We start from the raw sequence: 56,934 nt of genomic DNA, 5'->3' as shown, positions 1-56,934 counted from the left end.
GCCGTCGGACTCCTGGCAGCAGTCCAGCAGATGCAGCGGTTCGGCGATGAAGCGCGAGTTCTGGTGGTCCTCGAGGGTGATCGGCTTGCCGTAGAAGAACGCCTTCGGGTTGGTGGCCGCGTGCTTGCGGTCGGCAACCGCGACGCGACCGAAATCCTCACTGGTGGCGCCGTATACGTGCATGTACCGCTGCGCGACCATCGCCACGAACGACGCCGGCGTCCCCAACCCGTGCGGGTAGGAGAACGCGTTGTCGGTGCCCGACGAATTCACCTGCTGCACCAGCCCGGCATTGACCTGACCGAAGCGTGCACCCGAACGCTCGTTGAACGCCCGGTAGGCCACCACGACGTCCGCGACACCCGTCGCCACGGCCATCGCCGCCTGCTGGATGGTGGCGCACGCCGCGCCGCCGCCGTAGTGGATGCGGCTGAAGAACTTCAGGTTCGGAATACCGACCGAACGGGCAACGGCCGCTTCGGTGTTGGTGTCCATCGTGAACGACGTCAGACCGTCGACGTCCGACGGCTTCAGCCCCGCGTCGTCGAGCGCGGCCTGGACCGCCTCGGCGGCGAGACGGAGTTCGCTGCGCCCCGAGTCCTTCGAGAAGTCGGTGGCGCCGATGCCGACGATCGCGGCCTTGCCGGACAGCCCGCTCATGCGTCGTCTCCGTTCATGACGAGGGTTACCGTGGACGTGATGTGGTCGCCCAGGCTGTCGGTGCCGACCACCTTGACGGTCACCATGCCGTCCTCGGCGGCGACGACCTCACCGGAGAGGTTCAGCGTGTCGTACGCGTACCACGGCACACCCAGGCGCAGCTTGATCGACGTGATCCGCGCGCGGGGGCCCGCCCAGTCGGTGACGAACCGCTGCACCAGCCCGGTGTCGGTGAGGATGTTGACGAAGATGTCCTTCGACCCGCGCTGCTGCGCCTTGTCCCGGTCGTGGTGCACGTCCTGGAAGTCTCTGGTGGCCAACGCCGTCGAGACGATGAACGTGGGATCTCCGTGGATCGAGAGGCCCGGCAGCTTGTCGCCGACGGAGATGTCGAGTGCGCTGGTCATCTACGACTCCTTCACCGGACGCCACGCGTACAGCGTCCAGGGCTCGTTACCGGTCTCGTCATCGCCCGGGAAGTCCAGGAACTGGGCCTGCACCGGCATGCCGACCGAGATCTCGGACGGCTCGACGTCGCGCAGCTCGCCGAGCATGCGCACGCCCTCCTCGAGCTCGACGAGCGCCACGACGAACGGCAGGGAACGACCCGGCACCTTCGGCGCGTGGTGGACGACGAAGCTGAAGACGGTGCCGCGACCGGACGCGACGACGTAGTCGGTCGTCTCGGTCTTGTCCTTCCACAGCGCCGGCACCGGCGGGTGCTGCAGCGAGCCGTCGGGGCGCTGCTGGATCCGCAACTCGTGCGCGGCCACGCCGTCCCAGAAGAACTGGGTGTCCCGCGACGGTGTCGGTCGCAGCATGCGCGACGGATCGAGATCCGCCGGAACCGAGGCACTCTCGGCCACGACCGGCGCCTGCTGCGTCTTTGCCGGCGGCGCGAACTTCAGGATGCGGAACAGCATCTCGGCGACCACCTCGTCGCCGACCTTCCACAGGTTGCGGGTCGTGAAGAACCATCCCTCGCCGAGCCCGGTCTTCTTGGGGCCGACGACGTCCTCGAGGGTCGACTCGATGGTCACCTCCTCGCCGGGACGGAGGTAGCGGTGGTAGATCTGGTCGCAGTTGGTCGCGACCACCGACGTGTAGCCGGCGTCGTCGAGGATCTGCGTCATCCGGCCCAGCGGATCGTCCTCCTCGCGGACGGCACCGAGACCACGCATGGTCCACACCTGTGCCATCGCGGGCGGCGCGACGATCCCGCCGTGGCCCGCCGCCTTGGCAGCGTCGTCGTCCACGTAGATCGGGTTCTCGTCGCCGATCGCCTCGAGCCAGTTCCGGATCATCGGCATGTTGATCGGGTCGCGGCCGGCGCGAGGCTTGCTCGCGCCGCCGGCCTTGACCTGCTCCGCACCCGCGAGAATCTGTGCGGTCGTGTCCTGTTCGGTCATCGCGGCACCTTCGGCAATCCCAGTCCGGCCACGGCGATGAGTTCGCGCATGACCTCGTTGACGCCGCCACCGAACGTGATGACGACGTTGCGCTTCACCTGGACGTCGAGCCACCGCATGAGCGCCGCGGTCTCGGGGTCGCCCGGGTCGCCGTGCGCGCCGACGATCTCGTCCGCGATCCGGCCCACTCGCTGGATGCGTTCGGTCGCAAAGACCTTGGTGGCCGACGCGTCGGCGATGTCGACGTCGCCGGTGGCGGCCGCGACCTGCCAGTTGAGCAGTTCGTTGAGGCGGTACGTCGCATGGATCTCGCCGAGTCCGCGACGGACGTCGGGCAGGCCCAACAGGTCCCGCTTCGCGGCCCAGTCGTAGACCTTCTCGTACAGGCCCGCGACGCGGCCGGCCGGCCCGAGCATGACGCGCTCGTGGTTGAGCTGCGTCGTGATGAGCTTCCAGCCCTTGTTCTCCTCGCCGACGAGCATGCTCGCCGGAACCCGGACGTCGGTGTAGTAGGTGGCGTTGACGTGGTGGGCACCGTCGGCGGTGATGATCGGGGTCCAGGTGAATCCCGGATCCTTGGTGTCGACGATCAGGATCGAGATGCCGCGGTGCCGGGACTCGGCGTCGCCGGTGCGGACCGCGAGCCAGATGTAGTCGGCGTCGTGGCCGCCGGTGGTGAAGATCTTCTGGCCGTTGACGACGTACTCGTCGCCGTCGCGCACTGCGGTGGTGCGCAGCGCCGCCAGGTCGGTACCGGCGTCCGGCTCGGAGTAGCCGATCGCGAAGTGCACCTCGCCGGCGAGGATCGCCGGCAGGAACTTGCGCTTCTGCTCCTCGGTTCCGTAGACCTGCAGCGTCGGGCCGACCGTCTGCAGCGTGACCGACGGCAGCGGAACGTCCGCGCGCACAGCCTCGTTGACGAAGATCTGCTGCTCGATCTCGCCGAAACCGCGGCCACCGAACTCGACCGGCCAGCCGACACCGAGCCAGCCGTCCTTGCCCATCCGGCGGATGACCTCGCGGTAGGTGGGTCCATGCCGTTCGGTCAGCATGATCTCGGCCTCGGCCGGCGAGATCAGTCCGGAGAAGTAGCGGCGCAGTTCCGCCTGCAGCTCACGCTGCTCGGGTGTCAGATCGATGAACACCGGGCCCCCACGAGGTCGAGTCGGTACGAGGCGCCGCCGACCAGGCGCGCCAGGTCTTTGGCAATCGAGAAGTAGCGGTGCATCGGGTACGTGACGTCCACGCCGATGCCGCCGTGCAGGTGGTGCAGTGTCCGCATCGCCGCCGGGACCTCGGTCGCGATCCAGTACGCCAGCACGTCGAGATCGTCTGCGGCGTCGAGGCCCTCGGACACCCGCCACGCCGACGCGAGCGCCGAGACGTGCAGCGTCCGGGACGTGACGTAGACGTCCGCGATCTGCTGGGCCACCGCCTGGAAGGCGGCGAGCGGCTTGCCGAACTGCTCACGCGTGGTGAGGTGGTCGGCCGCCAGGCCGGTGGCACCGGCCAGCAGGCCGTCTGCGTACGCACCGATGCTCGCGAGTGCGATCCGGTTGAGCGCTGCGACACCGTCGAGCCCGCCGCCGAGGACGTCGGCGGCCGGGACGCGCACCGCGTCCAACCGGACCGTGAACTCCGGTCCCCCCGCCGAAGTCGCGCTCTTGGTGAGCGTGACGCCCGGCGCGTCCGGGGCCACCGGCACCACGCCGGCGTCGGTGGGCACCAGGATGCGGTGCGCGATGTCCGCGAACGGAACGGCGATCTTGAGTCCGGTCACCACGACGTCGGCGCCGTCCGCCACGGCGGTGGTCGACGGCTGTGCCGGGAACGCGGCGCCCTGCTCGGCGAGCGCCGCGGTGAGCACCCGGCCGGCCGCGACACCGTCGAGCAGCGCGTCCTGCTGCTCGGTGGAGCCGAGCGCGAGCACCGGGAGGACGCCGAAGCCGAGGGTCGCGAGCGCCGGAACGGGCGCGGCACCGCGTCCGATCTCGGTGAGCATCGTCGCCACCTCGAGCACGCCCAGCCCGTCGCCTTCGAGTCGCTCGGGCACCGCGAGCGAGAGCAGGTCCGCCTTCGCGAGCGCCTGCCACAGCTCGGGGCTGAAGCCACCGGTGTCGGCGGGATCGGTGTGCTCGCGGGCCAACAGGCCCACGACGATCTCCGCCACCGTTTCTTGAGTCTGATCCAGAGTGAAATCCACGCTGCCAATCCCGCCTACGATTTAGAACGTGTTCTTGTTGTATCACCTGCAGCTTAGCGAAGAAAGGGCCCGGCCCCACGAGAACACGTTCACCTCTGTTCTCGTGGGGCCGGGCCCCGTCCCGAATGTCAGCCGCGCGGCAGCCCGAGGAGTTGCTCGGCCGCGACCGTGAGCAGGATCTGCGTGGTGCCGCCCGCGATCGACAGGCACCGCGTGTTGAGGAACTCCCGGGTGAGTGGACCCTCGACCCAGCCGGCCTCGCCCGCGAGTTCGACGGCGAACTCCGCGACACCCTGACGGTTGCGTACACCGACGAGCTTGCGCACGCTCGACGCCGGCCCGGGGTCCTGGCCGTCGAGCTGACGCAGCGTCGTCCGCAGCTCGAGCAACGACCCGACGAGCGCCTCCGAGATCAGCGCACCCAGGTGGTCGGCGGTCACGGCGTCCGGCTCGCCCGCCAGCTCGAGGAGTTCCTCGACGGCCTTGCCGAGCGAGGATCCACCGCTCATCGCGACCCGCTCGTTCGCCAGGGTGGTGCGGGCGAGCTTCCAGCCGCCGTTCACCGGCCCCACGACGCACTCGTCCGGGATGAACACGTCGTCGAGGAACACCTCGTTGAACAGCGCGTCACCGGTGATCTCCCGCAGCGGCGAGATCCGGATGCCCGCGGTGCGCATGTCGAGCAGGAAGTACGTGATGCCCTTGTGCTTCGGGGCGTCCTTGTCGGTGCGGGCCAGGCAGATGCCCCAGTCGGCCTCGCGGGCGAGCGACGTCCACACCTTCTGGCCGTTGAGCTTCCAGCCGCCGTCGACCTTCTCCGCGGTGGTCCGCAGCGACGCCAGGTCCGAGCCCGCGCCGGGCTCGCTGAACAGCTGGCACCACGTGATCTCGCCGCGCAGCGTCGGCAGCGCGAACCGCTCGATCTGCTCGGGGCTGCCGTGCTCGAGGACGGTGGGCACCGCCCACCAGCCGATGACCAGGTCGGGACGGTCGACACCGGCGGCGGCCATCTCCTCGGCGACGAGGATCTGCTCGGCGGCGCTCGCACCGCGCCCGTAGGGCCGCGGCCAGTGCGGCGCGGCGTATCCCGACTCGGCGACCGCGACGCGGCGCTCGGCCTCCGGCACCGCCGCGAGGGCGGCGACCTCGTCGCGGATCGCGGTCCGCTCGGACTCGAGTTCCGACAGGTCGATCGTCAGGTGACGGCGCGACCCGGCCCGGGTCAGCTCGGTCACCCGGGCGCGCCAGACGTTGCTGCCGCCGAGGAACTGCTTGTTCGAGACCGCGCGACGCAGGTAGAAGTGCGCGTCGTGCTCCCACGTGAATCCGATGCCGCCGAGGACCTGGATGCAGTCCTTGGCGTTCTGGACGGCCGCGTCCAGCGCGACGGCCCCGGCGACGGCCGCGGCGATCGGCAGTTCGGACGCACCGGAATGACCGGCGTCGGGGTCCGGCAGCGCGTCCTCGGCCGCGACGGCCGCATCCCACGCGACGGCCCGCGCCTGCTCGACGCGGCACAGCATCTCGGCGCACAGGTGCTTGATCGCCTGGAAGGAGCCGATCGGCTTGCCGAACTGCTCGCGGATCTTGGCGTACTCGACCGCGGTCCGCAGGGTCCAGCCCGCCACACCGGCCGCCTCCGCCGCGATCAGCGTGGCGGCGAGGTCGCGCACCAGTTCCGGCGCGACGCCGGTGACGATGCGGTCCGGCGACACGACGACGCCGTCGCAGCGCACCCGTGCGGTGGCGCGGCTCTTGTCGAGGATGTCGAGCGGCTCGACCGTCAGCCCCGGCGCGCCGCCGTCGACCAGGCACCACGCCGTGCCGCCGGCGGAGTCGCCGGTCCGAACCGGCACGAGCACCGCGACACCCGGCTCACCGCCCAGGGCGTTGCCCGCGTCGCCGCTGAGGACCAGTCCACCGTCGGCGTCCGAGGCGGCGGAGAGCGCCGCGGCGTCGAGCACGACGGACACCGGCAGATCGCCCTCCGCGATCCGGCCGGCCCACTGCTTCGCGGCAGCGCCCGCGCTGCGGCCGAGCACCAGGCCGGCGAGCGCGGTCGGGAGAATCGGGCCGCCCACGAGTTCGGTTGCGGCCTGTTCCAACATCGCGGCAAGGTCGACGATCTGACCGCCGACACCGCCGACCGACTCGGGGACACCCACCGCGAACAGCCCCAGATCGGCCATCGACGGCCACGACTGACGCCAGAAATCGGCAGGTCCCTCGCGTAAAATGGCGACCGGGGTCGCGGAGCGGGCCCACGCCTGAATCGACTCCTGGACGGCCTTCTGTTCGTCGGTCGTGGCGATTGTCACAACGGCTACCCGCCTCTCATGGATGACATTTTCATCTAGAACGTGTTCTAATATGTTCGGCCGTCAAGAGTCAAGGCGTGAAGGAAACTGTCGATGACCACCTCATCTCGATCCCGTTCTGCCGGGGGTCCGGTCTCGACCCTCAGCGACGACGATCTCAGCTCCAACGCTCAGCGCGAGCGCCGCAAGAGGATCCTCGACGCCACGCTCGCCCTGGCATCCAAGGGCGGTTACGAGGCCGTCCAGATGCGTGCCGTCGCCGAGCGTGCGGACGTCGCTGTGGGCACGCTGTACCGCTACTTCCCCTCGAAGGTGCACCTGCTGGTGTCGGCCCTCGCGCGCGAGTTCGAGCGGATCGAGTCGAAGGGCAAGATCCCTCCGGGCCGCAGCCCGCTCGAGCGGATGCAGCTGATCCTGGGCCAGATCACCAAGGCGATGCAGCGTGATCCGCTGCTCACCGAGGCCATGACCCGGGCGTTCATGTTCGCCGACGCGTCGGCGGCCGCGGAGGTCGATCAGGTCGGCAAGCTCATGGACACGCTCTTCGCGCGCGCCATGACCGACGGCGTCCCCACCGAGGAGGAACTCGCGATCGCGCGCGTCATCAGCGACGTGTGGCTGTCGAATCTGGTGGCGTGGCTCACCCGCCGCTCCTCGGCGACCGATGTCGCGAAGCGCCTGGAACTCACCGTCGAACTGCTCCTCGGCGACGGGTCCAAGACCCCCGTCTGAGCGACCGACGGCACTCTCCTGACCATCGCGACGCGCCAGCGCGGCGCTGATCGCTTAGGTTTGACACTGTGAGCGCTCTGGATCTGCCGATCGAACTCCGCCGGGCCCTGTCCACCGTGGCCCGGACCCCGCGCCTGCTGGTGGCGTCCGACTACGACGGCACGATGGCGCCCATCGTCAACGACCCGGAAAAGGCGTATCCGCACGCCGAGTCGGTGCGCGCCCTGCGCGCCCTCGCCGGACTCGCCGCCACCACCGCCGCGGTCATCTCCGGGCGTGCCCTCAAGGACCTCGCGACGCTGTCCCGGCTGCCGGTCGAGGTGCAGTTGGTCGGCAGCCACGGCTCGGAGTTCGACGTCGGATTCATCCACGCGATCGACGCGAACGCCCGCAAGCTGCTGCGCGAGATCACTTCGGAGCTGTCCCGGATCGCAGACCTGCACCCCGGCGTGACCGTCGAGACCAAGCCGGCGAGCGCGGCGCTGCACGTGCGCAACGCCAGCCCCGAGGTGGGCGCGAAGGCGCTCGCCGCGGTGCACGCCGAGGCCGCACTGTGGACCGGCGTGCAGGTCACCGAGGGCAAGGCGGTCGTCGAACTCGCCGTCATCGCCACCGACAAGGGCAACGCACTCGACATCCTCCGCCACCAGGAGGGCGCGACCGCCGCCGTGTTCTTCGGTGACGACGTCACCGACGAGAAGGCGTTCGCGCGACTTCAGGGCCCGGACGTCGGCATCAAGGTCGGCGGGAACGACACGCTCGCCCAGTACCGGGTCGACTCCACCGAGGACGTCGCGGCCGCACTGGCGTTCCTGCTCGAGGAGCGCCGCACGTGGCTATCCGGCGCGGACGCCCCGCCCATCGAGCGGCTGACGATGCTGGCCAGCCCGCGCTCGGTCGCGCTCATCACGCCCGACGCGAACATGACGTGGCTGTGCCATCCCGAACCCGACTCGGCCGCCGTGTTCGCACATCTCCTGGGCGGCACCGAAGCCGGGCATTTCAGTGTGGGCCCGCAGCGCGCGGCGCTACCGCTGAGCCAGCAGTACCTCGACGGCACCATGACGGTGCAGACCCGCTGGGCCAGCCTCACGGTCACCGACTACCTGCCGCACGACGTCCAGCCGAGCCGCACCGACCTCACCCGCGTCATCACCGGCCGCGCGAAGGCGGTCGTCAGCTTCGCGCCCCGACCGGAGTTCGGTCAGGTTCCGGTGTCGCTCGAGCCCGACGTCGACGGGCTGCGGGTGTTCGGCACCAACGAACCGATGGTGCTGCGCTCCCCCGGCGTCCGCTGGAACATCACCACCGACGGCACCCAGCAAACCGCGTTCGCGGTCGTCGACCCCTCGCAGGGTCCGATCGTTCTCGAACTTCGTTGCGGCACCGAGGATCTGAGCCCTTCGCAGCTCTCGGAACCGGAACGCCGGGAGATCGCCGAATCGTACTGGCGAGACTGGGTGGACACGCTCGACCTGCCTCCGCTCAAGCCGGACCTGATGAAGCGGTCGGCTCTCACGCTGCGCGGGCTGGTGCACGCGCCGAGCGGTTCGATCCTCGCGGCGGCCACGACGTCGCTGCCCGAGGAGATCGGCGGCGTCCGCAACTGGGACTACCGCTACTGCTGGCTGCGTGACGCGGCGCTGACGGCGTCCGCGCTGGTGAGCCTCGGATCGCTCGAGGAAGCCGAGAACTACCTCGAGTGGGTGCACGGCGTGCTCGAGACGCTGCACGGCCCGGAGCGCCTGCACCCGCTCTACACGCTGTACGGAACCGGCTTGCCGCCGGAGGCGGTGATCGATTCGCTGCCCGGCTATGCGGGATCCCGTCCGGTGCGCGTCGGCAACGCCGCGAACCAGCAGGTTCAACTGGACGTGTTCGGCCCCATCGTCGACCTGATCTCCAACCTGGCCGTGGCCCGAGAGAAGAAGGGCATCACCGGAACCGACGCGCTCACCGACCGCGACTGGGAACTCGTGTCCGCGATGGTCGAGGCCGTCGAGCGCCGCTGGAGCGAACCCGACCACGGCATCTGGGAGATCCGCGACAACCCCCGGCACCACGTGTACTCGAAGGTGATGGGCTGGCTCACCGTCGACCGTGCCCTCACTCTGGCCGAAACCTTCGGCCGTCGGCCGCGCGAGACGTGGGCGGCGCTGCGTGACGAGATCGCCGAGGAAGTGACCGAGAAGGGCTGGAACGCGGACGTCGAGTCGTACACCGCGGCCTACGACGGCACCGACCTCGACGCCGCGACACTGCACATCGGGCTGTCGGGGCTGATCGATGCCGAGGACGAGCGGTTCGCCGCGACGGTCGTCGCGACGGAGGCCGAACTGCGCAGCGGCTCGACGGTGTACCGCTACCACCACGACGACGGCCTACCCGGCACGGAGGGCGGGTTCCACCTGTGTGCCGCCTGGTTGGTGGAGGCGTACCTGCTGATCGGTCAGCGGTCCGATGCGGAGGCCTTGTTCAAGCAGTTGGTGAGCGCCGCCGGCCCCACCGGGCTGCTGGCCGAGGAGTACGACCCGGTGGCCGAGCGTTCCCTGGGCAACCACCCGCAGGCGTACAGCCACCTCGGTCTGCTGCGGTGCGCGCAGCTGCTGAGCGCGGACGCAAAGCGGTAGGCCCACCCCCCTGGGATCCCGCCCGGGTCCTCGACGACACGCCCGGGCGAGGATCATCGAACCTGCAGTGCGCCAACAGAACTCGAAGGTCCCTACCGGAAATAGGCTCCGGTAGGGACCTTCGCTGCGTGGTACCCGAGACGCTGGGACCAGATCGGGTCGAATCGAACATCCGACACGAGGGGGACGAACTTCACGTCACCTACCCGCCGGTAGTCCACCAGAATCGCGATTGCCACTGTTTGTTCGAGCTTATGAGGTGCGTAGATGCAGAGTCAGTTCGATCAGCTCCCGGATCTGTACGAGGACATGGCCGATTGGCCCTTTCGCCGCTTCCTCGAGATCCCCAACTTCCTCGCCGCGCTGGGGGACCTGTCCGACCGAGATGTACTGGATTTCGGTTGCGGGAACGGCATGTACTCGCGATTGCTGAAGGAGAAGGGCGCTCGCCGGGTAGTCGGCTACGACGTCTCGGACGGCATGCTCGCGTTCGCCCGGGCCCGCGAGTCCGAACAGCCACTGGGCATCGACTTCACTTCCGATCTCGAGGACGACCTGGCCGGCCAGTTCGATCTCGTCCTCGCCGTCTACGTGCTGCCGTACGCCACGACCAGGGACGAATTGCGGGTGATGTGCGAGCAGATGGCCAAGCCGCTGCGCCCGGGAGGACGACTCGTCACCCTGCCGATCCATCCCGACTACGTGCGCGATCCGGCCTACTACGAGCGGTTCGGATTCCGCTTGACGCCAGTCGGCCCGGACATCGACGGCGGAGAGGTGCAACTCGACCTGTTCGGCCCGGACGGCGCCGGGTCCGACGAGGACACGGTGACCGCATATGTGTGGACGAGGGAGAGTATCGACGAGGCGATGCACGCCGCCGGCTTCGCCATTACGCAGTGGATCGACTACGGCCGGTTCCGTTCGGCCGAGGCCGACGCCAAGGAGGAACTGCTGCGCGGGTACTGGGAGCGCCCGCATGCCGCGATCGTGAACTGCCGACTGAGCTGACGCGGGTACGGTCGTCCCGCCCGTGCTACGGCTCGGGCGGGGAGGCCGCGGTGTGCCCGCGCACCAGTTCGGTCTCGAGCATCTCGACGGTCGTGACACCGGAGTCCGAGCCGGACATCAGCATGGCGCCGGCGCGACGGCCCTTGTCCTCCTGCGGCTGGCGCACCGTGGTCAGGCCCTCGCGGAGCGCCTCCTCGATGCCGTCGAAACCGGTGATCGACAGCCGGCCCGGGACGTCCACGCCCTCGCACCGCGCCCAGTCCAGGGCGCCGAGGGCGAGGACGTCGGAGGTGCAGACCAGTGCAGTGATGCGGGGATTGACCGCGACCGCCTGCGCCGCCGCGGAGTGCCCGGCCTGCGCGGTGTGCTCGTAGCGTTCGACGACGGTGAGCGACGCCGGATCCAGGCCGGCGTCCGCCATCGCGTCCCGGACGCCGGCGATGCGCTCGCGTTGGACGTGGAAGTTCGGGGCGTGCAGTCGCTCCCCCTTCGCCAGGCCGTCGGAGCGGTCCCGGCCGAGCCGCATGCACAGCACGCCGATCTCCTTGTGTCCCAAGGAGATCAAATAGTCGGCAACCTTGCGCATCGCACCGCGGTCGTCGATACCGACGAGCGACGCCCCCGACATCCCCCGCGGCTGGTCGCAGATGACGGTCGGCAGGTGCCGTTCCCGCACCGCGGCGAGGTAGGGATCGTCGTCGGCGACGGAGTACACGACGAAGCCGTCGACACCGGCCTGCTGGACCACCGCGGCGGCGTCGACCTCGTCCCGGCCGGGCCCGGCGGGGATGAGGAGCAGACCCTGCCCCGCCGCCTCGCACGATTCGGCAAGTCCCGCCAGGAAGCTCATCGCGGCCGGATCGCGGAACGAGTAACTGAGTGCCTCCGTGAGCAGCAGGCCGACCGCACCCGCGCGCCGAGTGCGCAGCGAGCGGGCCACCGGGTCGGGGCCGGGGTAGCCGCGCCGCTTGGCGGCGAGCAGCACCCGTTCACGTAGCTCCGCCGACAACTGGTCGGGACGGTTGTACGCATTGGAGACGGTCGTCCGCGAGACCTTGAGTTCGGCGGCGAGCGACGCCAGGGTGGCTTGGCGGCGTGGCTGACGAGACCTTGGCATAACGGGACGGTAGCGGTTCGGGGGCTGCTGGGCGAACTGGGACCCGCCCTTGACAGGAAGGGACGAGACCTGCGCGTTCGCGACCTGCAGACTTCCGCTAAAGTGTAAACGGAAACGGTTACCAATAGCGTTTAGGGCCGGTCCGGCCCACCCGGATATCGAAGTCGTGACCAGGAGAGAGTTGTGCGCATGTCCCGCGAGTCCTCTGCTTTACGTGCGGCCGCCGCGGCCATCGGGGCGACCATCGCCGCGGTGACGCTGACCGCCTGCGGCAGTTCGCCCGGCTCGGACGGCCAGATCCGCGTCGTCGCCTCCACCAATGTGTGGGGCAGCGTCGCGCAGGCCGTCGCCGGAGACCGTCTCGAGGTCACCTCGATCGTCACCGAACCGTCGGCCGACCCGCACTCGTACGAGGCCAGCCCCGCTGACGCCGCCAAGATCACCGACGCGTCGCTCGTGATCCTCAACGGCGGCGGCTACGACCAGTTCGTCGAGGACGTCCTGGACTCGAGTGACGCCACCCGCGCCAAGCCCACCGTCGACGCGTTCGAGCTGTACGAGGCCCACGCCGGGACCCCGACCGAGACTGCGGACTCCCGTGGGCGCGACAGCCACGACGGCCACGATCACGGGACGGTGAACGAGCACGTCTGGTACGACATGCCCACCGTCGACGCCACCGCGAACGCGATCGCCGAACAGCTCGGCAAGCTCGACCCGGACGGGGCCGACGCCTACACCCGCAACGCCGAGGCGTTCCGCACGCAGCTGCGCGCGGTGTCGGAGACGACGGCCGGGATCGCGGCCGCGCATCGCGACGCCCCGATCGCGCAGACCGAGCCGATCGCGCACTACCTGATCCAGGCCGCGGTGCTGAAGGACCTCACGCCCCCCGCGTTCGTCGGCGCCGTCGAGAACGGCACCGACCCGTCACCGGCCTCGATCGCCGAGACCCGGCAGCTGTTCGCGGACAAGAAGGTCCGCGCGCTCGTCTACAACGTGCAGACCGAGGACAAGGTGACCCGGAACGTCCGCGAGACCGCGGAGGCCGCCGGCGTCCCCGTCGTCGAGGTCACCGAAACCCTGCCCGAGGGCATGGACTTCGTGCAGTGGCAGACCCGGACGGCACAGTCGCTCGCCGACGCGATGAACTCCGCGTCATGAGCACCGCGACCGTCACCGGCACACCGGCCGCCGTCGAACTTCGCGACGCGCGCCTGTCCTTCGGCGACCGCACCCTGTGGTCGAATCTGAACCTGGCCGTGCAGCAGGGCGAGTTCATCGCCGTCCTCGGCCCCAACGGGTCGGGCAAGACGTCGCTGCTCAAGGTGCTGCTCGGGCAACTCGCGCCCACGTCGGGCACCGTGCGGATCGCCGGCACCCCGGCCAAGGCCGGGAACGCGCACGTCGGCTACGTGCCGCAGCAGAAGTCGCTCGACGACGGCCTGCCGCTGCGCGGGCGCGACCTCGTCGGGCTCGGCGTCGACGGGCACCGCTGGGGCACCGGCCTGATGGGCCGCGCCAAGCGGCGCGCGATCGTCGACTCCGCCATCGCCCAGGTCGGCGCCCAGGCCTACGCCGACGCCCCGATCGGGTCCATGTCCGGCGGCGAACAGCAGCGGCTGCGGATCGCGCAGGCCCTCGTCGGCGACCCCAAGGTGCTGCTGTGCGACGAACCGCTGCTCAGCCTCGACCTCGCGAACCAGCACCGCGTCTCCGAACTGATCGACCGGCGCCGCCGCGAGCACGACACCGCCGTCCTGTTCGTCACCCACGAGATCAACCCGATCCTGCCGCTCGTCGACCGCGTGCTCTACCTCGTCGACGGGCAGTTCAAGATCGGAACCCCCGAGGAGGTCATGACCTCCGAGGTGCTGTCCGAGCTGTACCGCACCGACGTCGAGGTGCTGCACGTGCGCGGCCGTCTCGTCGTCGTCGGCACCGGCGACGCCATCGACGCGCTCGGCAGCGGCGGCGGGCCGCGTCCCGGCGAGGGCGTCCACCACACCGAGGACCACGCATGAGCAACAAGTTCACCGAGGCGATGTCGCACCTGCTCGACTTCTCCGCGACCGCCGATCTGCTGCGGTACGACTTCGTCCAGCAGGCCCTGGTCGCCGGCGCGATCCTGGGACTGCTCGCCGGCGTGATCGGCCCCCTGATCGTCAGCCGGCAGATGTCGTTCGCGGTGCACGGGACGTCGGAGCTGTCGCTGACCGGGGCGTCGGCCGCGCTGCTGATCGGCGTGGGTGTCGGCATCGGAGCCGTCGTCGGGTCCGTCGTCGCCGCCGTGCTGTTCGGCCTGCTGGGAACCAAAGCGCGGGACCGCGATTCGGTGATCGGCGTGATCATGGCGTTCGGGCTGGGCCTGTCGGTGCTGTTCCTGTGGGCCTACGACGGCCGCGCCGGCACCAGCTTCTCGCTGCTGGTGGGACAGATCGTGGCGCCCGGCAACACGGGCCTGGCGCTGCTGCTGCTGTGCGCGGTCGTCGTGCTCGGCACGCTGGCGGTGATCTACCGCCCGCTGCTGTTCGCGAGCACCGACCCCGAGGTGGCCGCGGCCCGCGGCGTCCCGGTGCGGGGCCTGTCGATCGTGTTCGCCGTCCTGGTCGGCATCACCGCCGCGATGGGCGTCCAGATCGTCGGCGCGCTGCTCGTGATGGCCCTGCTGATCACCCCGGCCGCGGCGGCCGCACAGGTCACCGCGAGCCCGCTGCGCGCGACCGTGCTCGCGGTCGTGTTCGCCGAACTCGCCGCCGTCGGAGGCATCCTGCTCTCGCTCGCACCGGGCGTGCCGGTGTCGACGTTCGTCACCACGATCTCGTTCGTGATCTACCTGGTGTGCCGCACGATCGGGTCGGCCCGGCGGCGGTCGGCGGGGCGCATCGTCGTCCCGGCCGGGGAGCACGTCCACGCCTGACGGCGGCCAGGATCTACATTGTGGCGGTGATCGATCTCAACAGCGACCTCGGTGAGAGCTTCGGCGCGTGGACTCTCGGCGACGACGCGGCGATGCTCGACCTGGTCACGAGCGCGAACGTCGCGGGCGGGTTCCATGCCGGTGACCCGGCCACGCTGCTGCGCACGTGCCGCGACGCGGCGGAGCGGAGCGTGCGGATCGGGGCGCAGGTCGGCTACCGCGACCTCGCCGGGTTCGGGCGCCGGTTCATCGACGTCTCCGAGGCGGACCTGACCGCCGACGTGATCTACCAGATCGGCGCGCTCGACGCGCTGGCCCGCACCGCCGGATCGTCCGTCACGTACGTCAAGCCGCACGGCGCGCTGTACAACGCGATCGTCCACCACCGCGACCAGGCCCGCGCCGTGGTCGCGGCCGTGCGGGCAGTGAACCCGTCGCTGCCGGTGCTCGGCCTCCCCGGATCGGTCTTCCTCGAGGAGGCCGCGGCGGCCGGATTGCGCACCGTCACCGAGGCGTTCGCCGACCGCGCCTACACCCCGAAGGGCACGCTGGTCCCGCGCACCGAGTCGGGCGCGGTCGTGCACGACCCCGACACCGTCGCCTCGCGGGTACTGCAGTTGGTCACCACCGGAACGATCGAGGCGATCGACGGCACCCGGATCACGGTGCCGGCGGAGACCATCTGCGTGCACGGGGACACGCCCGCCGCCGTCGAGATGGCCATGGCCATACGCAAACTCCTCGACGACGAGAAGATCCACGTGAAACCCTTCGTGTGATGCGCGTCCTCGATATGGGCGACCGGGCACTCCTGGTCGAATTCGACTGCCTCGACACCACACTCGCCCACTACCGCGGGCTCGCGTCGAACCGGCACCCGGCCGTCACCGACCTCGTGCCCGCGGCCCGCACGATCCTGGTGCGATTCGGTGGCGCCCGCCCGGAACGGATCGCGGCGTGGGTGCGGTCGACCGCGCCGGTGGCCGCCGACGCGTTGTCCGCACTGAATCCAGTCGAGATACCGGTCCGGTACGACGGACCCGATCTGACCGAGGTGGCCGCACTCACCGGACTCGGCGTCGATGGCGTAATCGCCGCCCACACCACACGGACGTGGACGGTGGCGTTCATCGGCTTCAGCCCCGGGTTCGGCTATCTCGTCGGCGGGGACACCGGTCTGCACGTCCCCCGGCGCTCGTCGCCACGCACGAGTGTCCCGGTCGGCGCCGTCGGGCTGGCTGGAGACTTCTCGGGCATCTACCCCCGCAGTTCCCCCGGCGGCTGGCAGTTGATCGGCACCGCCGACGAGCGAATGTGGGACGTCGACCGCGACCCGCCGGCGCTGATGCAGCCGGGGGCCGCGGTCCGGTTCGTCGCGGTCTGACGTCACACCCGGGACTGCACCGCGGCGCGCAGTTCGTGCTTGCGGGTCTTACCGGTCGCGGTCTTGGGCAGGGTATCGAGCAGGACCACCCGCTTCGGAACCCGGAAGCCCGCGAGGGTCGCCCGGGCATGTTCGACGATCCGGTCCGCCAGTCCCTCGTCCGCATCGGGCGCCGGCACGACCGCGACGCACACGGCCTCGCCCCACCGTTCGTCGGGCACCCCGATCACCGAACACTCGAGCACGCCGGGGACGTTCGCCACCACCCGCTCGACCTCGATCGAGGAGACGTTCTCGCCACCGGTCTTGATGATGTCCTTGAGCCGGTCCGTGAACCAGACGACACCTTCGTCGTCGATATGGCCGATGTCGCCACTGTGGAACCAACCGTGCGCGAAGGCCTTCGTATTCGCGTCGGTGTTGTTCCAATAGCCGCTGCACACGTGCGGTCCCCGGTAGACGATCTCCCCCGTCTCTCCCGGCGGCAGCACGGTCCCGTCGGGACTCATGATCGCGACCTCGACGGTGGGGACCGGCGGACCCCACGACCCGGGCTTGGTGTGGCGGTGTTCGGGCCACTGCAGCACGGTCGCAGGCACCACTTCGGTCTGTCCGGATCCGAGCACCACGGCGGCGTTGGGGAACGCGGCGTCGACACGGTCCAGGACGTCCGCGGGCATCTGCGCCATCGCGTAGATGCACAGCCGGACAGAGCCGAGGTCCCTCGGCGCGTGCTCGTTGACGTCGACGAGGGCCTTCCACATGATCGGCAGCAGCATCGCGTGGGTGACGCCGTGGCGTTCGATCGCATCGAGCATCTCCGTGGGATCGAAGCGACCGGGCAGCACCACCCGACCACCGGCGAGGAGCGTCGGGAGGACGAGGGCATTGAGCCCGGTCGTGTGGAAGAGCGGCAGCACGTTGAGCAGTGTCGCCGGTTCGGTGCCCCACGACCCGCCCTGCAGGAGAGCATTGGTCAGGCCGCCGACCAGCACCGAGACATGACTGGTGAGAACACCTTTCGGCTTGGACGTGGTGCCGGAGGTGTAGAGGCACTGGACGCCGTCCCGATCCTCGACGAGGACCTCGATGCGGCCGTCCAGTGCCCGGGAGGCGAGCGTCTCCCACCGTTCGACGGGTCGGCCCGCGATCTCGACCGGATCGACGTCGACGACGACCACCGTCTTCACCGAATCCAGTTTCGGTAGAACGGATTCGAGCAGTGGAACGAACGGCGCCTCCGCAACCACGACGGCAGCGCCGGAGTCACGCAGGATCCATTCGATGTCCTCGGCGGTGAGCGCGATGTTCACCGGCATCGCGACGAGACCCGACTTGGCGCAGGCGAAGTAGGTGGCGAGCAGTTTCCACCCGTCGAACATGAGCATTGCCACTGGTTGCTGCCGTTCGACGGCGGCATCGAGAAACGCCCGCCCCAGCGACTCGGCGGCGGCGTCGAGACGGGCGTACGTGATGGGCGTTCCCCGGTCGAAGATCGCTTCGCGGTCTCCGAACACGCGCGCGACACGAGTCAACGCGTCCCCCACGCTCACACGGGTGGCGAGATTTACCTCCAGTGAATCAACACCGGACAAATCGGATTTCACAGGCGCTGACCTTCCTTCTGCAGAAGCGGACCGAAGCAACACACACAGCGGTCCGGGCAACTCCACCGCCACACCCGCGAAGTGATGTGGGTCACGTCCGCCCGGGCCGCGCCCAGCATCGCACCCGGCACACAAGAAAGCAAGCACGCTTGCTTGTTATTTACTCGTCCCGGTCAGCGCGATGACGGGGAGCCGAACCCGCCGCCGCCCGGCGTCTCGACGACGAGTACGTCACCGGGCTGTACGTCGACCGAGTCGCAGGCCTTCATCTGGAGGGCGGTGCCGTCGGCGCGCTCGACACGGTTGCTGCCCAGGCCACCGGCGGAGCCGCCTGCCATTCCGTACGGCGGTACCCGCCGGTGCCCGGACAGGGTGCTCACCGTCATCGGTTCCTGAAACCGTAGTCGGCGGACGGCTCCGTCGCCGCCGTGCCAGCGTCCGTCCCCGCCGCTGCCGCGTCGGATCGAGAAGTCCTCCAGGACAACGGGAAGGCGCCATTCGAGCACTTCCGGATCGGTCAACCGGGAGTTCGTCATGTGCGTCTGCACCACGGATGCTCCGTCGAACCCGTCGCCGGCGCCGGACCCCGAGCCGAGGGTTTCGTAGTACTGGTGCCTGTCGTTGCCGAACGTGACATTGTTCATCGTCCCGGACCCTTCGGCCTGCACGCCGAGGGCACCGTAGAGCACGCCGGTCACCGCTTGCGAGGTCTCCACATTGCCGGCAACGACCGCCGCGGGATGAGTCGGAGAGAGCATCGAACCCTCGGGGACAATGATCCGCAGTGGCCGCAGGCAGCCGTCGTTGAGCGGGATGTCGTCTGCGACGAGGGTCCGGAACACGTACAACACCGCGGCTCTCACGACGGACGACGGCGCATTGAAGTTCGACTCGAGTTGCGGCGATGTTCCGGTGAAATCGATTGTCGCCGAGCGTTGCTGACGATCCACGGTCACACGCACAGCGATCACCGCGCCGGAGTCCGTTTCGTACCGATACGATCCGTCGTCGAGGGCATCGATCACCCGGCGGACGGACTCCTCGGCGTTGTCCTGCACGTGCCGCATGTAGGCGTGGACGACGTCGAGACCGAAGTGGTCGATCATCTTCGCGACCTCCTCGACCCCCTTCGCGTTGGCGGCGATCTGTGCGCGCAGATCAGCGAGATTGGTCTCCGGATTCCTCGATGGGTACGGCGCGCTCGTCAACAAGTGCAGTGTCTCGGCCTCGCGGAGGTGGCCGTCGCGGGCGAGCAGCCAGTTGTCGAACAGCACGCCTTCCTCGTCGATGGCGCGACTCGTGGCGGGCATCGAACCCGGGGTCAGTCCACCGATCTCCGCGTGGTGGCCGCGAGAGGCGACGTAGAAGAGGACCCGCGCGCCTGCGTCGTCGAAAACTGGTGTGATGACGGTGATGTCGGGTAGGTGTGTGCCACCGTGATAGGGGTCGTTGACGGCGTAGACGTCGCCACGCCGTATCTGCCGGGCGCGCCGACGGACGACCTCCTTGACGCTGCTGCCCATCGAGCCGAGGTGGACGGGAATGTGCGGGGCGTTGGCAATGAGGTTGCCGTCCGGATCGAACAATGCGCACGAGAAGTCGAGCCGTTCCTTGATGTTGACCGACTGCGCGGTCGACTCCAGGGCGGCGCCCATCTGTTCGGCGATCGACATGAACAGGTTGTTGAAGATCTCCAGCATGACCGGGTCGGCGTGTGTACCGACCTTCGCTTCGCCGGGGTCGACGACCCGCTCGAGCAGGAGGTGCCCGGACGCCGTGAGTGTGCCCCGCCAACCTCGGTCCACCACGGTGGTCGAGTTGGCCTCGGCCAGGATCGCCGGACCGTTCACCGCATCCCCGGGCCGCATCCGCACCCGCTCGTACAGTGTTGCGTCGCACCAGGATCCGCGGTCGTACATCCGCACGACGTCGAGCGCCTCGGCCTGTGTGTCGTCCGCCGGCGTGCCGACGCCGGACAGGTCCGGCTGACTGGTCAGGCCGGTCGCCTCGACCGCGACAGCATCGACGATCAGCGGACGGTCCATCAGGAACGAGTACGTTCTGAAGTGAATCGTCTCGAACTCCGCGACCATGGCCTCGAGATCGGCCAGTGTGACCGGCACCGTCGTGTCGGTGCCGTCGTACCGCAGATGCGCATGACGGGTCGTTCGGATCCGCTCCGGCGGGACGCCCTCGTCGAGCAGTTCTGCGCCGGCACGTGATTCCAGGGTTTCGGCCACCTCGCTCAGCCGCGGCACGGCGTCCGGTTCGAGTGCCGTGACCACCGACTGCTCGCGCATGGCGGTGGTGTCGGCCAGTCCCATGCCGAGCGCCGACAGGACACCGGCCATCGGCGGGACCAGCACCGTGCGAATGCCGAGCGAATCGGCCACCGCGCAGGCGTGCTGGCCGCCCGCACCGCCGAAGGTAGTCAGCACGTACCCGGTGATGTCGTGTCCCTTCTGCACCGAGATGTGCTTGACCGCATTGGCCATGTTCGCCACCGCGATGCGCAGGAAGCCTTCGGCCACCTGCTCGGGCGAGCGGTCGTCCCCGGTCTGGGCGCGGATCCCGGCGGCCAACTCGGCGAAGCGGCGCCGCACGAGGTCGCGGTCGAGTGGCTGATCGTTGTCGGGGCCGAACACGTGAGGGAAATGTCCGGGCTGGATACGGCCGAGCATCACATTGGCGTCCGTGACGGCCAGCGGTCCGCCGCCGCGGTAGCAGGTGGGTCCGGGGTCGGCGCCGGCCGAGTCCGGACCCACCCGGTACCGCGCGCCGTCGAAGTGGAGGATCGATCCGCCACCGGCGGCAACGGTGTGGATGTCGAGCATCGGCGCCCGCAACCGGACCCCGGCCACCTGCGTGTCGAACACCCGCTCGAACTCGCCCGCGTAGTGCGACACGTCGGTGGACGTGCCGCCCATGTCGAAGCCGATCACCTTGTCGAAGCCCGCCAGTCGCGACATCCTCACCATGCCGACAATGCCGCCCGCCGGGCCGGACAGGATCGCGTCCTTGCCCCGGAAGTGCCCCGCCTCGGCGAGCCCGCCGTTGGACTGCATGAACATCAGGCGCACGCCCGGCAGCTGCTGCGCCACCCGGTCGACGTAGCGGCGCAACACGGGAGAAAGGTATGCGTCCACGACGGCCGTGTCCCCCCGCGGTATCAGCTTCATCAGCGGGCTCGCCATACTCGACAGCGAGATCTGGGAGAACCCGACCCCTCTCGCCAGCTCGCCGACCGCCATCTCGTGCGCCGGGTACAGATGGCTGTGCATGCACACCACCGCGAGCGCGTCGACGCCGTCGTCGTGCACTCGCTGCAGATCGCGGAACAGCCGGTCCAGATCGGGTTCGCGCAGAACGGTGCCGTCGGCCGTGATCCGCTCGTCGACCTCGATCACCTGCTCGTACAGCAGTTCCGGCAAGACGATGTTCCGGTCGAAGATCCGCGGCCGATTCTGGTAGCCGATCCGTAGTGCGTCACCGAATCCCTTCGTGATGACCAGGGCCGTGCGCGCTCCGGCGCGTTCGAGCAGTGCATTGGTGGCCACCGTGGTGCCCATCCGGACCTGCTCGACCTGGTCGGCGGTGACCGCATCGTGCGTCGAGAGGCCGAGTAGCGCCCTGATACCGGCCACAGCCGCATCGGAGTACCGGGCCGGATTCTCGGACAGCAACTTGTGAGTGACCAGAGAGCCGTCCGGACGACGGCCGACGATGTCGGTGAACGTGCCTCCGCGGTCAACCCAGAATTCCCAACCCTCTGCAGTCACCGGTTCTCCCCACACGAGTGATTGGTGTCAATTCTAGGAACTAACCGCGGTCCTGACCCCGCCGGCACAATCCGCAATCGACTCGCCCGTCTTCTGGATAGTGGGAGCACTGCCGATCGGCCCGTCGTGACGCTGTCCGGAGGAGAACGCTTCCGCGTGTCGTCCGTTGGTCAGCGACGGCTACTCGCTCGCACCGAACCGTCACTCGGGCAACCCGATCTTTCCTAGAATTCCCTCGTTCCACCGCGTTGCCCGAACCACGGAAGGGTGGAAGCCACCGATGTCCTCGTCGGAAGTCGAGTTGGAGGCACTGGGCGGAGTTGCGGCTGCTGTCGCGGGACGTCCGGTCAACCTCGGCGGAGCCCGCCAGCGAACCCTGCTCGCGGCCCTGGTCGTGGCCTATCCGTACGACGTGTCCGCCGAACGACTCCTGGAACAGGTGTGGCACGACAGCCCCGACCCCAAACCCGGTTCGCTGCACGTCGCGATCTCGAAGCTGCGCGACAAGCTCGACCCGGGGCGCACGCGCGGCGCGGAGGGCGCCGTCGCGCGGACCGGCACGCGATACCGGCTCGACGTCCGCCCCGACCAGATCGACACCATACGGTTCGCGGATCTGGTGGCGCGCGGAGATCGACTGCGCGCGGACGGCTCCGACGCGGCGGCGGACGCGTACGAGTCGGCGCTCGCCCTGTGGAAGGGTGCACCGTTCGCGGACATCGCGGACAACGCCTTCGTGCAGTCCGAGATCACCCGACTGGAGGCGCAGGAGCTGCGCACCCGCAAGGCACTCATACGGATCCGGATCGATCGCGGCGACCTGGATGCCGCCGCCGAGGCGGCCGGCCAGATCGCCACCACCCATCCGCTCGACGAATCGGCGTGGGAACTGCGCGTACTCGCCCTGTACCGGGGCGGACGGCAGTCCGACGCGCTGGCGGCTCTGCGTCGGGTTCGCGCGATCCTCGATACCGAACTCGGTATCGCGCCCGGAGTTCGCCTGCGCGAGTTGGAGACCGCCGTCCTGCGTCAGGACGACACCCGGCTCGTCGGCACCGCACCCGCACCGGCGACACGGCCCGTGTCGTCGAATCTCACGACACCGCGCACGTTGCTCGTCGGACGCGTGCGGGAGATCGACGACATCAGCCGGGCACTGGACACGCGCGCCCTGACGACGCTCGTCGGGCCGGGCGGCGTCGGCAAGACCCGTCTCGCGGTGGAGGTCTGCCGCCGGGCCGCCGGGACGGGCGGCACGTGGCTCGTCGATCTCGCGGCGGTGCAGTCGGAGACCCTCGTGTCGCCGACCATCGCGGCGACGCTCCAACTGAGCGGCCCCGGGACGGTCGAGCATCTGGCGAGCGCGCTTGCCGAGAGCGAATACACCGTCGTGATGGACAACTGCGAGCACGTGATCGACGCCTGCGCGGAGGTCGCGGCGGCGATCCTCGACCGGTGCCCGCGGGTGCGGATCCTCGCGACGAGCAGGGAACCGCTGGGGATCGACGGCGAGTTCGTCTACCACGTGGACCCGCTCGACGTGGAGTCCGCGATCGACCTGTTCGCCGACCGTGCCGCGGGCGCGGTCCCCGGGTGGACGCTCGGCAGCCACGACGCCGCGACCGTACGGCGGATCTGCCTCGAACTCGACGGCATCCCACTGGGCGTCGAACTCGCTGCGGCGCAACTGCGGATGCTGTCCGAGCAGCAGATCGCCGACGGCCTCGCGGACCGGTTCGCGTTGCTGCGGGGCGGGCCCCGCACGGCACCCGAGCGGCAACGCCGGATGGTGGACACCATCGACTGGAGCTACCGCCTGCTCGACGACGACGAGGCGCGGACGCTGCGTCAGATCGCCGTGTTCGCAGGGTCTTTCGACATCGACGGAGCGGTGGCCGTGACCGAGAGCCGGTCCACGCTCACCCCCCTCGAGCCGCTCACCGCGCTGGTACGACGCTCACTCCTGCGCGTCGTGTCGTCGTCGTCGCCCCGTCGCTACCGACTGCTGCAGACCGTCAGACAGTTCGCCCTCGACCGCATGTCGGACGCCGAACGACGGCGGGCCGAGGCGGCGCACCGCCGGTTCGTCCTGACACGCGCGAGCACCACCGCCGAGCATCTCCGGGACGCCGGGGCGGTGCATGCCCTCGCGGCCCTCACCGCGGACGTCGCCGAGCATCGGGCGGCTGCGGAATCCGCTCTTGCACAGAGCGATCCGGCATACGCGCTGGAACTCGCCGGTGCCCTGTACTGGTTCTGGTACCGGAAGGGTCACCTGTGTGAGGGCATCGGGTGGCTGCACCGTGCCCTCACCGCTGTGGATGGAGGCGCGGTGACCGTCGACCCCCTGGTGCTGTCGGCCGCGCACACCGGCCTGGGCGGGTTGACCTACCTCACCGGCGACCCCGCCGGCGCCGTCGACGCGGTGGCCCGCGCCGCCGAACTGTCCGACCGGGCCGGCGACGTCACGAACGCCGAGTGGATGCGTTCCTGGGCCACGTACTTCCGCACCCTCACCGAACCCGGCGTGGATCGGTCCCCCGAAGCACTCGCGTGCGTCGACCGACTGCGCTCGAACGGTTCACCCTGGCAGGTCGCGGAGGCGCTGATGATCCAGGGCATGATCCTGCGGTGCCACGGCGACTCCGCGGGGGCCCGGCCCGTCCTGGAGGAAGCGGTCGCCACCGCCGAGCGGTGTGGACACGGCTGGGCGGTGGGGTCGGCGTCGTGGACCCTGTTCCGGTCCTCGATGGACCTCGACGACGTCGTCGCGGCCCTCGCCGCCACCCGCGTCATGCACACCGTGCTCGATTCCGAGGGCGACGTGACGTCGTGGCTGGTGCTGGTCCACAGCATCTCCACGCTCGCGGTCCGCCTCGGTTTCCCCGCCGACGGCGCCGCCCTCCTCGGCGCGGTGCAGGCGCACGGGTCCCGAATCGGCTTCCTGCCCGAACTCATGGACCCGGTCGACGGCCCGCGCGACGCGGCGACGGTCCGTGACGCGCTCGACCCCACCGAGTTCGCGGCGCACCACGTGCACGGGGCCGCGATGACACGGCAGGACGTCAACGCCCTGGTCTGGGACCTGTGCGAGCGCGGACGTCGACTCGTCGGGGAGCACGAGCCGGCGTTAAGCGATCGGTAAGCGGGCGCCTGTCTCCTGGATCGGAACGACCACCCGATCGAAGGAGGTTCAATGTCCACCTCACCGGACACCGCGCTCTCGGGCGCACCCCTCGTCGAGCGGCTCGGCAGCGCCGTCGCGGGCTCCGTGTACCGCCCGGGGGACGACGGGTACCGCCTCTCGGCCGCCGGGTTCAACGCGGCGACCGTGCACCGCAGTGCGGCCGTCGTGGTCGCGTCCAACGCCGCCGACATCGCCGCCACCGTGCGAATCGCCCGCGAACTCGGCCTGACGATCGCCGTCCAGGCGACCGGGCACGGCGCCGCCCCCGCACCCGGGAACAGCATCCTGATCGACACCGCCCTGCTCGACGAGGTGATGATCGACCGCACCAGGCGCACCGCGACCGTCGAGGCCGGCGTGCGCTGGCAGCAGGTGCTCGACGCCGCCGCCCCGCACGGGCTGGCTGCCCTCGCCGGATCGTCGACCACGGTCGGCGTCGTCGGCTACACGCTGGGCGGCGGCCTGGGACCGATCGCCCGCACCCACGGCTTCGCGGCCGACCACGTGCTGTCGATGGAGGTGGTCACCGCCGACGGTCGTCTGCGCCGGGTCTCCCCCGACGTCGAGCCGGATCTGTTCTGGGCGCTGCTCGGCGGCGGGGGCGCGTTCGGCATCGTCACGCGAATGACGTTTCGTCTCTTCCCGATCCAGACGATCGACGCGGGCGGCGTCTTCTACGACATCGCCGACGCCCCGGCGGTCCTGAGGCGCTGGCGGGACTGGATCGCCGCCGCCCCGGACTCGGTGTCCAGTTCGGTCGCAATCGTCAATTTCCCTCCGTTGCCGGAACTTCCGGAGCCGCTGCGCGGGCGCACCGTCGTGCACGTTCGCGTCGCGCACGCCGGAGAGGAGGCGGACGGACCCGCGCTGCTCGCCCCGATGCGCACGATCGCCGAACCGATCCTCGACACGGTGACCGAGATGATGTTCCCCGCGATCGCGTCGATCCACGCCGACCCCACCGACCCGATGCCGTCGACGGAACGCTCCACGCTGGTGCGGGAACTACCGGATGCCGCGATCGACGCCCTGCTCGCGGTCGCCGGGCCGGAGGCCGGACTGCCGATCATGCTGGCCGAGATCCGGGCGCTCGGGGGTGCTCTCGCGGGTCCCGCGGTGTCGAACGCGGTGGCCGGCCGCGACGCAGCCTTTTCCGTGTTCACCGTCGGCGTGCTCGCTCCGCCCGTCGCGGACGTCGTCCCGGGCGCGCTCGAGCGCGTCGTCGACGCGATGCGACCGTGGAGCACCGGTGGCGCACTGGTCAACTTCGCGGGCGGACCGGAGGGGGCACCCGCGTCCCGGGTCGCCGCGGCGTGGACACCCGAGCAGCGTCGTCGCCTGCTCGCGACACGGGCCGCCTACGACCCGGCCGGTGTCCTCGCGCCCTCGGCGCGGTGGTCGTTCACCCCCGCGTCCTGACCCGCCCCGAAACTCCCGCGTTCTGCGCACTTGTCGCGGCCACCGGCCGAAGGAGGGGACGACAAGTGCGCAGAACGCGGGTCAGGCGCCCAGCGCGAAGGCGACGAGGAACCCCAGTGCCGTGGAGATCCCCACCCACCACCCGCCCTCGCGGTACGCCTCGGGCATGAGCGAATCGGCAAGCACCGCAATGGTCGCGCCGCCCGCGAACGCCTGGATCACCGCGATGCGGCTGTCCGGGATGGTGTCGGAGACGGCGTTCGCGGCCACCACCACCAGCACCAGCACGACGGCCGTGATCGCCCACACCCACAACGCCTTACGCGCATCGAATCCCGGCTGCTTGCGCATCGACGCCGCACCCGCGACGGCCTCGGGGACGTTGCCGACCGCGACGGCCACCAACAACACCACTCCCCCGCCGCCCGCCAGCGAGACGCCCAGCGCGGTGTTCTCGGGGATCCCGTCGAGCAGCGCGCCGAGCATCAACGCCCACCCCAGTGCGGCCGGACCGAGCTTGTTCTCGATCAGGTGGTCGGCCACGACGTACACGACCGCCCCAGCGAGCAGCGACGCCCCCGCGACCCACACACCCTCGATCGCGAACGCGGGCGCGAAGAGTTCCGACGACACCGCCGCCACCATCGTGCCCGCACCGAATGCCATGAGCGCGGCCAACAACGGGCGCGGCAGGTCGTAGCGCAGACCCACCCACGCACCGAACAACAGCGGCAGAGCCGTTCCCAGACCGTACAGCGCAGCTGTCAGCATCGGCCGATCGTAGTCACCACGGAGCCGATCGGACACAATCGACACATGGCATGGCTCGAAGTCTCACGTGCCGGCGCACGCACCACGGTCCAGGACCGTGGGCGTGCCGGGAACGCGGCGCTCGGGGTCGGCGTCTCGGGCGCGGCCGACATCGTCGCGCACGACAGCGCCAACCGACTCGTCGGCAACGATCCGTCGGCGGCCACCCTCGAGATGACGTTGGGCGGTCTCCGGGCCCGCGCGATCGGCCCGGCGACGATCGCGGTCACCGGCGCCCCCACGCCCCTCACCGTGAACGGGACACCGCGACCGCTCTACTCGACGCTGCACCTCCGGGACGGCGACGAGATCGCCCTGGGGATCGCGTCCGCCGGACTGCGGACCTATCTCGCGGTTCGCGGCGGCATCGACGTCCCCGCCGTCCTCGGCAGCCGCGCCACCGACACCCTCTCCGGAATCGGACCCGAACCGCTCCGCGACCGGGATCGGCTGCCGGTCGGGCAGCTGCACGGCGAGTGGCCGATCGAGGAGTTCATCCCCCCGCCGGCACCGGCCGCGGACACGGTCGAACTGCGCATCCGCCTGGGCCCGCGCGACGACTGGTTCACCCCGGCGTCCCGGACCGCTCTCGTCCGGCAGACATGGACGGTCACCACCGACACGGACCGCGTCGGCGCGCGTCTCGAGGGCCCGGGGCCGCTGCACCGCGCGCACCGGGGCGAACTGGCCAGCGAGGGCATGGTGACGGGCGCCCTGCAGGTCCCGCCGAACGGCATGCCGGTGCTGTTCCTCACGGACCACCCGGTGACGGGCGGCTACCCGGTGATCGCCGTGGTCCTCGAAGACGACATCCCGGCCGCAGCTCAGCTGCGACCGGGATGTCGGATCAGGTTCCGGAAGGTGCTGTGACCTCGGCCGGGTCGATCAGCCGCGCCGCTGGCGCGCGATCTCGGACAGCACGACGCCCGCGGCGACGGACGCGTTGAGCGACTCCACCTCACCGGCCATCGGGATGCTGAGGATCGAGTCGCACGTCTCGCGGACCAGACGGGACAGGCCCTTGCCCTCGGAGCCGACGACGATCACGACCGGACCGGTGCCCTCGTAGGTGTCGAGGCTCGTGTCGCCGCCCGCGTCGAGGCCGACGACCTGGACGCCCTTGGACTGCCAATCCTTCAGGGTGCGGGTCAGATTCGTCGCACGAGCGACGGGCAGCCGAGCGGCGGCGCCGGCACTGGTGCGCCATGCGACCGCCGTGACGCTGGCACTACGACGCTGCGGGATGACCACACCGTGACCGCCGAACGCCGCCACCGAACGCACCACGGCGCCGAGGTTTCGCGGATCGGTGATGTTGTCGAGCGCCACGAGCAGTGCGGGCTCCTGCCGGGTACGGGCCGCGGTGAGCAGGTCGTCCGGATGCGCATACCGGTACGGCGGCACCTGGAGCGCGATGCCCTGGTGCATGCCGTTGGCACTCATGCGATCGAGGTCGGTGCGCGGCACCTCGAGGATCGAGATCCCCTCGTCCGCGGCCCGCTGCACCGACTCCTTGAGACGGTCGTCGGTCTCCGCGCCCACCGCCACGTACAGCGCCGTCGCGGGCACGCCCGCACGCAGGCACTCGACGACGGGGTTGCGTCCGAGCACCATCTCCGGGGAGTCCTCGGCGCGACGGATCGCGGCGACACGCTGCTGCTGGCGCTGCTCCGTGGCGCGGGCGGCGGCGCGCGCCTTCTTCGCCGCGGGATGCTTGGTCCGGGCCTCGGCCGGCGGCGTGGCACCGCGGCCCTCGAGGCCCTTGCTGCGCTTGCCGCCGGATCCGACGACCTGGCCCTTCTTGGTGCCACCCTTGCGGATCGCACCGCGCCTGCTCGAATTACCCGCCATCACTTACCCGATTCGTTGGAAGAAGCTTGCTCGAGCGACCACTCGGGTCCGCTCGGAGTGTCGGTCACGGCGATGCCCGCCGCGGCCAACCGGTCGCGGACCTCGTCGGCCACCGCCCAGTTCTTGTCGGCCCGGGCCTGCTGGCGCCGGTCGAGTTCGGCCTGCACGAGCACGTCGAGCGCGCCCATGGCCACCGTGTTGTCCGATGCGGCGGTCCACTGCTCGTCCAGCGGATCCACCCCCAGGATCCCGAGCATCGCCCGGACCTGGCCGGCCAGTGTGCGGGCACCGTCGGCGTCGCCGGACTCGAGCGCGATGTTGCCCTCGCGCACCCGGCCGTGGATCTCCGCGAGCGCCGCCGGCACGTTCAGGTCGTCGTCGAGCGCGGCCGCGAACTCCTCGGTCCACTTGCCGACCTGGACGTCACCGGCCCGCTCGACCGTCCGCATGACGAACGACTCGCATCGCCGGTATCCGGCTGCGGCCTCCTGCAGGGCCTCCTCGGAGTACTCGAGCATCGACCGGTAGTGCGCACTACCGAGGTAGTACCGAAGTTCCTGCGGGCGAACGAGTTTGAGCACATTCGGCACCGAGAGCACGTTGCCGAGCGACTTCGACATCTTCTCGCCCGACTTGGTGACCCAGCCGTTGTGCAGCCAGTACTGCGCGAAGTCGTCGCCCGCGCACTTGGCCTGCGCGATCTCGTTCTCGTGGTGCGGGAAGACCAGATCCAGTCCGCCGCAATGGATGTCGAACGCCTGACCGAGGTAGAACACCGCCATCGCGGAGCACTCGAGGTGCCAGCCGGGCCGGCCCGGACCCCACGGGGTGGGCCACGACGGCTCGCCGGGCTTCGCGGCCTTCCACAGCGTGAAGTCCCGCGGATCCCGCTTGCCGGCACCGGCGCTCTCGCCCTGATGGACGTCGTCGAGTTTGTGCCCGGACAGCCGCCCGTACTCGGGGAAACTCCGGACGTCGAAGTAGACGTCGCCGCCGGACGCGTACGCATGGCCGTTGTCGATGAGCCGCTGCATCATCTCGACCATCTGCGTGACGTGCCCGGTCGCGCGCGGCTCCACCGACGGCGGCAGCACACCGAGCTGCTGGTACGCCCAGTCGAACGACCGCTCGAACGTCGCGGCCCACTCCCACCACGGGCGGCCCGCCTCGGCGGCCTTGCCCAGGATCTTGTCGTCGATGTCGGTGACGTTCCGCACGAACGCGACGTCGTAGTCGTGCGCGAGCAACCAGCGGCGCAGCACATCGAACGCGACACCGCTGCGCACGTGGCCGATGTGGGGTTCGCCCTGGACGGTGGCGCCACACAGGTACACCGAGGCATGTCCGGGGGTCAGCGGGACGAAGTCACGCGGAGCCCGTGTCACGGTGTCGTATAGGCGCAGGGTCACGACGAGCGATTCTACCGGTCGCTATCAGCGGGGATGATCAGCGCGGTCGCCACTGCGGCGATGCCCTCGCCGCGACCGGTGAGGCCAAGGCCGTCCGTCGTGGTGGCCGACACCGACACCGGCGCACCGAGCACGTCGGACAGCACCCGCTGGGCCTCCTCGCGACGTGGACCGATCTTCGGTCGATTGCCGATGACCTGCACCGACGCGTTGCCGACGACGTATCCGGCGTCGCCCAGCAGCCGCCGGACCTCAGTGAGCATCCGCACACCGCTCACGCCGTCCCACTCCGGGCGGCCGGTGCCGAACACCGAGCCCAGGTCACCGAGTCCCGCCGCCGACAGCAGCGCGTCGCACAACGCGTGGGACGCAACGTCGCCGTCGGAATGCCCGGCGCAGCCGTCGGCGTCCTCGAACAACAAGCCCGCCATCCAGCACGGACGGCCAGGCTCGATGGGATGGACGTCGGTGCCGATTCCGACTCGCACGCTCGGAACTCCCTATCCTCGGATCTGCCCGGACCTGCCCGGGTCTACTCGGTTCCCGCCTGCCCGAGCAGAATCCGGGCCAGGGCGAGATCCCATGGTGTCGTGATCTTGAATGCCTCGGGTTCGCCGACGATGGTGCGGACCCGCTCCCCGAGCCGCTCGACCAGTCCGGCGTCGTCGGTCGCGTCGCCGTCGACGTCCTGGTACGCGCGGCGGAGGAGATTGGCGTCGAAGCCCTGCGGCGTCTGCACCGCCCGCAGCTCCGAACGCGGTGGGGTACCGGTCACGGCACCGAGGACGTCGACGGTCTTGATGGTGTCGCTCACCGGCAGCACCGGGATGACCGCGGTGCGTCCGGCATGCAGTTCCGCCACGATCCGCGCGATCAGCGTCGGAGGCGTGAGCGCGCGGGCCGCGTCGTGCACGAGCACCAGCTCGGCGCCGGTCGCGGCGGCGAGTCCGGCCCGAACCGAATCGGCCCGTTCCGCGCCGCCGACGACCACCACGACGTCGTCGGGCAGATCCGCCCGCGCGGCGTCGACGAGGTCCTCGGGCACGATCACGACGACCGTGTCCACCACGCCGGACTCGAGCAGCCCGTCGACGGCCCGGCGCAGCATGCTGCGCCCGGCGAGCTCGACGAACGCCTTCGGAACGGACTCGCCCAGCCGGACACCGCGTCCGGCAGCAGGGACCAGCGCGACGACCGGTCCTCGGTTCTCGCTCACTGTCAGGAGGCTGCGGCCAGGACCTCGTCGAGGATGGTCTCGGCCTTGGCGTCGTCGGTGCCTTCCGCCAGTGCGAGCTCACCCACGAGGATCTGCCGGGCCTTGGCCAGCATTCGCTTCTCGCCCGCGGACAGACCGCGGTCCTGCTCACGCCGCCAGAGGTCACGCACGACCTCGGCGACCTTGTTCACGTCACCCGAGGCCAACTTCTCGAGGTTCGCCTTGTAGCGGCGAGACCAGTTCGTCGGTTCCTCGGTGTGCGGCGCACGAAGCACCTGGAACACCTTGTCGAGACCCTCCTGGCCGACCACGTCACGCACGCCGACGTACTCGGCATTCTCCGCGGGAACGCGGACGGTGAGATCACCCTGAGCGACCTTCAGAACGAGGTATTCCTTCTGTTCACCCTTGATGGTGCGGGTTTCGATCGCTTCGATCAGCGCCGCGCCGTGATGGGGGTATACGACGGTGTCTCCGACCTTGAAAATCATCTGTCCCGTGCCCCTTTCGATCTTCCGAGTTTAACACGTGACCAAACGATCGTCCCATCAACGGTGCAGGTCAGGGGCATCCTTGCCTGAGCTCAGGGCTTGACAGGACGCGTCAACCGTGCATTTCGGGCCGCCCCGACCACCGGTTCGACAACCCCCGGAGCGCGCCCGAACCCGCACGCGGACAACCGTTGTGCACCTGACACGACCTCGTTACGAGTACCCAGCGGACGGCCCCTCGAGGCTGACTACTACTCTGCCTAGTGGATTGTGAACCTGACCCATGGAGGACAACCCGTGACTGCTCTCAATGCGTCGCCGACTCGTCGAGTCGCCACCGCTGTCGCCCTCGCTGCCGGCGCGACGCTCGTGCTGTCCGCGTGCGGCGCAGGTCAGATCTCGCAGACGGCCACTCAGGTCGCTGCGGTGAACGGCAACCAGGCGACGAGCGGGGACATCGCGCTGCGCAACGTGCACGTCGTCTACCCGAACTCCGAGGAGTACAGCATCGAGCCGGGCGGCAACGCGCAGCTCGCCTTCACCGCTGTCAACCTCAGCGAGCACGCGACGGACAAGCTGACCGGCATCAAGACCGACTACGCCGGCTCCGTCACCATCGACGAGAAGGACGGCACCCGCGAGATCAAGCCGCAGACCTCCCTCGGCGCCGGCAACCCGGACGTCTCGGTTCCCGAGGAGGCGCCCGAGACCGTCAGCCTGATCGACGTCACCCTCGAGGACATCCGTGAGGGCGTCCGCCCGGGCCTGACCTTCCCGGTCACCTTCACGTTCCAGAACGCCGGCGACGTCGTCGTGCAGGTCCCGGTCGACGCCGGCCACGAGACCGAGCGCCACGAGTCGGACAAGTCCCCGGTCGTGTCCGAGGGTCACTAGATCCCGCGGATCCTCGAGATCCACCGCCTTTCCGGAAGAGCCCGGGCGACACCGTCGCCCGGGCTCTTCTGTCGGTCGGGCTCACTAGGCTGCCCGCGTGGCAAAACCTAAGTCGAGCTTCCGATGTTCGTCGTGTCAGCACACGGTGGCCAAATGGGTGGGCCGCTGCCCCGAGTGCGGCACGTGGGGCTCGATGGACGAGGCGCCCGTCCTCACCGCTGTGGCGGCCCGTCCGGGCGCCTCACTGGCCCGTAGCGGCGCCGCCGCGGTGCTGCCGACCACTCCGGCGGCCCCGATCACCCAGATCGACGGCACGGCCACCCGCGCCAAGGCCACCGGCGTGGACGAACTCGATCGCGTGCTCGGCGGCGGCGTCGTACCCGGCTCGGTGGTGCTGCTCGCCGGCGAGCCGGGCGTCGGCAAGTCGACGCTGCTGCTCGAGGTCGTGCACCGGTGGGCGTCGCGCGGGCCCGACGATCGCTCGCTGTACGTCACCGGCGAGGAATCGGCCGGCCAGGTCCGGCTGCGCGCCGACCGGACCGGCGCCGTGCACGAACGGGTCTACCTGGCCGCCGAATCGGATCTCGCGACGGTTCTCGGGCACGTCGAGCAGGTCCGGCCCACGCTGCTGATCGTCGACTCGGTGCAGACCATGCTCGCGGCGGACGTCGACGGCGTCGTCGGCGGCGTGACGCAGGTGCGGGCCATCACCAGCGCGCTGACGTCGCTCGCGAAGGCCAGCGGCGTGCCGGTCCTGCTGATCGGCCACGTCACCAAGGACGGTGCGGTCGCCGGCCCCCGCTCGCTCGAACACCTGGTGGACGTGGTCCTGCACTTCGAGGGCGACAAGCACTCGTCCCTCCGGATGATCCGCGGCATCAAGAACCGGTTCGGCGCGGCCGACGAGGTGGGCTGCTTCGAACTGCGCGAGGACGGCATCGTCGGCGTCAGCGACCCGTCGGGGCTGTTCCTGCACCATCGCACCGACGAGGTGTCCGGCACGGCCGTCACGGTCACCATGGACGGCAAGCGGCCGCTGCTGGGCGAGGTGCAGGCGCTCGTCGCGCCCACCCACAACCCGTCACCGCGCCGAGCGGTGAGCGGGCTCGACTCGGCGCGGGTGTCGATGGTGCTGGCGGTCCTCGAGCGCCGTCACGGCATCAAACTGTCCGACCGGGAGGTCTACGCCGCGACGGTCGGCGGGATGCGGATGACGGACCCGTCGTGCGACCTGGCGCTGGCCGTCGCGGTCGCGTCCGCCGGCAAGGACCGGCCCATCCCGACCGGAACCGTCGTGCTCGGCGAGGTCGGGTTGGCCGGCGAGGTCCGGCGGGTGTCCGGCGTCGGCCGGAGGGTCGCCGAGGCCGCGCGGCTGGGCTTCACCCGCGCGGTGGTGCCGGTCGACTCCGGGGATCTCCCGAAGGGCATCCGTCCGGTCGAGGTGTCGAACGTCGGAGATGCCTTGCGGGCGTTGAATCTTCGGTGAGCGTCAGACCGCCGACGTGCCGAACGGCGACGTGGCATCGCCGTCGACGAACGCCGCCGTCGGCGCGAAGTGCTCCGGATTGACGGTCAGGAACAGGCCCCGCGACGTCGCGACGGCGGTGTCGGGGTCGGTGCCCGGCCCCTCGACGATGAACGCCTCCGACGTCGTGTACGCCTTGCGGCGGACCGTGCCCTCGATGCGCGCCCGGAACTCGAGCACCGCGCCCAGCGGGATGGGCCGCGCGAAGTCGATCTCGAGATGCGCGGTGACGACGGGGCCGCCGAGCACCATGCACGCCATGCCCTGCACCTCGTCGAACGCGGTGGACAGGATGCCGCCGTGGATCACGCCCGGGCCGCCCTGGTAGCGCTTGGCCACCTCGAGCCGACCCGTGACGGACAGCTTGTCGGCGGCCTGGAAACTCATCGCCATGCCGGCGGGCTGGTCGTCACCACAGCCGAAGCACTTGGACCAGTGCTGCGGGAGCGGCTCACCGGGAGCCGGGTACCACTCCGGCACCTCCGGAAGAACGAGGTCATCGGGCAAGGTCCAAGTACTGCTCACAACTAGGTAATGTAGAGACGGCCCGACCGTGGCCCGAATGCGGCTCGGCCAGATGTGACCTCGGACTCAATCGGATTCCGACCGGAGACACCAACCGCACGAGGGGGGATTTCGCGATGAACGACGCTGCGCCTTCGGCCGTGCTCCGTGAAACGATCGCTCGCCTCGCCCCCGGAACGGCCCTGCGCGACGCGCTCGAGCGCATCCTCCGCGGCCGCACCGGTGCGCTGATCGTCCTCGGGTACGACGACCAGGTCGAGGAACTGTGCGACGGCGGATTCGAACTCGACGTCGAGTTCGCGCCGACCCGCCTGCGCGAGCTGTCGAAGATGGACGGCGCCGTGGTGCTCTCCACCGACGGCACCCGGATCGTGCGAGCCAACGTGCAGTTGGTGCCCGACCACAAGATCCCCACCGTCGAGTCCGGCACCCGGCACCGTGCCGCCGAGCGCACCGCGATCCAGACCGGATTCCCGGTCGTGTCGGTGAGCCAGTCGATGAGCATCGTCAGCGTGTACGTCGGCGGGATCCGGCACGTCGTCGACGGGTCGGCGACCATCCTGTCGCGGGCCAACCAGGCCGTCGCGACGCTCGAGCGCTACAAGTCGCGGCTCGACGAGGTGACCCGACAGCTGTCCGTCGTCGAGATCGAGGACTTCGTGACGCTGCGCGACGCGCTCACGGTGGTGCAGCGACTCGAGATGGTGCGCCGCGTGTCGGTGGAGATCGAGCAGGACGTGCTCGAGCTGGGCACCGACGGTCGGCAGCTCGCGCTGCAGCTCGAGGAGCTCGTCGGCGACAACGACACGATGCGCCAGCTGGTGGTGCGCGACTACCTGGCCGGCTCCGAGCCCGCATCGTCGGCGGCGGTCGACAGCACCCTCGCGGCCGTCGACAAGCTCACCGACGGCGACCTGCTCGACCTGACGACGCTGGCCCGCGCCTTCGGATATCCGGGCACCATCGAGGCGCTCGACGCGCCGATGAGCCCGCGCGGCTACCGCGTCCTCACCCGGGTGCCCCGACTGCAGTTCATGCAGATCCACCGGCTGGTCAATTCGTTCGGCACGCTGCAAGGCCTGCTGGCGGCCACCGCCGGGGATCTGCAGTCCGTGGACGGTATCGGCGGGTTGTGGGCACGCCACATCCGCGAAGGCCTCTCGCGGCTCGCCGAGGCCTCGATCAGCGGACCCTACGACTAGGACCGCGACCGGCCGTCAGGCGAAGTTGAACGGCTCCGGCGCGCTGCGCAGCCCGCCGAGCTGGGCGATCACCGTGTAGCCGCCGGGGGGGACCTGGTTCCGCGGGGCGGCGCATCCGGGCTCCGACGTCTTGCCCGACCACTTGACGGTGAACCGCGCCTGGCCACCCGGCTCGAGGACCTGCACCGCGGGGTCGGCGCTCGGGTAGCAGTCGACGTTCGACCACAACCGCTTGTTCCCGTCGAGGGTGTAGACGAGCGCCTGCTGCATGGCCGACCCCAGGTCACGCTCGCACTTGCTGGTCCCGATGTTGGTGATCGCGATCGTGAAGCTGGGCTCGTCACCGATCCTGTACTGCGGCTGATCGGGGGTGGCCTTGACCGCGAGCGACTGGTCGGCGCACTGCGCGGTGGCCGCGCCGGTGCTCGTGGCCGTCGTCGCCGAGGTGCCCGCGGCGGACGATCCGCTCGCCCCACCCGCCCCACTGGCCGACGCCCCCGACTCGTCGCCCGATTCGGACGACGGCGCGCCGGAGGCAGTCGGTTCGGTGAGCTCCGACGTCGCGGCCGCGGCCGCGGACTCGGGGGCGTCGTCACCGCCGCGAACGGACGCGATGATCCACACGACCAACACGACGACCACGACGATCACGCCCAAGGCGACGGCACGCCGACGCCAGTAGATCTCGGGGGGCAACGGTCCGTTCGGCTCAAGCACGAGTCAACCGTAATTCCCCCCGCCCGGTCCCCGCCTCAGCAGCCTCGGTGTGTCGCTCCACCGGGGCCGCCGGATCGTGTATCAGGAGGCACCGATCACACCCGGCCGGGCGCCGAAGCAAGCAACCCCGGAGCGGACGCACCGCTCCGGGGTTGACTCGACGGAAGGTCAGTCGACGGTTTCGCCGACGTCACCGACGACGCTCTGCAGCTTGATGTCACCGTCGGACAGCTTGTAGGTGACGCCGACGATGGCGCACTTGCCGGCCTCGACGGCCTCGGAGATGATCCGCGACCGCTGCATCAGCAGTGCACCCGTCTCGACCACGTGCCGTCCCTCGAGCTCATCGACGGTGGTCAGACCCTCACGGCGACCCATCAGGATCGACGGCGAGACCCGCTCGACGACGTCGCGGATGAATCCGGCGGGGATGGCCCCGGTGTCGAGGGCATCGATCGAGGCCTTGACCGCACCGCAGTTGTCGTGACCGAACACGACGACGAGCGGGACGCCTAGGACCGCGACGGCGTACTCGATGGAGCCGAGGACGGCGCTGTCGATCACGTGACCGGCGGTGCGGACGACGAACGTGTCGCCGAGGCCCTGGTCGAAGATGATCTCGGCGGCGACCCGGGAGTCGCCGCAGCCGAAGATCACCGCAGTCGGATGCTGGGCATCGACCAACTTCGCGCGGTCGGCAATACCCTGGCTCGGATGCAGCGGGGTACCGCTGACGAAACGCTCGTTACCCTGCTTGAGGGCTTTCCAAGCGGAGATCGGGTTGGAATTGGGCATGGGGCAATTGTGCACCCTCGACCACCGGCTGTATCAGCCGGATCGCCGAGATTCCTGTGACGAATGCCGTAGCGGTGCACGGAGAAGGGTGAGAATTTCGATGTCGGTGGACAGTTCGGCGTTGCTGCGGTGGTACGGCGAACAGGCCCGGGATCTGCCGTGGCGACGCGACGGCGTGACGGCCTGGCACATCCTGATGAGCGAGATCATGCTGCAGCAGACGCCGGTCGTCCGGGTCGCCCCGATCTGGAAGGAATGGGTGCGCCGCTGGCCGGTGCCGTCGCTGATGGCGGCGTCGAGCCAGGCCGACGTCCTGCGGGCGTGGGGCAAGCTCGGATACCCGAGGCGGGCGCTGCGCCTGCACGAGTGCGCGGGTGTCCTGGCGGCCGAGCACGGCGACGTCGTCCCCGCCGACGTCGATGTCCTGCTGAGCCTGCCCGGCATCGGCGACTACACCGCACGGGCGGTGGCGTGCTTCGCCTACGGCCAACGAGTTCCCGTGGTGGACACCAATGTTCGACGGGTCGTCGCCCGGGCCGTCCACGGCCGCGCCGATCAGGGCAATCCGTCGAACAAGCGCGACATGGCCGATGTCGAAGCGCTGCTGCCCCGCACGCGAGAACGCGCGGCGCGGTTCTCGGCGGCGCTGATGGAACTCGGTGCGACCGTGTGCACGGCCCGCACCCCGGACTGCGACGCCTGCCCGCTGCCGCGCTGCACGTGGGTGGAGGCGGGCCGGCCCGCGTACACCGGCGAACCCCGCAAGGTGCAGAAGTTCGCGGGCACCGACCGCCAGGTCCGCGGGAAGCTGATGGACGTGCTGCGCGGCAGCGCGCACCCGGTGGAACGCGCACAACTCGATCTGGTGTGGCTCAGCGACCCGGGCCAGCGGGACCGCGCCCTGGATTCGCTGCTGGTGGACGGGTTGATCGAGCAGACCGAGGACGGCCTGTTCGCGCTGGCGGGCGAGGGCAGCTGACGGCCACGCCCGCGCTCACCCGAGCGACTTCAGGAACTCCTCGACGGCGTCGCGGTACCGCTCGGGCTGGTCGTCGTGGACGAGATGCCCGGCCTGCGCAACCCACACGTAGCGGGCGTCGTGACCCTCGAGCATGCGCCGCATCTGCCCCTCCGGGGTGATCGTGAACTCCCCCTCGATCAGCAGCGCGGGCGCGCGCACGGCCTCCCACTGACCCCAGAAGTCACGGGTGCCCCATTCCTCCGAGATGTCACGGAACGTCTCGACGTTGCCGTGCAGGTACCAGCCGTCGGCCCGCCGCTCGAACGAATCGAGGAAATAGCGGCCGGCGACCTCCCCGAAGTAGTCCAGCACCGACTCCTCGGTGGGGAACGGCTGCGGCCACGCGGAAACCATTGCCGCCCAATCCTTCGCGGTGCGTCCACGGAAGTCCGGTGCCATGTCCTCGAGCACGAGCGCCCGCACCCGCTCCGGATGGGCGGCGGCGAAGCACCACGCGTGCAGCGCACCCATCGAATGGCCGATCACGGTGACGGGTTCGTCGAGTTCGGACAGTGCCGCGGCGAGGTCCGCGACGAACAGTTCCGTCGTCGGGTCGCCGTCGATCGGTCGGCCGTGCCCGGCCGCGTCGAACGTGTAGACGTGGCCGTGGTCGCGCAGCCACGTCACGTGGCGCGACCAGGTCCGCGCACTGCCCATCAACCCGTGCAGCAGCAGTATCGGCCGCCCGGTCCCACCCTCGTCGTGCAACACGAGATCGACGGTAGCCGACGCCCGCGATCCCCGGGAGGACATGCGCGGCCGGAGTACCCTCGCGTCCATGGCAGTCGTGAAGATCAATGCAATCGAGGTGCCCGAGGGCGCCGGCCCCGAACTGGAGAAGCGGTTCGCGAACCGTGCTCACGCGGTGGAGAACTCCCCCGGATTCCTCGGGTTCCAGCTCCTGCGCCCGGTGAAGGGTGACAACCGCTACTTCGTGGTGACGCAGTGGGAGTCCGACGAGGCGTTCCAGGCGTGGGCGAGCGGCCCGGCCCGCGAGGCGCACGCCGGCGAGCGCGCGAAGCCGGTCGCGAGCGGCGCGTCGCTGCTCGAGTTCGAGGTCGTGCTCGACGTGGCGGCATCGTCCGAATCCTGATCCACCACATCCGGTTCGGGCATGCAGTCCCGACGCCGGACTTTTCGGTCACGGTGTCGATCACCGATTGACACCGTGACCTGTGGGGTGTCAAAGTTCGCTCGACAGAAGCGATGGTCCGACGGTAATCCGGTGTCATTCCGGAGCGGTCGCGCCACTGTGTTCGAGGGTCCGCCCTCGAGAGCCAGACACCCGGCCATCGCATGAACCCAACAGGGACGCGAAATCCCAGGAGGCACCGATGGCAATCGCCTATTCACCCGACAAGTCGGCCGACTCGGCCGCTGTCGCACTCATCGCCGCGGCAGTCGTACTGCTCGCCATGCTCGCCCTCTACCTGGTCGGATTCGACCAGGGCGCAATCTCCCGCAGTGGCATGTACATGCACGAACTGATGCATGACGGTCGGCACCTGCTGGGTCTGCCGTGCCATTGAAAACACTGACGACGAGCACCGACAGCCTCGAGACCCTCCTCCTCCGCGGCCTGCTGGCCGGCCTGATCGCCGGTCTCCTGGGCGGCGTCGTCGCGTTCACGCTCGGCGAACCGCACGTGCAGGCGGCGATCGAGATCGAGGAGTCCGCCGCCGCACCGGCCGAACCGGACCATCACGCAGGCGAAACCGAGACCGCACCCCACGACCACGACGCGACCGCCACCGAGGAATCCGAGGGGCACTCACACGGCGACGACGCCCTCGTGAGCCGCGCCGGGCAGCGGTTCGGTCTGTTCCTCGCGACGACGCTCGCCGGCCTGGCGCTGGGAGCGATCTTCGCCGTCGTCGTGCACTACGCACGCCGGTTCACCACGATGGCGGGCCCCCTCCTCGCCATCGTGGTGGCCGGATGCGGTTGGCTCGCAATCGAAGCCGTGCCGTTCTTCAAGTACCCCGCCAACCCGCCGGCGGTGGGCGATCCGGACACGATCAACGAGCGAACCCTGCTGTGGCTCGCATCGGTGATCCTGGGACTACTTTCCGTCGCGGCGGCCGTCTACGTCGGACGGGTCCTGCGCAGTCAGGAACTGGTGTCCGCCCGCCTGATCGGGCAGATCGCGGCGTTCCTCGTGGTGGTCGCCGTGGGCTACATCGCGCTGCCCGGGATCGACGAGGTGGGCGAGGACTTCCCCGCCACCCTGCTGTGGCAGTTCCGCATCTCGTCGCTCGCAACCCAGGCAGCGCTGTGGCTCGCGCTGGGGCTGGCGTTCGCGTTCCTCACCGAACGCGCCGGCCGGCGCGCGATCCGCTAGCTCAGACCGCGCACGAATCGTCGGTGCAGCCCTCGGCCTCCCCGCCGAGGGCTGCAGCGCCGTCCGCGTGCTCGAACGCCTGACGCAGCAGTTCCGCGAAGACGTCCTTCGGCTGCGCACCCGACACCGCCAGGCGCCGGTTCGCGACGAAGAACGGCACGCCCGACACCTGAAGTTGCCGGGCCGTCTCGATGTCCGCGCGCACCAGGTCGACCCCGGCATCGCCGTCCAGCGCCGCGGCCGCCTTGGCCGGGTCCAGACCGGCGGCGGCCGCGATCTCGACCAGCACGGCGCGGTCGTCGAGCGCCTTGCCCTCGGTGAAGTATCCCCGGAACAGCCCCTCGAGCAGCTCGTCCCGATGCACCCCCGCCAGGTGCAGCAGCCGGTGCGCGTCGAAGGTGTTGGCCGCGATGATGGCGTCGACATCCATGGTCACACCGTCCTCCGCGGCCACGCGGGCGACGTGCTGGTAGAGCTCCCGCGCCTCCTCGACCGGCACGCCCCGGCGCTCGCCGACGAGCTCGAGCTGGCTCCGCTGCGCCCCGACCGGGGTGTCGGGAGCGAGCTGGTACGACCGCCAGACCACCGAAACACGTTCACGCTGAGGGAATTCGGCGAGCGCAGCAGAGAAACGACGCTTCCCGACGTAGCACCACGGGCAGGCGATGTCCGACCACACCTCGATGAGGACGGCGGGCAGATCGGTTCCGGACTGGACGCTGGCGTTGCTCTCGATGCTCACAAGGGCATTCGAACACACGCCGATCCCACGCACGTTCCGGGCCGCCGTCAACCGCGGCCGAGCTCCTCACGCAGCAGCCTCTTGGGGACGTTGCAGGCGTGATTGCGGGGCAGCCCCCGGGAGATGACGAGCCGCTGCGGGATCTCGACCGGGGCGACGCCACGGGCCGCGAGGAACTCCGCGAGCTCCTCCAGGCTGAGCACCGAACCGGGGCGACACGACACGACGGCGACGACGCGCTCACCGGAAGCCTGGTCCGGACAGCCGACCACCGCCGCCTCCACGACGGACGGATGCTCGGCGATCAGCATCTCGAGTTCCATCGATCCGATCGGCACACCGTCGTGGACGATGAGATCCGCGGCCCGGTCGACGTACCGGAGGTAGCCGTCCCAGGGTCCGTCGATCACGAACAACTCACCGGTCTCGAGGAAACCGTCCGCATCGAACGGGTCTCGATCGCGGGCCGGATTGAGGTAGCCGGCGAACACCGTCGGCCCCTTGACCCGCAGCTCGCCCACGACGCCCCGGTCCACGATCGCCGCACCGGTCTCGGGATCGACGAGCTTGACCTGGGAGTCGCCCGGGTTCCGCGGGTACAGCAGCGCCCGCCGGTCCGGATCCGCCGCCGACACCGGTTCCGCCAGCAGGCTCACACCCTCGATGGTGCCGAAGTAGCCGACCAGTTCGACGCCGTAGCGGTCCTTCCACGTCTGCACGGTTCCCGGTGCCAGGGGCGCCGACCCGACCCCGATGCGGGTGACCGTCGACAGGTCGACGGCGGGCGCGTCGCGATGATCGATCGCGGCGAGCACCGCCGGCCGGCAGGCCGTGTAGGTGACCTTTTCCTCGGCGAGCTGGTGCAGGAACACTCCGAGATCGAACGGTTGGTGCTGCACCAACACGCATCCGACCGTCAACCAGGGGAGCAGGGTGCCGGTGATCCCGGCTGCGGTCATCATCGGGAAGGGATTGAGCATGACGTCGGCGGCGGTCAGATGCGCGGCATCGACGACCACCCTTGCCAGGCTGAGTGATTCGTAGTGAGCGTGCGGCACGCCCTTCGGGGCTCCCCCCGTACCCGCCGTCCAGCAGATCGCGATGCAGTCGTTGGGATCGGCGACGTGAGCGGCGACATGAGCGGCGACCCGCTCGGCATCGGCCGAGCTGGGAGCCGCGTGCCCGATGCGCACGACGCCGTCGGGGACACCGACGCCGTAGCTGAGCACCGTGCGCAGCGTGGGGATCTGCGAACGCACCGACATCACCCGCGCAGCAACAGAATTCGAACCGATTCGTCCCGCAGTGACGAAGGCGCCGACGCACGCCTCGTTGCACACGTCCACGATCTCGGACTCCACCGAGTGCACCGGCAGCGGCGAGACCATCGCACCGATCCGCCACGACGCCAGGAAGACGACGACCTGCTCGACGGTGTTCGGCAACTGGACACCGACGACGTCGCCCGCCCGCACCCCGGCCCCGAGGAGGACCGCCGCGAGGCGGTCGACCTCGATGGCGAGCTCGGCCCAGGTGACCCGGCGCGGCAACCCGTCGACGTATTCGGCCTTGTCGACGGGATCGACCACGGCGAGCTGGGATCCCCGCTCCCGGACGCGATCGGCGAACAGTTGCTGAACCGTTTCCCGAGTCCACTCCCCCGAGGCGGTGTACTCGTCGATGCGGATCCGAGGGTGAAGCTTCAGGCTCCCCATGTGCCCTCCCTTGAGGTAGATCCGACGCCCCGACCGTCGTCACTTCAGTTAGCGGTGTGATCTAGATCACTAGATCTACCACGAACTGTTACCTCGGCGCGACCCGGTCCCGACAACCAGTCGAAATCGACCTCGGCCGAAGGCTGGGGAGAATCGATGGAAATCTCCCGGGCCTGCAGCAACCCGGCGCACTCGCCACACACCAGGCGCGGCGAGAACGATCCCGAGCACGACCCGTGACGGGCCAGCACGGCGCTGCCCTCCGGGGCCCGGAACCACCACTGTCCCCACTCGATCATGTGCATCACGACCGGGAAGAAGTCCCGTCCCTTCCCGGTGAGGTGGTACGTGACACGGCCCGCACGCCCCGGCACGGGGCGCTCGCTCAGCACCCCGAGATCGGTGAAACTCCGGAGCCGATCCGCCACGATCGCCGAGGAGGCCCCGGTCCACTCGCGGAATTCCCCGAACCGCATCGCGCCGAACGATGCCGCACCCAGCAGGGCGACGGACCATCTGTTGCCGAGCAACTCCATCGTGTGGGGCAGATGGGACGGCCTACGCGTCCCACCCGAGCGCCGGCGACTCGACGCCGCGGGCACGCTGCGCCGGGAACCTCCGCTCGGGCCGACGCTGGTCACGACATCCTCGAAGCCGGCGGGTCGACGACACCCCGCACACGCCATGACCGGCGTGAACTCGGCGCCGCAGGCGGCATGCCGCATCCGCAGTTGCCCGGCCCGGCCGTCCGGTGCCCAGCGACGCTCCCACGACCACATCGTCGCCAGGACGGGCCACACCGCCCGCCCGCAGTCGGTCAACAGGTACTCCGCCCGCATCGACCCCGGTGGAATGGCAACCTTCTCGAGCAGTCCGACCTCCACCAGGCGTGCGAGTCGGCCCGTCAGAACCGAATTCGAGATCTCGCCGCTCCCGGCCCAATCCCGGTACCGCCGGGTGCCCTCCAACGCCTTGCCGAGGATCCACAGGTTCCATTCGTCGCCCAGGACACCGAAGGCGATCGCCAGCGCGTTGTCGCCTCCGGGCTCGAGTACACCACTGCCCCCACGCACGACCAGACCTCTCCCCCTCGCCACTGGCGGGGAGTATGGCACAGCCGATTCACCGGACGAGGACGGTCGAGTGGAATCGGCCGGCGCGCGGACGTGCCGGTCGATCCAACGCCTCGATCAGGCGACGAGGCCGGCCCGGAACGCGCTCAGGGCGGCCTCGACGCGATTGCGCGCGCCGAGCTTGCCGAGGATCGCCGACACGTGCGACTTGACCGTCGTCTCGCTCATGTACAGCCGCTTGCCGATGTCGGCGTTGGACTCCCCCTCGGCGAGCACCGCGAGAACGTCTCGCTCACGGTCGGTGAGGCGACTCAGGTCCGGGCCGTTCTCGCGGAGCGCACCGCCCGCAGCAACGATGCGGCGCAACGACTCCGGGCTGAACAACGTGTTCCCGGCCGCAACCACGCGGACCGACTGATGGAACGTGTGCGGGGGTTCGTCCTTGCTGAGGAAGCTGTGGGCTCCGGCCGCGACGGACTTGACGACGAGGTCGTCGACGTCCATCGACGTCATCGCCACGACCTTGGGAGGATTCGACAGCCCCATCAGCATCCGCGTCGCCTCGAGCCCGCCGACCCGCTTCATCTTGAGATCCATCAGCACGACGTGCGGGCGGAAGGTCCGGACGGCCGCGACGACCTCGTCGCCGTCACTCGCGTCCCCCACGACCAGGATGTCCGGGGCGGCCCGGAAGATGTCGGCGACGCCTCGCCGCACGAACGGGTCGTCGTCGACGATCAGAACGGTTATCGGTCCGGCATCTGTCATAGTGCGGCCAGAATATGCTCCGCCACCGACAAATCCGGCAGATCAGCCGGACCAGGGAACCCAGCAGTTCACGACGAACTCCGAGTCGAGGTGTCCGGCTTCGAACTTCCCACCGATGTCCCGGACCTGTTCGTGGAGCCCACGCAGCCCGGTCCGGGATCCGACTCCGATCTGAGAGGGCCTGGTGCTCAACAGGTTACGTATCGAGATACGAATGCCACTTTCCGGCGCACCCTCGACCGAGATCGCCACCACCTGGTCACTCGCGTACTTCTGCGCGTTGGTGAGCGCCTCCTGCACCACGCGATAGCAGACGTGTCCCGCCAGCATGCCGACGTCTCCCGGTGCGAGGTCGGTGCTGAGCGCGCAGTGCATGCCGGCCGCCCGGGCCGCCTGCACGATCCCGGGCACCGCGTCGATGCCCTGGTGTCCGACGCGTTCCCGCGGGCCGGCGGTGCCGCGCAGCACCCCGACGATGCCCTTGAGGTCGTCGAGCGCCTCGTGCGCCGTCGCCCGGATCTGCGCCGCCGAGTTCGCGACCTTCTCCGGCGACTCGGCTGCGTTGACCTGCAGTGCGCCCGCGAACAACGAGATCCGGCTGAGACTCGCGGCCAGCGTGTCGTGCATGTCGCGGGCGATCCGGGTGCGCTCCTCCGCCCGGATCATCTCGTCGCGGATCGCGTCCGTCTCTTCGGTGGCCTCGTCACGGCTCTGCTCGGCCAGGGCGAGCTGGCCCCGGGTGCGTGCCCACAGCGCGAGCACCAGGACCAGCCCCACCAGGACCGCCGCGACGAGCCACGGGATCCACAGCGCCACGTCGTACTGTTCCACCACGCCTGTCTCGGGATTTTCGGTCGACATCGTGAGGACCGAGTCCTCCCGCAACCGGTGCGCGTCGTAGGTGAGCGAGACCCCGCACACCACGAACACCGCCAGCGCAGCGCCCGCTAATTGGAACCCCCGCGCGACCCGGATGACCGCGAACAGCGCGATGAGCGCCGCCGTCGCGTCCGTCTCGAACACCAGCGGGGCGGCAAGACAGATGCCTAGGACCTGCCACGGATACTGATGCCGCCGCGTCAGCGCGGCGGCCGCCACCAACGCGAGGACGAACCCGATCCCGTGGTTCCAGCCCGGCGTGTTCCCGGAGCTGGACGCGAGGCCCAACGTAGTCAGCGAGCACACGATGCTGAGCGTGACGGCGCCGACCGTCCACAGACGGCGCCGGATCCGGCCGGCAGTCTCGGATTTCACGGACAGAACCGTACGCACGGGCGCCGACAGCCCGACATCCCCCGAACGTCGGGCGACGGTACCCGACTGCACGATCGGCGCGGCGAAAACCGTCCGAAATGAGGAGGGGCGTCCGACTTCTGGAGGAAGACGCCGAGCCCTCACGCGCGGTGTGCTTGTCGCAGAGCCCGACTCGGCCACACCACCGGCCGCGTCGTCGACGTCGAAAGGAACTGTCCGTGAGCACTCCCCAGCAGCCCGCGCCCCCGCAGCCCCAGCCCCAGCCCCAGCCGCCGGCCCAGAAGAGCTGGTTCGCCCGCCACAAGATCCTCACCGGGCTCGGCGCCGTGATCGTCGCGATCATCGCGATCACTGCCGTCAGCGGCGGGTCGGGCGACAAGCCGTCGGACGCCGCCCGAGCGGCCGGTGCAGCCACCGGCGCCGCCGAGGCCCCCGTGGACGCCCGGATCGGCACCCCGGTCCGCGACGGCAAGTTCGAGTTCGTCGTGAACGGCGTCGAGGCCGGGGTTCCGAGCGTCGGTGTCAACGAGTACCTCACCGAGAAGGCGCAGGGGCAGTTCGTCCTCGTCCGCATGACCGTGCGCAACATCGGGGATCGCGCACAGAGCTTCACGACGTCCGCACAGAAGCTCGTGGACGCACAGGACCGCCAGCACTCGGTGGACGACATGGCCACGATCACACTCGATCAGGGCGTTGCGTTCGAACAGATCAATCCCGGCAACTCCGTCGAGGCCACCATCGTCTTCGACGTGCCCCCGGGCACCGTTCCCGCGGTCCTCGAGGTTCACGACTCCGTGTTCTCCGGCGGCGAGTCGATCCTGCTGCAGTAGCGGCGAGTCCGGGATGGTTGCGCCCGTGGGGTTCGGCATCGAGGGGTTGCCGAACCCCCCGGGCGCGTTCGCAGTTGTGTGAAGTACACAACCGCGGGATTCGAGGAAACCCGCCGCGTAGCGTCGGATGTGCGTTCCGATCGACGAGGGGTCGGCCAGTCCACAGCGTTCGGACCGCAGACCATGGCTGTTCGCCGCCCCGACGTCCGTCCGGCCGCGCGAGTCCGGCCCCGACTCGCCCTGTGCCGTCAGTCGGCGCCCTCCGGACCGGCCATGCCGGGACGAATCTCCAGGAGGACCCCATGACTCTCGCCCACAGCCCGAATCGGGCAATCGAATCACTCGGAATTGCCCTCGCCGCGGTCGGAGTGGTTCTCCTCGCCCTGCTGACGCTCTACATCGTCGGCTTCGACCAGGGCGCCGTCTCCCGCACCGGGATGTACATGCACGAACTGATGCACGACGGCCGACACCTGCTGGGGCTCCCGTGCCACTGACCGGTTCGCTGAAGAATCTGCTGCTGCGGGGCATCCTCGCCGGGCTGATCGCCGGACTCCTGACCGGCGCGGTCGCCTTCGCTCTCGGGGAACCGCACGTCGCGGCGGCCATCGCGATCGAGGAATCGGCTCCGGCGAGCGACGCCACGGGCGCGCACGAGCACCCGGGCCCGAACGCGACGGCCGGCCACTCCCACTCCGACAGCGACGAACCCCTGGTCTCACGGGACGGGCAGCGGGCCGGCCTGATCCTGGCGACGACGCTGGCCGGCGTCGCCCTCGGCGCGATATTCGGCGTCGTGGCGCACTACGCACGCCGACACACGGCCATGTCGGGTCCGCTGCTGGCGCTGGGGTTGGCCGGCGCGGGGTGGCTGGCCGTCGAGGCCGTACCGTTCTTCAAGTACCCGGCCAATCCGCCCGCGGTTGGAGACCCGGACACCATCGATCAGCGCACCTGGTACTGGCTGGCCGCGCTGGTCCTCGGGCTCGCCGCCGTCGCTGCCGCCGTCTACGTGTCGAAGTTACTTGCCTCGCAGCACTATTGGACGGTTCGGGTAATCGCATCGGTCGTCACGTTCGTCGCGATCGTCACCGCCGGCTACCTGTTGCTGCCGACCGTGAACGAGGTGGGGGAAGACTTCCCGGCCACGCTGCTGTGGCAGTTCCGGATCTCGTCCATGGCAACCCAGGCGACCCTGTGGCTCTGCCTCGGCCTCGTCTTCGCCTTCCTCACCGAGCGGTCCCGACGAGGCGAGTCGCCGAGGACGACAGCCTCTCTCGACGCACAGGGTCGGGCGCAGACGACCGGAACCGCGCGATCGTAGGAAGGGCACTGGCGAGGATTCGGAACACCAGGAATCACCGAACCCCATGGAAGGGAGACCTCCATGACCACCGCAAATCAGGCTCGATTCCAGACCCTCACCGACGGTCTGGCCAAGATCACCCCCGCCGAACACGACGCCCAGGATTCGCCCTACACGATCACCAACGCACAGTACGACGTCCTGCGGCACGTCCTGCACGACGTCGGCGGTCAACCGGCGCTCTCGGTCCCCTACCTCGAGAAGGAGGAGGAGGCCTGGGAGATGAACACGTACGTCACGTGCGAGTGCCTCGGCTGGCGAGGCGCGTGGAACTCGGAGATGCGCCGTCGTGCCGAAGTGGACCTGGGCGAGACACAGTACTTCGGCTACCCCTACTACGCGCGGTGGATCACCGTGGCCGCCAAGGTGATGGTCGACAAGGGCCTCATCCCGCTCGACGAACTGTGCGACAAGATCGACGAGGTGCGGGCCCGTCTCGAGGAGGCGAGGAAGTGATGCCCAAGTTCAAGGTCGGCGACCGGGTGGTCGTGAAGGATCAGACGAGCATTTTCCACACCCGCACACAGGCTTTCGTACGCAATCAAGAGGGCGTGGTCGTCGAACACCGCCCCGAGTGGGTGATCCCCGAGGACGAGGCGTTCGACAAGCTGGAGACCGGGCGCAAGGAACCGTTCTACGTCGTCCGCTTCAAGCAGACCGATCTGTGGCCGCGCTACACGGGATACGACATCGACACGCTCGAGACCGAGTGCGCGGAAGGCTGGCTCCGGGCCGCCGGGAAGAACGAGTGAGGAGGAGAAGTGAGCGATCCACACGCCCCCATCCAGGCTTCCGAGGAGATCAGTGAGTTCGAGGTGCTCGAACTCGCGCTGCGGGAGCTCGCGATCGAGAAGGGTCTCTTCTCGGCCGAGGACCACCGCCGCTTCTCCGAATGGGCCGAGTCCATCGGGCCGTCGGGCGGCTCGAAGATGGTCGCCAAGGCCTGGACCGACCCCGAGTTCAAGAAGCGGCTGCTCGAGAACGGCACCGAGTCGAGCAAGGAGGTGGGCATCGACTGGACCGACCCGACGGGCACCGGCACCCCCAGCGACTACACCTTCTTCTACGTTCTCGAGAACACCCCCGAGGTCCACAACGTGATCGTGTGCACGCTGTGCTCGTGCTACCCGCGGCCCGTCCTCGGCATGTCGCCGGACTGGTACCGGACGCCGAACTACCGGCGGCGGATGGTCCGCCGGCCCCGCGAGGTCCTCGCCGAGTTCGGCCTGCACTTTCCGTCCGATGTGGAAGTGCGGGTGCACGATTCGAACCAGAAGTCACGGTTCATGGTCATGCCGATGCGCCCCGAGGGCACCGAGGGATGGACCGAGGAGCAACTCGAGAAGATCGTCACCCGCGACACCATGATCGGCGTGGCGCTCCCCTCGGCGGACTGGGACGCATCGCAGGCACCGTCGGCCGGAGGTGGCAAGTGACGACCACACAGGGCTACGAAGTCATTCTCCGCACCCTGCAACGCGGGAGCGAACGCGCCGGGGACCTCGACGACACCGACCGCAAGCCGGATCCGTGGGAGTCCGCGATGCAGGCCACGTGCGAGTGCCTGTCGTGGCGCGGATCGTGGGACAACCTCGAACGCCGGCACACCGAGGACGAACTCGGCGAGACCGTCTACAGCCAGTTCCCCGTCCATTCACGGTCCGCGATCACCACGGCGCACACCTTCCTCGATCGCGGCATCGTCAGCCAGGACGAACTGCGCGCGAAGATGGAACAGGTACGGGCGAGGCTCGAACGCGCCTGAAGACGGAACAGCCTCCGCCCCAGCACGTTCGAGCACTCACGACAAGGTGACTACTCGAGCGCGGCGTCGAGCGTGATCTCGACGCCGGTGAGGGCCTTGCTCACCGGGCAGGACTCCTTGGCGGCCTGGGCGACTCGGGCGAACCCCGCAGCGTCCAGGCCGTCCACCTCTCCACGGACCGTGAGCTTGATACCGGTGAGCTTGAATCCCGGGTCGTCGGGCCCCAGCGAGACGTCGGCGCGGATGTCCAGGCTCTGCGGGGTGCCGCCCGCCTCCCCGATCAGCGCCGACAACTGCATGGCGTAGCAGGCCGAGTGTGCCGCCGCGACCAATTCCTCGGGACTGGTCGTCCCGCCGGCCTCGTCGGCGGCCCGCTTCGGGAAGGAGACCTCGAACGTCCCGACTCCCGAACTGGTGAGTTCCACCTGGCCCGAACCCTTTTCGAGTGTTCCGTTCCAAGCGGTGCGCGCAGTGCGTGTGGGCATTGCAGATCCTCTCGTGTCGATCGGTCCACGTCCTCTTCGCAAACTACCCCTTATCGTGTGATCACATGGGGCGGCTGGGGAAGGCGGGACTCCGGAGGGAGTCGATCGGTTTCGCGATCGGCTCGGCCCTCTTCGCGCTCGGCGCCGTCCCGGGATACGCGACCGCCGTGGGCACCGAGACCGACAACCTCACCTTCTTCGTCGGCTCACTCTTCTTCACGGCCGCGGCCTTCGTCCAACTGCGGCTGAGCGGGCGGACCGTCCCCGGCGCGGCGACGTCCCGTGTCGACCGGTACGACTGGTGGTCCGCGCTCGTACAGTTCGTCGGCACCCTGCTGTTCAACTTCAGTACCGGCACCGCGCTGATACGCAGCCTGTCGCTCCCCGAACATCACGAGTTCGTGTGGGAGCCGGATCTGTTCGGCTCCACGTTCTTCCTCGTCTCCAGCCTGCTCGCGGTGGTCGCCACCACCGACGTCGACGGCCTCTGGGATCCGCACGCGCGCAACTGGGGCAGCACCTGGCTGAACGCGATCGGGTCGGTCGCCTTCGGCGTCTCGGCGATCGGGGCGGTGTTCGTGCCCGGCACCCACGTTCCGGAGAACGCGACGGCCGCGAACCTCGGCACGCTGATCGGGGCGCTGTGCTTCCTGGCCGCGGCACTGCTGATGAGACCACCGGCACCCGGGAGGGCGACGACGCCGGACTCGGGCGGCTGACACGGCCCGGGTCACCGACCCGCGTGCGCCGCCGGTGCCGGCGCTTCGGTCAGGACTACCGGTGCGCGCGCTCGGCCGCCTCGTCGGTGTCCCGATACTGCGCGAGCAGTTCCCGTTCCCCGTCACGATCCGGGTAGGCGAAGAAGACCAGCGCGGCACCGACCAGGACGATCGCGATCGCCGCACCGTATGCGTGGGCATCGCCCTCGAGGAAGGCCGACCGGGCGGCAGCCGTGATCGCGTCCGCGTACTGCGGATACCGCTCCGCGACGTTCTCGGCGCCGGCGAACGACTTCTCCAGCGCGTCCTGGGTCTGTTCGGTGATCTCACCCGACTCCGGACTGGCGGCAATCGCGGCAGCGAAGGAGGCCGAGTAGCCGGCGGTGAGCAGCGCGCCGAGCACCGACTGCACGATGGCGCCGCCCAGATCGCGCTGCAGGTCCGCAGTGCCCGAGGCCATCCCCGCCCGCCACACCGGCACCGACCCGGTCAGTGAGTGCGAGGCGGGCGTGCCCGCGAGTCCGACGCCCGCGCCGAGCAACATGTAGCCGAGTGCGATCTTCCAGTACTGCGCGTCCTCCTTCCACAGCAGGAACGCGACCAGCAGTCCCAGCACGATCGCCACGTATCCGAGCAGCAGGGTGAACCGCGCGCCGTGCGACTCGACCAACTTGGCCGACTGCGGCGCCACCACCACCATGACCGCCGCCGCGGGCAGACCGGCGGCGCCCGCTGCCAGCGTGGAATAGCCGAGCACGTTCTGCATGAACTGCTGGCCGATGTACAGCGTCCCCATCAGCGTGCCGAACACGACGATGCCGGCGACCGCGGCCACCCAGAAGATTCGTCGACGCGCCACGTGCAGATCGAACAGCGGATACCTCGCCCGCAACTGCCGGATCCCGAACGCCACCCCGGCGGCGGCCGCGATCAGCAGCAACGACAGTGTCGTCGCCCCCATCCCGGAGACGGGAGCGAAGTTGATACCCAGCACCAACGCCGCCACCAGGATCACCGACACGATCCCGCCGAGGTGGTCCACCGGATCGGTCGACTCGTTGACGTGACTCGGCACGAAGACCGCGGCGAAACCCAACGCGACCAGCGCCAGCGGAACCGTCACCAGGAACACCGAACCCCACTCGAACGACTTCAGCAGGGCCCCGGACACCAGCGGACCGAGAGCGGAGATGCCGCCACCGATCGCGGACCACAATGCGATGGCCTTGGTCCTGCCCGGCCCCGACCAGAGCGCCGTGATCAGTGCGAGGGTGGTCGGGAAGGCCATGCCGGCCGCGACACCGCCGAGCAGGCGGGCGAAGATCAACACCTCGACGCTCGGCGCGAACGCGGCGACGACACACGCCGGCACCGACAGCACCATGCCGAGCACGAGCATCATCTTGCGCCCGAAGCGGTCGCCGAGGGCACCGAGGTACAGCACCGAACCCGCCAGACCGACCGAGTATCCGACGGCGATCAGATTCAGCTGCGTCTGACTCGCGTCGAAGGCCCGACCGATGTCGGGCAACGCGACGTTGGCCACCGCCAAGTTCAGGTTCGCCACGGCGGCAACGAGTATCAGTGCCGTCAGGACGAACGGAGCCCGGGCGGGGCGGGTCCCGACCGCTGCGGATGTCATGCGGTCAGTCCACACCATCCGGGTCCGCAGTGCTCGCCGAAAGGCCGAAAGGCCGGTCGCGGAATCCGGATGATCGACGCCCTGGGCTCCCTCGACCGGCACGGCGCACGCCGACCACGCAGACGGCGGCATAACGTTGCCGACCGTGACCATCGAAGACGATCGGAGCAGCCCCGCGCCGGTCGAGGGCGCAACCCGGACCGCAGCGCTGGCGCGCGCCGCTCATCGACGGCGGCGTCGGGGACGCGGACCGATCCTGGTCGGCATCGACGGCCCCGCGGGCGGCGGAAAGTCGACATTGGCCGACCAGGTCGCCGCGGCCCTGGACGACGCGCCGATCGTCCGCATGGACGACCTGTACCCCGGTTGGGACGGACTTGCCGCCGCAGTCCCGCGGCTCGTCCGGTGGATCCTCGCCCCCGCCCGGCACGGCCGGATCCCCCGCTACCGGCGCTACGACTGGCATCTCGGCAGGTACGCGGAGTGGCGCGCGGTCCGCCGCCACCGGTACCTGATCGTCGAGGGCGCCGGGTCGACCTGCGGCACCGCACGCGAGTACTTCTCGGTGCGGGTGTTCGTCGACGCCGACCCGGACGACCGGATGCGACGTGCCCTGCGGCGCGACGGCGAGATGTTCCGACCGCACTGGGCCCGCTGGGCGCGGCAGGAGGCAGCGCTGTTCGGGCCGGACCGGACGCGGCGTGCCGCCCACGTCACGATGATCACGAGTTCCGCCGGCACCGGCATGTGACGATCGCGCCCAAGAGACGACGACGCCCCGCGAGCTTTCGCTCGCGGGGCGTCGTTCCACGTGAACCTACTCGGCCGAGCCGCCCTCGGACGGGGTGTCTCCGGCACCGGCCAGCGCCTCGGCCGGCGAGTCCGGAACCGTGACCGGCTTCGGGGCGCCACGGAACGTGAACTTCGCGTTCTCGCCGGCACCCTCACCGTCCCAGCCCTCGACGTCGACCAGGACGATCTGGCCCGGGCCCAGCTCGTTGAAGAGGATCTTCTCCGACAGCTGGTCCTCGATCTCGCGCTGGATGGTGCGGCGCAGCGGACGCGCACCGAGCACCGGATCGAAGCCGCGCTTCGCGAGCAGCGACTTGGCCTGCTCGGTCAGCTCGATGTCCATGTCCTTGTTCTTCAGCTGCGCCTCGACGCGACCGATCATCAGGTCCACCATCTGGATGATCTCGGACTGAGTCAGCTGGTGGAAGACGATGATGTCGTCGATGCGGTTGAGGAACTCGGGGCGGAAGTGCTTCTTGAGCTCGTCGTGGACCTTGAGCTTCATGCGCTCGTAGTTCGACTCGCTGCCCGTTCCGGCGGAGAAGCCCAGACCCACTGCCTTGGAGATGTCCGAGGTACCCAGGTTCGAGGTGAAGATCAGCACGGTGTTCTTGAAGTCGACCGTGCGCCCCTGACCGTCGGTGAGACGGCCGTCCTCGAGCACCTGCAGGAGGGTGTTGTAGATCTCCTGGTGCGCCTTCTCGATCTCGTCGAACAGGACCACCGAGAACGGCTTGCGGCGCACCTTCTCGGTGAGCTGGCCGCCCTCTTCGTAGCCGACGTAGCCGGGAGGGGCACCGAACAGCCGCGACGCGGTGAACCGGTCGTGGAACTCGCCCATGTCGATCTGGATGAGCGCGTCGTCGTCGCCGAACAGGAAGTTCGCCAGCGCCTTGGACAGCTCGGTCTTACCGACACCGGACGGGCCGGCGAAGATGAACGAGCCGGACGGACGCTTCGGATCCTTCAGGCCGGCGCGGGTGCGGCGGATCGCCTTGGAGACGGCCTTGACGGCGTCTTCCTGGCCGATGATCCGCTTGTGCAGCTCCTCCTCCATGCGGAGCAGACGCGTGGTCTCCTCCTCGGTGAGCTTGAAGACCGGGATACCGGTCCAGTTGCCCAGCACCTCGGCGATCTGCTCGTCGTCGACCTCGGCGATGACGTCCAGGTCACCGGAACGCCACTGCTTCTCGCGCTCGGCGCGCTGGGCGACGAGGGTCTTCTCCTTGTCGCGCAGGTTCGCGGCCTTCTCGAAGTCCTGCGCGTCGATCGCCGATTCCTTCTCGCGGCGGGCGTCGGCGATCTTGTCGTCGAACTCGCGCAGGTCCGGCGGCGCGGTCATCCGGCGGATGCGCATTCGGGCGCCGGCCTCGTCGATGAGGTCGATGGCCTTGTCCGGCAGGAAGCGGTCGTTGATGTAGCGGTCGGCCAGGGTGGCCGCCGCGACCAGGGCGCTGTCCGTGATGGAGACGCGGTGGTGCGCCTCGTAGCGGTCGCGCAGACCCTTGAGGATCTCGATGGTGTGCTCGACCGTCGGCTCGCCGACCTGCACCGGCTGGAACCGGCGCTCGAGGGCGGCGTCCTTCTCGATGTACTTGCGGTACTCGTCGAGGGTGGTGGCGCCGATGGTCTGCAGCTCGCCACGGGCCAGCTTCGGCTTGAGGATCGAGGCCGCGTCGATCGCGCCCTCGGCGGCACCCGCACCGACCAGCGTGTGCAGCTCGTCGATGAACAGGATGATGTCGCCGCGGGTGTTGATCTCCTTGAGGACCTTCTTCAGGCGTTCCTCGAAGTCACCGCGGTAGCGGCTGCCGGCGACCAGCGAACCCAGGTCCAGCGTGTACAGCTGCTTGTCCTTGAGGGTCTCCGGCACCTCGCCGTTGACGATGGCCTGCGCGAGGCCCTCGACCACGGCGGTCTTGCCGACGCCCGGCTCGCCGATGAGGACAGGGTTGTTCTTGGTGCGGCGGCTCAGCACCTGCATGACCCGCTCGATCTCCTTCGAGCGGCCGATGACCGGGTCGAGCTTGCCCTCGAGGGCGGCCTGGGTGAGGTTGCGGCCGAACTGGTCGAGGACCAGCGACGTCGACGGGGTGCCCGCCTCGCCGCGGCTGCCGCCGGACTCGGCCGGCTCCTTGCCCTGGTAGCCCGACAGCAGCTGGATGACCTGCTGGCGGACACGGTTGAGGTCGGCGCCCAGCTTGACGAGCACCTGGGCCGCGACACCTTCGCCCTCGCGGATCAGGCCGAGCAGGATGTGCTCGGTGCCGATGTAGTTGTGTCCGAGCTGCAGCGCCTCGCGCAGGCTCAGCTCGAGGACCTTCTTGGCACGCGGAGTGAAGGGGATGTGGCCGGACGGGGCCTGCTGGCCCTGGCCGATGATCTCCTCGACCTGACTGCGGACGCCTTCGAGGGAGATACCCAGGGACTCCAGCGACTTCGCCGCCACACCCTCGCCCTCGTGGATCAGGCCGAGAAGGATGTGTTCCGTGCCGATGTAGTTGTGGTTGAGCATCCTGGCTTCTTCTTGAGCCAGGACGACGACGCGCCGCGCGCGATCGGTGAACCTCTCGAACATCGCTCTCCCTCACACTTTCCGGCGGTCAG

General features: G+C 69.5%; 54 protein-coding genes and 1 riboswitch (1 of these 55 only partly in view). Of the genes, 27 read left to right on the top strand and 27 right to left on the bottom strand.

Features of this window, described 5'->3' with window-relative positions:
• The 6 genes from EGT67_RS18800 to EGT67_RS18775 form a co-directional block, all read right to left on the bottom strand.
• Window positions 1–660, bottom strand: partial view of a lipid-transfer protein gene (locus EGT67_RS18800; protein WP_127917613.1) — the 5' portion only. The gene continues 510 nt to the left of window position 1, outside the view; the window shows 660 of its 1,170 coding nt (coding positions 1–660); the start codon lies at window positions 658–660; its stop codon lies off the left edge, out of view.
• Complete coding sequence (locus EGT67_RS18795; RefSeq protein WP_127917612.1) at window positions 657–1,067, bottom strand: MaoC family dehydratase; 411 nt, start codon at window positions 1,065–1,067, stop codon at window positions 657–659. Before EGT67_RS18795 ends, EGT67_RS18800 begins: the two co-directional genes overlap by 4 nt.
• Window positions 1,068–2,069, bottom strand: coding sequence for a bifunctional MaoC family dehydratase N-terminal/OB-fold nucleic acid binding domain-containing protein (locus EGT67_RS18790; protein ID WP_127917611.1), 1,002 nt, complete (start codon window positions 2,067–2,069; stop codon window positions 1,068–1,070).
• The gene (locus tag EGT67_RS18785) at window positions 2,066–3,214 is read right to left on the bottom strand and encodes an acyl-CoA dehydrogenase family protein (protein ID WP_127917610.1); all 1,149 of its coding nucleotides are present in this window, start codon (window positions 3,212–3,214) and stop codon (window positions 2,066–2,068) included. Before EGT67_RS18785 ends, EGT67_RS18790 begins: the two co-directional genes overlap by 4 nt.
• Window positions 3,199–4,272, bottom strand: coding sequence for an acyl-CoA dehydrogenase family protein (locus EGT67_RS18780; protein WP_127917609.1), 1,074 nt, complete (start codon window positions 4,270–4,272; stop codon window positions 3,199–3,201). The genes EGT67_RS18785 and EGT67_RS18780 overlap by 16 nt, the downstream gene beginning before the upstream one ends.
• A 128-nt stretch (window positions 4,273–4,400) precedes the next feature.
• Window positions 4,401–6,590: an acyl-CoA dehydrogenase family protein gene (locus tag EGT67_RS18775; RefSeq protein WP_127917608.1), complete on the bottom strand. Its 2,190-nt coding sequence runs from the start codon at window positions 6,588–6,590 to the stop codon at window positions 4,401–4,403.
• A 93-nt stretch (window positions 6,591–6,683) separates the two neighbouring features.
• Here EGT67_RS18775 and kstR point away from each other — a divergent pair, with 93 nt between their 5' ends.
• The 3 genes from kstR to EGT67_RS18760 all read left to right on the top strand — a co-directional run bounded on the left by kstR (window position 6,684) and on the right by EGT67_RS18760 (window position 10,963).
• Entirely contained in the window at window positions 6,684–7,322 is a 639-nt protein-coding gene (kstR, locus tag EGT67_RS18770; RefSeq protein ID WP_127917607.1) for a cholesterol catabolism transcriptional regulator KstR, read from the top strand.
• A gap of 68 nt (window positions 7,323–7,390) precedes the next feature.
• Window positions 7,391–9,952, top strand: a complete 2,562-nt coding sequence (gene otsB / locus EGT67_RS18765) for a trehalose-phosphatase (RefSeq protein WP_127917606.1) — start codon at window positions 7,391–7,393, stop codon at window positions 9,950–9,952.
• Between the two features lie 267 nt (window positions 9,953–10,219).
• Window positions 10,220–10,963, top strand: coding sequence for a class I SAM-dependent methyltransferase (locus tag EGT67_RS18760; protein ID WP_127917605.1), 744 nt, complete (start codon window positions 10,220–10,222; stop codon window positions 10,961–10,963).
• Between the two features lie 25 nt (window positions 10,964–10,988).
• Here the strand turns inward: EGT67_RS18760 and EGT67_RS18755 are convergent, their stop codons facing one another.
• Window positions 10,989–12,080 (bottom strand): LacI family DNA-binding transcriptional regulator, encoded by a 1,092-nt coding sequence (locus EGT67_RS18755; RefSeq protein WP_127917604.1) that lies wholly within the window; start codon window positions 12,078–12,080, stop codon window positions 10,989–10,991.
• Between the two features lie 189 nt (window positions 12,081–12,269).
• On the opposite strand from EGT67_RS18755, the gene EGT67_RS18750 reads away from it, so the two are divergent.
• Genes EGT67_RS18750 through EGT67_RS18730 form a run of 5 tightly spaced genes read left to right on the top strand, consistent with a single transcriptional unit; the run spans window position 12,270 to window position 16,384 of the window.
• Window positions 12,270–13,244, top strand: a complete 975-nt coding sequence (locus EGT67_RS18750; protein ID WP_127917603.1) for a metal ABC transporter solute-binding protein, Zn/Mn family — start codon at window positions 12,270–12,272, stop codon at window positions 13,242–13,244.
• The gene (locus EGT67_RS18745; RefSeq protein ID WP_127917602.1) at window positions 13,241–14,104 is read left to right on the top strand and encodes a metal ABC transporter ATP-binding protein; all 864 of its coding nucleotides are present in this window, start codon (window positions 13,241–13,243) and stop codon (window positions 14,102–14,104) included. The genes EGT67_RS18750 and EGT67_RS18745 overlap by 4 nt, the downstream gene beginning before the upstream one ends.
• On the top strand, window positions 14,101–15,000 hold the full coding sequence (locus EGT67_RS18740; protein WP_127917601.1) for a metal ABC transporter permease: 900 nt from the start codon (window positions 14,101–14,103) through the stop codon (window positions 14,998–15,000). The genes EGT67_RS18745 and EGT67_RS18740 overlap by 4 nt, the downstream gene beginning before the upstream one ends.
• Window positions 15,001–15,020: 20 nt before the next feature.
• Window positions 15,021–15,779: a LamB/YcsF family protein gene (locus EGT67_RS18735; RefSeq protein ID WP_127917600.1), complete on the top strand. Its 759-nt coding sequence runs from the start codon at window positions 15,021–15,023 to the stop codon at window positions 15,777–15,779.
• Window positions 15,779–16,384 (top strand): 5-oxoprolinase subunit B family protein, encoded by a 606-nt coding sequence (locus EGT67_RS18730; protein ID WP_127917599.1) that lies wholly within the window; start codon window positions 15,779–15,781, stop codon window positions 16,382–16,384. Before EGT67_RS18735 ends, EGT67_RS18730 begins: the two co-directional genes overlap by 1 nt.
• Window positions 16,385–16,386: 2 nt before the next feature.
• On the opposite strand, the gene EGT67_RS18725 is transcribed toward EGT67_RS18730, so the two are convergent.
• Window positions 16,387–17,937, bottom strand: a complete 1,551-nt coding sequence (locus EGT67_RS18725) for a class I adenylate-forming enzyme family protein (RefSeq protein ID WP_277750160.1) — start codon at window positions 17,935–17,937, stop codon at window positions 16,387–16,389.
• Window positions 17,938–18,164: 227 nt separating this feature from the next.
• Complete coding sequence (locus EGT67_RS18720; RefSeq protein ID WP_127917598.1) at window positions 18,165–21,770, bottom strand: hydantoinase B/oxoprolinase family protein; 3,606 nt, start codon at window positions 21,768–21,770, stop codon at window positions 18,165–18,167.
• A gap of 280 nt (window positions 21,771–22,050) precedes the next feature.
• On the opposite strand from EGT67_RS18720, the gene EGT67_RS18710 reads away from it, so the two are divergent.
• Both EGT67_RS18710 and EGT67_RS18705 read left to right on the top strand, forming a co-directional pair.
• A complete protein-coding gene (locus EGT67_RS18710) occupies window positions 22,051–24,915 on the top strand; it encodes an AfsR/SARP family transcriptional regulator (RefSeq protein ID WP_127917596.1) in 2,865 nt (954 codons plus the stop codon).
• A gap of 51 nt (window positions 24,916–24,966) precedes the next feature.
• Window positions 24,967–26,376 carry an FAD-binding oxidoreductase gene (locus EGT67_RS18705; RefSeq protein WP_127917595.1) on the top strand — a complete coding sequence of 470 codons (1,410 nt, stop codon included), beginning with the start codon at window positions 24,967–24,969 and terminating at the stop codon, window positions 26,374–26,376.
• 81 nt (window positions 26,377–26,457) lie between these two features.
• Here the strand turns inward: EGT67_RS18705 and EGT67_RS18700 are convergent, their stop codons facing one another.
• Entirely contained in the window at window positions 26,458–27,147 is a 690-nt protein-coding gene (locus tag EGT67_RS18700) for a ZIP family metal transporter (RefSeq protein ID WP_127917594.1), read from the bottom strand.
• Window positions 27,148–27,192: 45 nt separating this feature from the next.
• Here EGT67_RS18700 and EGT67_RS18695 point away from each other — a divergent pair, with 45 nt between their 5' ends.
• A complete protein-coding gene (locus tag EGT67_RS18695) occupies window positions 27,193–28,056 on the top strand; it encodes a 5-oxoprolinase subunit C family protein (RefSeq protein WP_164877603.1) in 864 nt (287 codons plus the stop codon).
• A 15-nt stretch (window positions 28,057–28,071) separates the two neighbouring features.
• Here the strand turns inward: EGT67_RS18695 and rlmB are convergent, their stop codons facing one another.
• Genes rlmB through carD form a run of 5 tightly spaced genes read right to left on the bottom strand, consistent with a single transcriptional unit; the run spans window position 28,072 to window position 32,153 of the window.
• Window positions 28,072–29,037, bottom strand: a complete 966-nt coding sequence (rlmB, locus tag EGT67_RS18690; protein WP_127917593.1) for a 23S rRNA (guanosine(2251)-2'-O)-methyltransferase RlmB — start codon at window positions 29,035–29,037, stop codon at window positions 28,072–28,074.
• Complete coding sequence (gene cysS / locus EGT67_RS18685) at window positions 29,037–30,446, bottom strand: cysteine--tRNA ligase (protein WP_127917592.1); 1,410 nt, start codon at window positions 30,444–30,446, stop codon at window positions 29,037–29,039. The genes rlmB and cysS overlap by 1 nt, the downstream gene beginning before the upstream one ends.
• A gap of 11 nt (window positions 30,447–30,457) precedes the next feature.
• On the bottom strand, window positions 30,458–30,934 hold the full coding sequence (gene ispF / locus EGT67_RS18680) for a 2-C-methyl-D-erythritol 2,4-cyclodiphosphate synthase (protein ID WP_127917591.1): 477 nt from the start codon (window positions 30,932–30,934) through the stop codon (window positions 30,458–30,460).
• A 44-nt stretch (window positions 30,935–30,978) separates the two neighbouring features.
• A complete protein-coding gene (gene ispD, locus EGT67_RS18675; RefSeq protein WP_127917590.1) occupies window positions 30,979–31,662 on the bottom strand; it encodes a 2-C-methyl-D-erythritol 4-phosphate cytidylyltransferase in 684 nt (227 codons plus the stop codon).
• 2 nt (window positions 31,663–31,664) lie between these two features.
• The gene (gene carD, locus EGT67_RS18670) at window positions 31,665–32,153 is read right to left on the bottom strand and encodes an RNA polymerase-binding transcription factor CarD (RefSeq protein WP_127917589.1); all 489 of its coding nucleotides are present in this window, start codon (window positions 32,151–32,153) and stop codon (window positions 31,665–31,667) included.
• A gap of 297 nt (window positions 32,154–32,450) precedes the next feature.
• Here carD and EGT67_RS18665 point away from each other — a divergent pair, with 297 nt between their 5' ends.
• Together EGT67_RS18665 and radA are read left to right on the top strand one after the other, a co-directional pair.
• On the top strand, window positions 32,451–33,047 hold the full coding sequence (locus EGT67_RS18665; RefSeq protein WP_127917588.1) for a copper chaperone PCu(A)C domain-containing protein: 597 nt from the start codon (window positions 32,451–32,453) through the stop codon (window positions 33,045–33,047).
• 97 nt (window positions 33,048–33,144) lie between these two features.
• On the top strand, window positions 33,145–34,533 hold the full coding sequence (gene radA, locus EGT67_RS18660) for a DNA repair protein RadA (protein ID WP_127917587.1): 1,389 nt from the start codon (window positions 33,145–33,147) through the stop codon (window positions 34,531–34,533).
• A 3-nt stretch (window positions 34,534–34,536) separates the two neighbouring features.
• Here the strand turns inward: radA and EGT67_RS18655 are convergent, their stop codons facing one another.
• Complete coding sequence (locus EGT67_RS18655) at window positions 34,537–35,097, bottom strand: PaaI family thioesterase (protein WP_127917586.1); 561 nt, start codon at window positions 35,095–35,097, stop codon at window positions 34,537–34,539.
• A 116-nt stretch (window positions 35,098–35,213) separates the two neighbouring features.
• Here EGT67_RS18655 and disA point away from each other — a divergent pair, with 116 nt between their 5' ends.
• Complete coding sequence (disA, locus tag EGT67_RS18650) at window positions 35,214–36,299, top strand: DNA integrity scanning diadenylate cyclase DisA (protein WP_127917585.1); 1,086 nt, start codon at window positions 35,214–35,216, stop codon at window positions 36,297–36,299.
• 15 nt (window positions 36,300–36,314) lie between these two features.
• On the opposite strand, the gene EGT67_RS18645 is transcribed toward disA, so the two are convergent.
• The gene (locus EGT67_RS18645) at window positions 36,315–37,016 is read right to left on the bottom strand and encodes a hypothetical protein (protein ID WP_127917584.1); all 702 of its coding nucleotides are present in this window, start codon (window positions 37,014–37,016) and stop codon (window positions 36,315–36,317) included.
• Window positions 37,017–37,184: 168 nt separating this feature from the next.
• Entirely contained in the window at window positions 37,185–37,811 is a 627-nt protein-coding gene (locus tag EGT67_RS18640) for a carbonic anhydrase (RefSeq protein WP_127917583.1), read from the bottom strand.
• Window positions 37,812–37,911: 100 nt separating this feature from the next.
• Here EGT67_RS18640 and EGT67_RS18635 point away from each other — a divergent pair, with 100 nt between their 5' ends.
• The gene (locus EGT67_RS18635; protein WP_127917582.1) at window positions 37,912–38,790 is read left to right on the top strand and encodes an HhH-GPD family protein; all 879 of its coding nucleotides are present in this window, start codon (window positions 37,912–37,914) and stop codon (window positions 38,788–38,790) included.
• Between the two features lie 15 nt (window positions 38,791–38,805).
• Here EGT67_RS18635 and EGT67_RS18630 read toward each other — a convergent pair whose 3' ends face one another.
• Window positions 38,806–39,585 carry an alpha/beta fold hydrolase gene (locus EGT67_RS18630; protein WP_206612435.1) on the bottom strand — a complete coding sequence of 260 codons (780 nt, stop codon included), beginning with the start codon at window positions 39,583–39,585 and terminating at the stop codon, window positions 38,806–38,808.
• Between the two features lie 25 nt (window positions 39,586–39,610).
• Here EGT67_RS18630 and mhuD point away from each other — a divergent pair, with 25 nt between their 5' ends.
• From mhuD to EGT67_RS18615, 3 genes are all read left to right on the top strand, one after another.
• Window positions 39,611–39,925: a mycobilin-forming heme oxygenase MhuD gene (gene mhuD, locus EGT67_RS18625; protein ID WP_127917580.1), complete on the top strand. Its 315-nt coding sequence runs from the start codon at window positions 39,611–39,613 to the stop codon at window positions 39,923–39,925.
• 97 nt (window positions 39,926–40,022) lie between these two features.
• Window positions 40,023–40,140, top strand: a riboswitch (cobalamin riboswitch).
• Window positions 40,141–40,166: 26 nt separating this feature from the next.
• The gene (locus EGT67_RS18620) at window positions 40,167–40,361 is read left to right on the top strand and encodes a CbtB domain-containing protein (RefSeq protein WP_005515687.1); all 195 of its coding nucleotides are present in this window, start codon (window positions 40,167–40,169) and stop codon (window positions 40,359–40,361) included.
• Entirely contained in the window at window positions 40,352–41,173 is an 822-nt protein-coding gene (locus EGT67_RS18615) for a CbtA family protein (RefSeq protein WP_127917579.1), read from the top strand. The genes EGT67_RS18620 and EGT67_RS18615 overlap by 10 nt, the downstream gene beginning before the upstream one ends.
• 1 nt (window position 41,174) lies before the next feature.
• Here EGT67_RS18615 and EGT67_RS18610 read toward each other — a convergent pair whose 3' ends face one another.
• The 5 genes from EGT67_RS18610 to EGT67_RS18590 form a co-directional block, all read right to left on the bottom strand.
• Window positions 41,175–41,915: a DsbA family oxidoreductase gene (locus EGT67_RS18610; RefSeq protein ID WP_127917578.1), complete on the bottom strand. Its 741-nt coding sequence runs from the start codon at window positions 41,913–41,915 to the stop codon at window positions 41,175–41,177.
• A gap of 47 nt (window positions 41,916–41,962) precedes the next feature.
• Window positions 41,963–43,630 (bottom strand): class I adenylate-forming enzyme family protein, encoded by a 1,668-nt coding sequence (locus tag EGT67_RS18605; RefSeq protein ID WP_127917577.1) that lies wholly within the window; start codon window positions 43,628–43,630, stop codon window positions 41,963–41,965.
• Between the two features lie 44 nt (window positions 43,631–43,674).
• A complete protein-coding gene (locus tag EGT67_RS18600; protein WP_241566114.1) occupies window positions 43,675–44,703 on the bottom strand; it encodes a winged helix-turn-helix transcriptional regulator in 1,029 nt (342 codons plus the stop codon).
• Window positions 44,704–44,820: 117 nt separating this feature from the next.
• On the bottom strand, window positions 44,821–45,471 hold the full coding sequence (locus tag EGT67_RS18595; protein ID WP_127917576.1) for a response regulator: 651 nt from the start codon (window positions 45,469–45,471) through the stop codon (window positions 44,821–44,823).
• A gap of 42 nt (window positions 45,472–45,513) precedes the next feature.
• A complete protein-coding gene (locus EGT67_RS18590) occupies window positions 45,514–46,725 on the bottom strand; it encodes a sensor histidine kinase (protein ID WP_241566113.1) in 1,212 nt (403 codons plus the stop codon).
• 218 nt (window positions 46,726–46,943) lie between these two features.
• Here EGT67_RS18590 and EGT67_RS18585 point away from each other — a divergent pair, with 218 nt between their 5' ends.
• The 7 genes from EGT67_RS18585 (at window position 46,944) to EGT67_RS18555 (ending at window position 50,689) form a co-directional block, all read left to right on the top strand.
• Window positions 46,944–47,558 carry a DUF4352 domain-containing protein gene (locus EGT67_RS18585; protein ID WP_127917575.1) on the top strand — a complete coding sequence of 205 codons (615 nt, stop codon included), beginning with the start codon at window positions 46,944–46,946 and terminating at the stop codon, window positions 47,556–47,558.
• A 302-nt stretch (window positions 47,559–47,860) separates the two neighbouring features.
• Window positions 47,861–48,055 (top strand): CbtB domain-containing protein, encoded by a 195-nt coding sequence (locus tag EGT67_RS18580; RefSeq protein WP_127917574.1) that lies wholly within the window; start codon window positions 47,861–47,863, stop codon window positions 48,053–48,055.
• Window positions 48,046–48,882, top strand: a complete 837-nt coding sequence (locus EGT67_RS18575; RefSeq protein ID WP_127917573.1) for a CbtA family protein — start codon at window positions 48,046–48,048, stop codon at window positions 48,880–48,882. Before EGT67_RS18580 ends, EGT67_RS18575 begins: the two co-directional genes overlap by 10 nt.
• Window positions 48,883–48,945: 63 nt before the next feature.
• Complete coding sequence (locus EGT67_RS25560) at window positions 48,946–49,380, top strand: SH3-like domain-containing protein (RefSeq protein ID WP_127917572.1); 435 nt, start codon at window positions 48,946–48,948, stop codon at window positions 49,378–49,380.
• The gene (locus EGT67_RS25555; RefSeq protein WP_338324872.1) at window positions 49,380–49,676 is read left to right on the top strand and encodes an SH3-like domain-containing protein; all 297 of its coding nucleotides are present in this window, start codon (window positions 49,380–49,382) and stop codon (window positions 49,674–49,676) included. Before EGT67_RS25560 ends, EGT67_RS25555 begins: the two co-directional genes overlap by 1 nt.
• A 9-nt stretch (window positions 49,677–49,685) precedes the next feature.
• Complete coding sequence (gene scnC, locus EGT67_RS18560; protein WP_127917570.1) at window positions 49,686–50,360, top strand: thiocyanate hydrolase subunit gamma; 675 nt, start codon at window positions 49,686–49,688, stop codon at window positions 50,358–50,360.
• On the top strand, window positions 50,357–50,689 hold the full coding sequence (locus tag EGT67_RS18555; RefSeq protein WP_127917569.1) for an SH3-like domain-containing protein: 333 nt from the start codon (window positions 50,357–50,359) through the stop codon (window positions 50,687–50,689). The genes scnC and EGT67_RS18555 overlap by 4 nt, the downstream gene beginning before the upstream one ends.
• A gap of 50 nt (window positions 50,690–50,739) precedes the next feature.
• Here EGT67_RS18555 and EGT67_RS18550 read toward each other — a convergent pair whose 3' ends face one another.
• Window positions 50,740–51,174, bottom strand: coding sequence for an OsmC family protein (locus EGT67_RS18550; protein ID WP_127917568.1), 435 nt, complete (start codon window positions 51,172–51,174; stop codon window positions 50,740–50,742).
• 65 nt (window positions 51,175–51,239) lie between these two features.
• Between EGT67_RS18550 and EGT67_RS18545 the strand changes: the two genes are divergently transcribed.
• Window positions 51,240–51,893, top strand: a complete 654-nt coding sequence (locus EGT67_RS18545; protein WP_127917567.1) for a hypothetical protein — start codon at window positions 51,240–51,242, stop codon at window positions 51,891–51,893.
• Between the two features lie 55 nt (window positions 51,894–51,948).
• On the opposite strand, the gene EGT67_RS18540 is transcribed toward EGT67_RS18545, so the two are convergent.
• Window positions 51,949–53,535, bottom strand: coding sequence for an MFS transporter (locus tag EGT67_RS18540; RefSeq protein ID WP_127917566.1), 1,587 nt, complete (start codon window positions 53,533–53,535; stop codon window positions 51,949–51,951).
• Window positions 53,536–53,680: 145 nt separating this feature from the next.
• On the opposite strand from EGT67_RS18540, the gene EGT67_RS18535 reads away from it, so the two are divergent.
• Window positions 53,681–54,286 carry a nucleoside/nucleotide kinase family protein gene (locus EGT67_RS18535; RefSeq protein ID WP_241566112.1) on the top strand — a complete coding sequence of 202 codons (606 nt, stop codon included), beginning with the start codon at window positions 53,681–53,683 and terminating at the stop codon, window positions 54,284–54,286.
• Window positions 54,287–54,352: 66 nt separating this feature from the next.
• Here EGT67_RS18535 and EGT67_RS18530 read toward each other — a convergent pair whose 3' ends face one another.
• Window positions 54,353–56,905, bottom strand: a complete 2,553-nt coding sequence (locus EGT67_RS18530; protein ID WP_127917565.1) for an ATP-dependent Clp protease ATP-binding subunit — start codon at window positions 56,903–56,905, stop codon at window positions 54,353–54,355.
• Window positions 56,906–56,934: the final 29 nt, after the last annotated feature.

Origin of the sequence: Prescottella agglutinans (assembly GCF_004011865.1) — a bacterium.
GTDB classification, from domain to species: Bacteria; Actinomycetota; Actinomycetes; order Mycobacteriales; family Mycobacteriaceae; genus Prescottella; species Prescottella agglutinans.
The sequence above is the reverse complement of the archived record's forward strand: the minus strand, read 5'-3'. Positions and strand labels throughout refer to the sequence as shown.

What these genes read in the sequence shown, in the direction of transcription:
- EGT67_RS18795 (WP_127917612.1), bottom strand. Translation starts at nt 1,067, where the DNA reads ATGACCAGCGCACTCGACATCTCCGTCGGCGACAAGCTGCCGGGCCTC.
- EGT67_RS18790 (WP_127917611.1), bottom strand. Translation starts at nt 2,069, where the DNA reads ATGACCGAACAGGACACGACCGCACAGATTCTCGCGGGTGCGGAGCAG.
- kstR (WP_127917607.1), top strand. Translation starts at nt 6,684, where the DNA reads ATGACCACCTCATCTCGATCCCGTTCTGCCGGGGGTCCGGTCTCGACC.
- EGT67_RS18760 (WP_127917605.1), top strand. Translation starts at nt 10,220, where the DNA reads ATGCAGAGTCAGTTCGATCAGCTCCCGGATCTGTACGAGGACATGGCC.
- EGT67_RS18755 (WP_127917604.1), bottom strand. Translation starts at nt 12,080, where the DNA reads ATGCCAAGGTCTCGTCAGCCACGCCGCCAAGCCACCCTGGCGTCGCTC.
- EGT67_RS18750 (WP_127917603.1), top strand. Translation starts at nt 12,270, where the DNA reads ATGTCCCGCGAGTCCTCTGCTTTACGTGCGGCCGCCGCGGCCATCGGG.
- EGT67_RS18745 (WP_127917602.1), top strand. Translation starts at nt 13,241, where the DNA reads ATGAGCACCGCGACCGTCACCGGCACACCGGCCGCCGTCGAACTTCGC.
- EGT67_RS18740 (WP_127917601.1), top strand. Translation starts at nt 14,101, where the DNA reads ATGAGCAACAAGTTCACCGAGGCGATGTCGCACCTGCTCGACTTCTCC.
- EGT67_RS18730 (WP_127917599.1), top strand. Translation starts at nt 15,779, where the DNA reads ATGCGCGTCCTCGATATGGGCGACCGGGCACTCCTGGTCGAATTCGAC.
- EGT67_RS18710 (WP_127917596.1), top strand. Translation starts at nt 22,051, where the DNA reads ATGTCCTCGTCGGAAGTCGAGTTGGAGGCACTGGGCGGAGTTGCGGCT.
- EGT67_RS18705 (WP_127917595.1), top strand. Translation starts at nt 24,967, where the DNA reads ATGTCCACCTCACCGGACACCGCGCTCTCGGGCGCACCCCTCGTCGAG.
- EGT67_RS18700 (WP_127917594.1), bottom strand. Translation starts at nt 27,147, where the DNA reads ATGCTGACAGCTGCGCTGTACGGTCTGGGAACGGCTCTGCCGCTGTTG.
- EGT67_RS18695 (WP_164877603.1), top strand. Translation starts at nt 27,193, where the DNA reads ATGGCATGGCTCGAAGTCTCACGTGCCGGCGCACGCACCACGGTCCAG.
- rlmB (WP_127917593.1), bottom strand. Translation starts at nt 29,037, where the DNA reads ATGGCGGGTAATTCGAGCAGGCGCGGTGCGATCCGCAAGGGTGGCACC.
- carD (WP_127917589.1), bottom strand. Translation starts at nt 32,153, where the DNA reads ATGATTTTCAAGGTCGGAGACACCGTCGTATACCCCCATCACGGCGCG.
- disA (WP_127917585.1), top strand. Translation starts at nt 35,214, where the DNA reads ATGAACGACGCTGCGCCTTCGGCCGTGCTCCGTGAAACGATCGCTCGC.
- EGT67_RS18640 (WP_127917583.1), bottom strand. Translation starts at nt 37,811, where the DNA reads ATGCCCAATTCCAACCCGATCTCCGCTTGGAAAGCCCTCAAGCAGGGT.
- EGT67_RS18635 (WP_127917582.1), top strand. Translation starts at nt 37,912, where the DNA reads ATGTCGGTGGACAGTTCGGCGTTGCTGCGGTGGTACGGCGAACAGGCC.
- EGT67_RS18630 (WP_206612435.1), bottom strand. Translation starts at nt 39,585, where the DNA reads ATGTCCTCCCGGGGATCGCGGGCGTCGGCTACCGTCGATCTCGTGTTG.
- mhuD (WP_127917580.1), top strand. Translation starts at nt 39,611, where the DNA reads ATGGCAGTCGTGAAGATCAATGCAATCGAGGTGCCCGAGGGCGCCGGC.
- EGT67_RS18620 (WP_005515687.1), top strand. Translation starts at nt 40,167, where the DNA reads ATGGCAATCGCCTATTCACCCGACAAGTCGGCCGACTCGGCCGCTGTC.
- EGT67_RS18605 (WP_127917577.1), bottom strand. Translation starts at nt 43,630, where the DNA reads ATGGGGAGCCTGAAGCTTCACCCTCGGATCCGCATCGACGAGTACACC.
- EGT67_RS18595 (WP_127917576.1), bottom strand. Translation starts at nt 45,471, where the DNA reads ATGACAGATGCCGGACCGATAACCGTTCTGATCGTCGACGACGACCCG.
- EGT67_RS18580 (WP_127917574.1), top strand. Translation starts at nt 47,861, where the DNA reads ATGACTCTCGCCCACAGCCCGAATCGGGCAATCGAATCACTCGGAATT.
- EGT67_RS25560 (WP_127917572.1), top strand. Translation starts at nt 48,946, where the DNA reads ATGACCACCGCAAATCAGGCTCGATTCCAGACCCTCACCGACGGTCTG.
- EGT67_RS25555 (WP_338324872.1), top strand. Translation starts at nt 49,380, where the DNA reads ATGCCCAAGTTCAAGGTCGGCGACCGGGTGGTCGTGAAGGATCAGACG.
- EGT67_RS18550 (WP_127917568.1), bottom strand. Translation starts at nt 51,174, where the DNA reads ATGCCCACACGCACTGCGCGCACCGCTTGGAACGGAACACTCGAAAAG.
- EGT67_RS18545 (WP_127917567.1), top strand. Translation starts at nt 51,240, where the DNA reads ATGGGGCGGCTGGGGAAGGCGGGACTCCGGAGGGAGTCGATCGGTTTC.
- EGT67_RS18540 (WP_127917566.1), bottom strand. Translation starts at nt 53,535, where the DNA reads ATGACATCCGCAGCGGTCGGGACCCGCCCCGCCCGGGCTCCGTTCGTC.
- EGT67_RS18530 (WP_127917565.1), bottom strand. Translation starts at nt 56,905, where the DNA reads ATGTTCGAGAGGTTCACCGATCGCGCGCGGCGCGTCGTCGTCCTGGCT.